Source organism: Bradyrhizobium sp. JHI2711 (genome assembly GCF_056156565.1).
In genome coordinates this window covers 784954-841535 of the sequence record NZ_JBPZPT010000003.1, presented here as the reverse complement: position 1 = coordinate 841535, position 56582 = coordinate 784954, and the positions used below count along the sequence as shown (strand labels likewise).

General features: G+C 64.8%; 49 protein-coding genes (2 of these 49 only partly in view). 27 read left to right on the top strand and 22 right to left on the bottom strand.

Going from position 1 to position 56582, the window contains the following annotated elements; translation table 11 throughout:
- The 3 genes from ACTEK7_RS26250 to ACTEK7_RS26240 all read left to right on the top strand — a co-directional run.
- Positions 1-609 carry the 3' portion of a ferredoxin--NADP reductase gene (locus ACTEK7_RS26250; protein ID WP_036014229.1) on the top strand. 165 nt of this gene lie to the left of the window's left edge, so only the last 609 of its 774 coding nucleotides appear in the window; the start codon falls outside the window, past its left edge; the stop codon is at positions 607-609.
- Between the two features lie 372 nt (positions 610-981).
- Positions 982-2670: an FMN-binding glutamate synthase family protein gene (locus tag ACTEK7_RS26245; protein WP_370129210.1), complete on the top strand. Its 1689-nt coding sequence runs from the start codon at positions 982-984 to the stop codon at positions 2668-2670.
- 98 nt (positions 2671-2768) lie between these two features.
- On the top strand, positions 2769-3008 hold the full coding sequence (locus tag ACTEK7_RS26240) for a PilZ domain-containing protein (protein ID WP_036026401.1): 240 nt from the start codon (positions 2769-2771) through the stop codon (positions 3006-3008).
- Between the two features lie 178 nt (positions 3009-3186).
- Here the strand turns inward: ACTEK7_RS26240 and ACTEK7_RS26235 are convergent, their stop codons facing one another.
- A complete protein-coding gene (locus tag ACTEK7_RS26235; protein WP_225148522.1) occupies positions 3187-4482 on the bottom strand; it encodes a hemolysin family protein in 1296 nt (431 codons plus the stop codon).
- 242 nt (positions 4483-4724) lie between these two features.
- Here ACTEK7_RS26235 and ACTEK7_RS26230 point away from each other — a divergent pair, with 242 nt between their 5' ends.
- Positions 4725-6800: a methyl-accepting chemotaxis protein gene (locus tag ACTEK7_RS26230; protein WP_225148523.1), complete on the top strand. Its 2076-nt coding sequence runs from the start codon at positions 4725-4727 to the stop codon at positions 6798-6800.
- 116 nt (positions 6801-6916) lie between these two features.
- Entirely contained in the window at positions 6917-7648 is a 732-nt protein-coding gene (locus ACTEK7_RS26225; protein WP_225148524.1) for a sulfite exporter TauE/SafE family protein, read from the top strand.
- 8 nt (positions 7649-7656) lie between these two features.
- Here the strand turns inward: ACTEK7_RS26225 and ACTEK7_RS26220 are convergent, their stop codons facing one another.
- The 3 genes from ACTEK7_RS26220 to ACTEK7_RS26210 form a co-directional block, all read right to left on the bottom strand.
- Positions 7657-9627 carry a carbohydrate porin gene (locus tag ACTEK7_RS26220; RefSeq protein WP_225148525.1) on the bottom strand — a complete coding sequence of 657 codons (1971 nt, stop codon included), beginning with the start codon at positions 9625-9627 and terminating at the stop codon, positions 7657-7659.
- A 402-nt stretch (positions 9628-10029) separates the two neighbouring features.
- Complete coding sequence (locus tag ACTEK7_RS26215) at positions 10030-10293, bottom strand: hypothetical protein (protein WP_036014244.1); 264 nt, start codon at positions 10291-10293, stop codon at positions 10030-10032.
- 140 nt (positions 10294-10433) lie between these two features.
- Positions 10434-11240, bottom strand: a complete 807-nt coding sequence (locus ACTEK7_RS26210; RefSeq protein WP_225147214.1) for a creatininase family protein — start codon at positions 11238-11240, stop codon at positions 10434-10436.
- A gap of 153 nt (positions 11241-11393) precedes the next feature.
- Between ACTEK7_RS26210 and ACTEK7_RS26205 the strand changes: the two genes are divergently transcribed.
- From ACTEK7_RS26205 to ACTEK7_RS26180, 6 genes are all read left to right on the top strand, one after another.
- Positions 11394-12416 (top strand): ABC transporter substrate-binding protein, encoded by a 1023-nt coding sequence (locus ACTEK7_RS26205; protein WP_036014224.1) that lies wholly within the window; start codon positions 11394-11396, stop codon positions 12414-12416.
- 194 nt (positions 12417-12610) lie between these two features.
- A complete protein-coding gene (locus ACTEK7_RS26200; protein ID WP_225147380.1) occupies positions 12611-13426 on the top strand; it encodes an ABC transporter ATP-binding protein in 816 nt (271 codons plus the stop codon).
- Positions 13423-14241, top strand: a complete 819-nt coding sequence (locus tag ACTEK7_RS26195) for an ABC transporter permease (protein ID WP_057027478.1) — start codon at positions 13423-13425, stop codon at positions 14239-14241. The genes ACTEK7_RS26200 and ACTEK7_RS26195 overlap by 4 nt, the downstream gene beginning before the upstream one ends.
- Positions 14241-15230: a 2-hydroxyacid dehydrogenase gene (locus tag ACTEK7_RS26190; protein ID WP_057027479.1), complete on the top strand. Its 990-nt coding sequence runs from the start codon at positions 14241-14243 to the stop codon at positions 15228-15230. Before ACTEK7_RS26195 ends, ACTEK7_RS26190 begins: the two co-directional genes overlap by 1 nt.
- The gene (locus tag ACTEK7_RS26185) at positions 15230-15922 is read left to right on the top strand and encodes a protease inhibitor Inh/omp19 family protein (RefSeq protein ID WP_225147215.1); all 693 of its coding nucleotides are present in this window, start codon (positions 15230-15232) and stop codon (positions 15920-15922) included. Before ACTEK7_RS26190 ends, ACTEK7_RS26185 begins: the two co-directional genes overlap by 1 nt.
- A gap of 80 nt (positions 15923-16002) precedes the next feature.
- On the top strand, positions 16003-16794 hold the full coding sequence (locus tag ACTEK7_RS26180; protein ID WP_225147216.1) for a tetratricopeptide repeat protein: 792 nt from the start codon (positions 16003-16005) through the stop codon (positions 16792-16794).
- A gap of 4 nt (positions 16795-16798) precedes the next feature.
- On the opposite strand, the gene radC is transcribed toward ACTEK7_RS26180, so the two are convergent.
- From radC to ACTEK7_RS26160, 4 genes are all read right to left on the bottom strand, one after another.
- On the bottom strand, positions 16799-17512 hold the full coding sequence (radC, locus tag ACTEK7_RS26175) for a RadC family protein (protein WP_225147217.1): 714 nt from the start codon (positions 17510-17512) through the stop codon (positions 16799-16801).
- A 132-nt stretch (positions 17513-17644) separates the two neighbouring features.
- On the bottom strand, positions 17645-18907 hold the full coding sequence (locus tag ACTEK7_RS26170) for an adenylate/guanylate cyclase domain-containing protein (protein ID WP_051057161.1): 1263 nt from the start codon (positions 18905-18907) through the stop codon (positions 17645-17647).
- 373 nt (positions 18908-19280) lie between these two features.
- On the bottom strand, positions 19281-20099 hold the full coding sequence (gene map, locus ACTEK7_RS26165) for a type I methionyl aminopeptidase (protein ID WP_036014218.1): 819 nt from the start codon (positions 20097-20099) through the stop codon (positions 19281-19283).
- A 120-nt stretch (positions 20100-20219) separates the two neighbouring features.
- Positions 20220-21536, bottom strand: a complete 1317-nt coding sequence (locus ACTEK7_RS26160) for a mechanosensitive ion channel family protein (RefSeq protein ID WP_225145590.1) — start codon at positions 21534-21536, stop codon at positions 20220-20222.
- A gap of 208 nt (positions 21537-21744) precedes the next feature.
- Between ACTEK7_RS26160 and ACTEK7_RS26155 the strand changes: the two genes are divergently transcribed.
- Together ACTEK7_RS26155 and ACTEK7_RS26150 are read left to right on the top strand one after the other, a co-directional pair.
- Entirely contained in the window at positions 21745-23538 is a 1794-nt protein-coding gene (locus ACTEK7_RS26155) for a potassium/proton antiporter (RefSeq protein ID WP_036014216.1), read from the top strand.
- Between the two features lie 136 nt (positions 23539-23674).
- Positions 23675-23935 (top strand): PepSY domain-containing protein, encoded by a 261-nt coding sequence (locus ACTEK7_RS26150; RefSeq protein ID WP_036014215.1) that lies wholly within the window; start codon positions 23675-23677, stop codon positions 23933-23935.
- A 15-nt stretch (positions 23936-23950) separates the two neighbouring features.
- Here ACTEK7_RS26150 and modC read toward each other — a convergent pair whose 3' ends face one another.
- The 4 genes from modC to mepA all read right to left on the bottom strand — a co-directional run bounded on the left by modC (position 23951) and on the right by mepA (position 27475).
- Positions 23951-24613 (bottom strand): molybdenum ABC transporter ATP-binding protein, encoded by a 663-nt coding sequence (modC, locus tag ACTEK7_RS26145; RefSeq protein ID WP_036014214.1) that lies wholly within the window; start codon positions 24611-24613, stop codon positions 23951-23953.
- 2 nt (positions 24614-24615) lie between these two features.
- Positions 24616-25311 (bottom strand): molybdate ABC transporter permease subunit, encoded by a 696-nt coding sequence (gene modB / locus ACTEK7_RS26140; RefSeq protein ID WP_225147218.1) that lies wholly within the window; start codon positions 25309-25311, stop codon positions 24616-24618.
- Positions 25312-25378: 67 nt separating this feature from the next.
- On the bottom strand, positions 25379-26164 hold the full coding sequence (gene modA / locus ACTEK7_RS26135; protein WP_225147219.1) for a molybdate ABC transporter substrate-binding protein: 786 nt from the start codon (positions 26162-26164) through the stop codon (positions 25379-25381).
- A gap of 366 nt (positions 26165-26530) precedes the next feature.
- On the bottom strand, positions 26531-27475 hold the full coding sequence (mepA, locus tag ACTEK7_RS26130) for a penicillin-insensitive murein endopeptidase (protein WP_225147220.1): 945 nt from the start codon (positions 27473-27475) through the stop codon (positions 26531-26533).
- Between the two features lie 452 nt (positions 27476-27927).
- Here mepA and ACTEK7_RS26125 point away from each other — a divergent pair, with 452 nt between their 5' ends.
- A complete protein-coding gene (locus ACTEK7_RS26125) occupies positions 27928-30093 on the top strand; it encodes a putative bifunctional diguanylate cyclase/phosphodiesterase (RefSeq protein ID WP_225147221.1) in 2166 nt (721 codons plus the stop codon).
- A 246-nt stretch (positions 30094-30339) separates the two neighbouring features.
- Positions 30340-30504 carry a helix-turn-helix domain-containing protein gene (locus ACTEK7_RS26120; RefSeq protein WP_162130849.1) on the top strand — a complete coding sequence of 55 codons (165 nt, stop codon included), beginning with the start codon at positions 30340-30342 and terminating at the stop codon, positions 30502-30504.
- An 895-nt stretch (positions 30505-31399) separates the two neighbouring features.
- Here ACTEK7_RS26120 and ACTEK7_RS26115 read toward each other — a convergent pair.
- The 3 genes from ACTEK7_RS26115 to ACTEK7_RS26105 form a co-directional block, all read right to left on the bottom strand.
- Positions 31400-31861, bottom strand: coding sequence for a GNAT family N-acetyltransferase (locus ACTEK7_RS26115; RefSeq protein WP_036014210.1), 462 nt, complete (start codon positions 31859-31861; stop codon positions 31400-31402).
- 82 nt (positions 31862-31943) lie between these two features.
- Positions 31944-32891 carry an ABC transporter substrate-binding protein gene (locus ACTEK7_RS26110; RefSeq protein WP_225147222.1) on the bottom strand — a complete coding sequence of 316 codons (948 nt, stop codon included), beginning with the start codon at positions 32889-32891 and terminating at the stop codon, positions 31944-31946.
- 189 nt (positions 32892-33080) lie between these two features.
- The gene (locus ACTEK7_RS26105) at positions 33081-34301 is read right to left on the bottom strand and encodes an MFS transporter (RefSeq protein WP_225147223.1); all 1221 of its coding nucleotides are present in this window, start codon (positions 34299-34301) and stop codon (positions 33081-33083) included.
- A 195-nt stretch (positions 34302-34496) separates the two neighbouring features.
- Between ACTEK7_RS26105 and ACTEK7_RS26100 the strand changes: the two genes are divergently transcribed.
- The 3 genes from ACTEK7_RS26100 (at position 34497) to ACTEK7_RS26090 (ending at position 37822) form a co-directional block, all read left to right on the top strand.
- Positions 34497-35798, top strand: a complete 1302-nt coding sequence (locus ACTEK7_RS26100; protein WP_225147224.1) for a serine hydrolase domain-containing protein — start codon at positions 34497-34499, stop codon at positions 35796-35798.
- A 144-nt stretch (positions 35799-35942) separates the two neighbouring features.
- The gene (locus ACTEK7_RS26095; RefSeq protein WP_225147225.1) at positions 35943-36896 is read left to right on the top strand and encodes a tetratricopeptide repeat protein; all 954 of its coding nucleotides are present in this window, start codon (positions 35943-35945) and stop codon (positions 36894-36896) included.
- 512 nt (positions 36897-37408) lie between these two features.
- A complete protein-coding gene (locus ACTEK7_RS26090) occupies positions 37409-37822 on the top strand; it encodes an SRPBCC family protein (RefSeq protein ID WP_109146002.1) in 414 nt (137 codons plus the stop codon).
- Between the two features lie 147 nt (positions 37823-37969).
- Here the strand turns inward: ACTEK7_RS26090 and ACTEK7_RS26085 are convergent, their stop codons facing one another.
- Positions 37970-38215, bottom strand: a complete 246-nt coding sequence (locus ACTEK7_RS26085) for a hypothetical protein (protein WP_225147226.1) — start codon at positions 38213-38215, stop codon at positions 37970-37972.
- A gap of 181 nt (positions 38216-38396) precedes the next feature.
- Here ACTEK7_RS26085 and ACTEK7_RS26080 point away from each other — a divergent pair, with 181 nt between their 5' ends.
- From ACTEK7_RS26080 to ACTEK7_RS26060, 5 genes are read left to right on the top strand one after another with little or no spacing between them, the layout of a single operon-like run.
- Positions 38397-38651, top strand: a complete 255-nt coding sequence (locus ACTEK7_RS26080) for a DUF2933 domain-containing protein (protein WP_036014201.1) — start codon at positions 38397-38399, stop codon at positions 38649-38651.
- On the top strand, positions 38651-39325 hold the full coding sequence (locus tag ACTEK7_RS26075) for a methyltransferase family protein (RefSeq protein WP_036014198.1): 675 nt from the start codon (positions 38651-38653) through the stop codon (positions 39323-39325). Before ACTEK7_RS26080 ends, ACTEK7_RS26075 begins: the two co-directional genes overlap by 1 nt.
- Before the next feature lie 48 nt (positions 39326-39373).
- Positions 39374-40081, top strand: a complete 708-nt coding sequence (locus tag ACTEK7_RS26070; RefSeq protein WP_225147227.1) for an ABC transporter ATP-binding protein — start codon at positions 39374-39376, stop codon at positions 40079-40081.
- Between the two features lie 4 nt (positions 40082-40085).
- Positions 40086-42449: an ABC transporter permease gene (locus ACTEK7_RS26065; RefSeq protein WP_225147228.1), complete on the top strand. Its 2364-nt coding sequence runs from the start codon at positions 40086-40088 to the stop codon at positions 42447-42449.
- A gap of 2 nt (positions 42450-42451) precedes the next feature.
- Positions 42452-43687, top strand: a complete 1236-nt coding sequence (locus ACTEK7_RS26060; RefSeq protein WP_036026436.1) for an efflux RND transporter periplasmic adaptor subunit — start codon at positions 42452-42454, stop codon at positions 43685-43687.
- A gap of 209 nt (positions 43688-43896) precedes the next feature.
- Here the strand turns inward: ACTEK7_RS26060 and lepA are convergent, their stop codons facing one another.
- A complete protein-coding gene (gene lepA / locus ACTEK7_RS26055; RefSeq protein ID WP_225147229.1) occupies positions 43897-45708 on the bottom strand; it encodes a translation elongation factor 4 in 1812 nt (603 codons plus the stop codon).
- A gap of 112 nt (positions 45709-45820) precedes the next feature.
- On the opposite strand from lepA, the gene ACTEK7_RS26050 reads away from it, so the two are divergent.
- Complete coding sequence (locus ACTEK7_RS26050) at positions 45821-47446, top strand: glycosyltransferase family 39 protein (protein ID WP_225147230.1); 1626 nt, start codon at positions 45821-45823, stop codon at positions 47444-47446.
- A gap of 65 nt (positions 47447-47511) precedes the next feature.
- Here the strand turns inward: ACTEK7_RS26050 and ACTEK7_RS26045 are convergent, their stop codons facing one another.
- From ACTEK7_RS26045 to ACTEK7_RS26025, 5 genes are all read right to left on the bottom strand, one after another.
- Positions 47512-47829: an HPr family phosphocarrier protein gene (locus ACTEK7_RS26045; RefSeq protein ID WP_036014186.1), complete on the bottom strand. Its 318-nt coding sequence runs from the start codon at positions 47827-47829 to the stop codon at positions 47512-47514.
- Entirely contained in the window at positions 47826-48227 is a 402-nt protein-coding gene (locus ACTEK7_RS26040) for a PTS sugar transporter subunit IIA (protein WP_007597752.1), read from the bottom strand. The genes ACTEK7_RS26045 and ACTEK7_RS26040 overlap by 4 nt, the downstream gene beginning before the upstream one ends.
- Positions 48228-48360: 133 nt before the next feature.
- A complete protein-coding gene (locus ACTEK7_RS26035) occupies positions 48361-48885 on the bottom strand; it encodes an HPr kinase/phosphorylase (protein WP_057027499.1) in 525 nt (174 codons plus the stop codon).
- The gene (locus ACTEK7_RS26030) at positions 48882-50678 is read right to left on the bottom strand and encodes a sensor histidine kinase (RefSeq protein ID WP_225130995.1); all 1797 of its coding nucleotides are present in this window, start codon (positions 50676-50678) and stop codon (positions 48882-48884) included. Before ACTEK7_RS26030 ends, ACTEK7_RS26035 begins: the two co-directional genes overlap by 4 nt.
- 113 nt (positions 50679-50791) lie before the next feature.
- On the bottom strand, positions 50792-51493 hold the full coding sequence (locus tag ACTEK7_RS26025) for a response regulator transcription factor (RefSeq protein WP_008542552.1): 702 nt from the start codon (positions 51491-51493) through the stop codon (positions 50792-50794).
- A 241-nt stretch (positions 51494-51734) separates the two neighbouring features.
- Here ACTEK7_RS26025 and ACTEK7_RS26020 point away from each other — a divergent pair, with 241 nt between their 5' ends.
- The 3 genes from ACTEK7_RS26020 to ACTEK7_RS26010 form a co-directional block, all read left to right on the top strand.
- On the top strand, positions 51735-52484 hold the full coding sequence (locus tag ACTEK7_RS26020; protein WP_225147231.1) for a HugZ family pyridoxamine 5'-phosphate oxidase: 750 nt from the start codon (positions 51735-51737) through the stop codon (positions 52482-52484).
- A gap of 62 nt (positions 52485-52546) precedes the next feature.
- Complete coding sequence (locus ACTEK7_RS26015) at positions 52547-55135, top strand: CHAT domain-containing tetratricopeptide repeat protein (RefSeq protein ID WP_225147232.1); 2589 nt, start codon at positions 52547-52549, stop codon at positions 55133-55135.
- Positions 55136-55421: 286 nt separating this feature from the next.
- Positions 55422-56582, top strand: the 5' portion of a protein-coding gene (locus ACTEK7_RS26010) for a phosphoenolpyruvate carboxykinase (RefSeq protein WP_109145474.1). 456 nt of this gene lie beyond the right edge of the window; the window shows 1161 of its 1617 coding nt (coding positions 1-1161); its start codon is at positions 55422-55424; its stop codon lies beyond the right edge, outside the window.

The window sequence follows — 56582 nt, the reverse complement described above, 5'->3', positions numbered from 1 at the left end:
GCGAGCGCCAACCACGAGGAAGAACTCGAGTTCTTCTCGATCAAGGTGCAGGACGGTCCGTTGACCTCGCGCCTGCAGAAGATCAAGGAAGGCGACACCATCCTGGTCGGCCGCAAGGCGACCGGCACGCTGATCACCGACAACCTGCTTCCCGGCAAGCGGCTGATGCTGCTCTCGACCGGCACCGGCCTTGCGCCCTTCGCCAGCCTGATCAAGGACCCCGAGGTCTACGACCAGTTCGAGTCCATCGTGCTGGTGCATGGCTGCCGTCAGGTCTCCGAGCTCGCCTATGGCGAGAAGCTGGTCGCGACCCTGCGCGAGGATGAGCTGTTCGGCGAGCTGCTCGCGGATAAGCTCGTCTATTATCCGACCGTGACCCGCGAGCCGTTCCGGAATCGCGGCCGCATCACCGACCTCATCAGCTCCGAGCAGATCTTCAACGACATCGGGCAGGGCCCGCTCGACATCGCAACCGACCGCATCATGATGTGCGGCAGCCCGGCGATGCTGGAAGAGCTGAAGCAGATGTTCGAGAGCCGCGACTTCGTCGAAGGAAGCGGCAACAAGCCCGGCCATTTCGTGATCGAGAAGGCCTTCGTCGAGCGCTGAGTTTTGCTGAGGAAGTGGCGCGATCGCGCGCCACACTCACTCGTCCTCCCGGACAAGCGCGCCCCAAGCGCGCGCCGATCCGGGACCCATAGCCACAGGACGTGGTTATGCGACGGCTCGGAGTGACAGCTTTCTTTCACCACGTAATCCCGTGGTTATGGATCCCGGGTCTGCGCTGACGCTTGCCCGGGACGACAACTGAGTTTCAGTGGCGGCTGTCGCCTCCTCCCTCTGCTGCACCGCAAAATCCGTCCATCCGGCTGATTGATTTGTCTCGGCCGAATTCGCTAGCCTGAAACAAGGGCGGCGTCATATCCGTATGACAGGCGCGGGCGTATCGTGACGCCTTCTGCTGGCGAGAGGATCGGAATCGTGGCCGACGACAACAAGACGCATGCATCCCCGAAACGCCTGCCGCTGGCGGAGGAGGGGATCATGGAAACCCTGCTGCTGCCCTTCTCGCCGCGCTTCATCGTGCTGACGATCTGCGCGGTGGTCACCGCGCTCCTGATCGGCATCGGCATCTCCGACGGCAAGATCTTCGACATCCTGCTGATTCCGATCCTGATCTTCGGCGCGCTGACCCTGCTCGGCGTCCGCGATCTTCTGCAGAAGAGCCACGCGGTGCTGCGCAACTACCCGATTTCGGCGCATATCCGCTTCCTGCTCGAAGAGATTCGCCCCGAGATGCGGCAATATTTCTTCGAGAGCGAGAAGGACGGCATGCCGTTCTCGCGCGACACCCGCGCGGTGGTCTATCAGCGCGCCAAGATGGAGCTCGACAAGCGTCCTTTCGGCACACAGGAGGACGTCTATCGCGAGGGCTATGAGTGGATGCATCACTCGGTCTCGCCGAAGGCGCATGCCACGGAGAAATTCCGTGTGGTGATCGGTGGGCCGGACTGCGCAAAGCCCTATTCGGCGTCGGTGTTCAACATCTCGGCGATGAGTTTTGGCGCGCTCAGCCCCAACGCCGTGCGCGCGCTGAATGCCGGCGCCAAAAAGGGTGGTTTCGCCCACGACACCGGCGAGGGCGGCGTCAGCCCCTATCACCGCGAGATGGGCGGCGACATCATCTGGGAGATCGGCTCGGGCTATTTCGGCTGCCGTCATCTCGACGGCAGCTTCGATCCCGAAGCGTTCGCGCGCGTCGCCGGCGACGACCAGATCAAGATGGTCGAGCTCAAGGTCAGCCAGGGTGCCAAGCCCGGCCATGGCGGCGTGCTGCCGGCGGCCAAGGTCTCCGAGGAGATCTCCAAGATCCGCGGCGTCGCCATGGGCGAGGACTGCATCTCGCCGGCCTCGCACCGCGCCTTCTCGACGCCCGTGGGCATGATGCAGTTCATCGCCGAGATGCGCCGCCTTTCGGGCGGCAAGCCGGCCGGCTTCAAGCTCTGCATCGGCCATCCCTGGGAGTTCCTGGCGATCTGCAAGGCGATGCTGCAGACCGGAATCTATCCTGATTTCATCGTCGTCGACGGCAATGAGGGCGGCACCGGTGCCGCGCCGCTTGAGTTCATGGATCATCTGGGGATGCCGATGCGCGAGGGCGTCAATTTCGTCCACAACGCGCTGGTCGGCATCAATGCGCGCGACCGCATCAAGATCGGCGCCTCCGGCAAGATCGCGACCGCCTTCGACATGGCGCGCGCCATGGCGATCGGCGCCGATTGGTGCAATTCGGCGCGCGGCTTCATGTTCTCGCTCGGCTGCATCCAGTCGTTGAGCTGCCACACCGACCGCTGCCCGACCGGCGTGGCGACGCAGGACCCGACGCGGGCGCGCGCGCTCTACGTGCCGCTCAAGATCGACCGCGTGCACAATTATCACCACGCCACGCTGCACTCGCTGACCGAGCTGATCGCCGCGGCCGGGCTCGAACATCCGCAGCAGCTGCGGCCGATCCATTTCAGCCAACGGACGTCGACGACCCAGGTGAAGTCGTTCGCGCAGCTCTATCCGGCGCTGCGTCCGGGCGAGCTGCTCGAAGGCACGGAAGACCCGCGGTTCCGCGACGCCTGGCAGATGGCGCGCGCCGAGACGTTCCAGCCGGCGTTGTAAGATGCGGGCTGCGGCTGCCGTAGGCCAGGGACCTCAAATTGCCGAGAGCGGAGGGTAGGGTTTAACGGCTGGTTCAACTTTGGGTGTAGATTCGCCCCATGGACGAGCGACGCGACAAGGCCCGACATCGCGTGCTGAAGGCCGGAACGATCGAGTTCGGCGGCGGCGCGATCGACTGCACCGTCCGCAATCTCTCCGATACCGGCGCCGCACTCGACGTCGCCAGCCCCGTCGGCATTCCCGATCATTTCACCCTGTTCGTCCAGCCCGACGGCACGCATCGGACCTGCACGGTGGTCTGGCGCAAGGAAAAGCGGATCGGGGTCAGGTTCGGGTGATGATGTTTCCCTCTCCCCTTGTGGGAGAGGGTGGCTCGCCGCGTAGCGGCGAGACGGGTGAGGGGTTCTATCCGCGAATCCAATTTTCGATTGAATGTGCGGAGACAACCCCTCATCCGGCGCTTCGCGCCACCTTCTCCCACAAGGGGAGAAGGAAAAGCGGGTGCGCCGTCACCTGCTACCCCGTCTCGACCTCAGTCAATCGGCTCGCCAAGATCTTGTCGATCCTCCGCCCGTCGAGGTCGACCACCTCGATGTGCCAGCCGCCGAAGTCGAAGGCATCGCCGACATTGGGCAGCATGTTGAATTGTTGCAGCACGAGGCCTGCGACCGTGTTGTAGCGATGCGGCGGCAGATCGATGCCGAGCAGTTCGCCGAACTCGTCGACCGGCATCCAGCCGGAGATCAGCAGCGAATCGTCGTCGCGCCTGATGAAGGCCGGCTCGGGCGGTCCCTCCTCGGAATGAAAGGCGCCGACGATCGAGTAGAGGATGTCGGCGGCGGTCACCATGCCTTCGAAGGCGCCGTATTCGTCGTAGACGAGCCCGACGTGAACCGGGGCCGCTTTCAGGATGGTCAGCACGTCGCGCGCATCTGCCGACACCGGGATGCCGGGCGCCTCGCGCACGAGCGCGCGCAGGTCCGGGCTGCGTTCGTTCATATAGGCGATCAGCAAATCCTTGGCCTGCAGCACGCCGATCGGCTTGTCGCGGTCGCCGTCGGAGACGGGAAAGCGCGAATGCGGGCTCTTGGCGATGATGTCCTGGATGGCGGCGGGATCGTCGTTCAGGTCGATCTCGTCGACCTCGGTGCGCGGCGTCATGACCGCGCCGACCGGCCGGTCGCCTAGCCGCATCACGCCGGCGATCATCTCCTTCTCGCCGGGCTCGAGCACGCCTGCGCTCTCGGCCTCGCTGACGAGGTGATGGATCTCGTCCTCCGAGACTTTCTCCTCGGCCTTGCCGCCGCGGCCGAGCAGCGTGAGGATCAGCTTGCCGGAGACGTCGAGCAGAAACACGAGCGGCAGCGATATTTTCGCGAGCGCGTGCATCGCCGGCGCGACCCGCACCGCGATGCTCTCGGGGTCGCGCAGCGCCACCTGCTTCGGCACCAGCTCGCCGACGATCAAGGTACCGTAGGTGATGAGCGTGACCACGATGCCGACGCCGACGATGTCGGCAATACCTGGGGACAGGCCGAGCTCGAGCAGCCATTGCGTCAGCCGCTGCCCGAGCGTCGCGCCCGAGAACGCGCCGGAGAGCACACCGACCAGCGTGATGCCGATCTGCACCGTCGAGAGGAACTTGCCGGGATCGGCCGCCAGCGTCAGCGCCCGCTCGGCGCCGCGCACGCCCTTGGCCGCGAGCAGCGACAGCCGCGCTGGGCGCGATGACACCACGGCCAGCTCCGACATGGAGAGCAGGCCGTTGATGACGATCAGGACGACGACGATGGCGAGTTCGAGCGAAAGCATTGACGTTCCGGAGGTAAGCAAGTGTGGCCGGGCTGCCGGCAAGCCACTGATATAGGTATTCAGTGCGGAAGTGCTGGCGATTCTGCTTATTCGTCGCCGAAAGGGAACCCGTGCGCGACGGCGTTCCCAAAGGCGTCCGCGACGACTTGACACCCCGCGGAACTACGGATCGTTGCTTAACGAGCCCTTAGTGGCCGCCCGCTAGCTTTTGCCCTTGCAAGAATAGACCCGGGGACCTGAGGATGCGGATCGGAAAGCTTTTCGCGCTGTCGATGCTGACGGTGACGGTGTTTGCAGTCATCCTCGGCGCCGAGGTGCTAATACCGCAGGCGCGCATCTTCACCGATCGCTCCGATGCGATCAAGACGGTGGAGGCATTTGGCGCGACGCTGCTGGCCAACCAGCACGTCGCCAGCCTTCGCGCTCCCTATATCGGACCGATCTTCCAGGAAGGCGCTGCAACGCAGGCGCAGCTCGAAGTTGCCGCGAAGGCCGCGAAAACGGCCGAGGAGGGCTTCGAGGCCGCGAGGCGCGCCGTCATGGTGCTGGACGGCGGCGGCGCCATCGCCGAGAATCTTGACCGTGCCGCGCGGCGGCTGAAGGAAGTCACCACGGCGGCCGATCGCGCGATGAGCGTTCCGCTGGCGGCGCGCGACGGCGCCGCGACCAAGGGATTCCTCCCCGGCGTTGCCGAGGTCATCGGCCACATCGAACCGGTCATGAACAAGCTCGAGGCGAAGGTCATCAACGCCGATTCCTCGCTTGCGGCGCTGTTGAACCTGGCGCGGACGGCGCAGGATCTGCGCGTTTCGGCCGGCAGCCGCGCGGCCACGCTGTCCCCGGCGCTCACTGCGCGCCGTCCGCTCACCGCGGCCGAACTGTCGCTGATGGATCGCATGCAGGGGCGCGTGGAGGTCGATCGCGAGCGCATCGAGGCCGGTCTCGAACAGCTCGAAAATCCCGTCCGCATCGCCACCGCACTGAAGGCGGCTACGGAATCCTATTTTGGAAAAGCCGCGGTTGCCGTGGACAAGGAGATTCCTGCAGCACGGACTGACGGTAAGTACGCCGGCACCGCCGACGAGCTGGCGAAGATCATCGTGCCGGCCATCCAGATGTTCTACGGCGTGCGCGACGCTGCGCTGGCGGAAGCCGCCGAGCGCGCCTCGGCCGCTCGCGACGGCGCGTTGGCGATGCTCGCGCTCGCCGGCGTCGCCGTGCTGGCCCTGCTCGGCACGCTCGGTGGCGTGACCATCATGCTGCGCAGGCGCGTGGTGACGCCGCTCGGCCGGATCGCCGACGTGATCGGAGCGCTCGCCGCCGGGCAGCACGAGGTCGAGATTCCCGCGACGGGCCGCAGCGACGAGATCGGCCAGGTCGCCGGCTCGCTCCAGCATTTCAAGGATTCGCTGCTCGCCAAGAAGTCCGCCGACGAGGCGGCCGCGATCGAGGCGGAAGCGAAGCTGAAGCGCAGCCAGCGCATGGATCAGATCGCGCGCGAGTTCGAAGCCATGATCGGCGACGTCATCAACACCGTCTCGTCGGCATCCTCGGAGCTGGAAGTCTCCGCGGGAACGCTGACGAGCACGGCCGAGCAATCGGAAAAGGTCACGGCGACTGTTGCGGCCGCATCCGAGCAGGCCTCCACCAACGTGCAGACCGTTGCCGCCGCGGCCGAGGAGATGGCCTCGTCGGTCGACGAGATCAGCCGTCAGGTTCAGGATTCCGCGCGCATCGCCGGCGAGGCCGTGCAGCAGGCCGGGCGGACCAACGAGCATGTCGGCGAGCTCGCCAGGGCTGCGGGGCGGATCGGCGACGTCGTCGAGCTCATCAGCCAGATCGCCGGCCAGACCAACCTTCTGGCGCTCAACGCCACCATCGAGGCGGCGCGCGCCGGCGAGGCCGGTCGCGGCTTCGCCGTCGTCGCGTCCGAGGTCAAGGCGCTGGCCGAGCAGACCGCCAAGGCCACCGGCGAGATCAGCCAGCAGATCTCGGGCATCCAGACGGCGACGGAGGACTCCGTCGGCGCCATCAAATCGATCGGCGATACCATCTCCCGCATGTCCGAGATCGCGTCCGCAATCGCCGCGGCGGTCGAGGAGCAGGGCGCAGCGACGCGGGAGATTTCCCGCAACGTGCAGCAGGCCGCGCGCGGCACCCAGCAGGTCTCCGCCAGCATCGTCGACGTGCAGCGCGGCGCGAGCCAAACCGGATCGGCCTCCTCCAACGTGCTCGCATCGGCAAGGTCGCTCTCGGGCGAAAGCAGCCGGCTCAAGACCGAGGTCGGAAAATTCCTCGATGCGATCCGCGCGGCATAACAAGGTCATTGTGCAAGAAGGTCGCTTCACCTAGACTTGCATCCCGGGGATGTCGCAGCCTCCCCGTGAAGTGGTGATCCCACGCAAGCGCTGCTCGCTTATCCGTGGAGCGAGCAATGGACGGGATCGCAATCGAGCTTCCGCTTTTTCTGTTGGCCACCTTCGCCGGCGCGTTCGTCGCCGGCCTCTCCGGCTTCGCCTTCGGCCTGGTCGCGGCATCGTTGTGGCTCTACGTGCTGACACCGCTTCAGAGTGCCAGCCTGATCGTCGGCTTCGGCCTTCTGGTGCAGGGCTATTCGGTCTGGAAGCTGCGCAGCGCCCTCGACTGGCGCCGGCTGTGGCCCTTCATCGTCGGTGCAATCATCGGTGTGCCGGCCGGGGTGTCGCTCCTGACCTGGGCTGATCCCAACAGTGTTCGCATCGCGGTCGGTGCCATCCTGATCGCCTATAGCCTCTATGCATTCTTCCGGCCGCAGCTCAAACTCGCGGCCGTCATGCCGCCGGCCGCCGACATGGCGGTTGGCTTCGTCAACGGCCTGCTTGGCGGGCTCACGGGCCTTGCCGGCATCCTCGTCACCATCTGGTGCAATTTGCGCGGCCTGCCCAAGGACGCGCAGCGCGCCACGTTCCAACCGGTCGCTGTCGTGGTATTCGCCATGGCGGCGTTCTGGCTCGGTGCCAAGGGATCGCTCACATCAGACACCGCGAAGCTGTTCGCGCTCGGCCTGCCGTTTCTGTTCGCCGGAACGTGGCTCGGGCTGAAACTGTTCGGCCGGATCGACGAGGCCACGTTCCGCAAGATCGTGCTGGCGCTGCTGTTCGTCTCGGGTGTGACGCTTCTGTTCTGAGCCGCAGCTCAGAACTCCCCGTGCAACCGCCCCGAAAACACCGATATCGGTCCGCGGTCGGCATTGTAGGCGGGGTTGACGATGAGCTGGTAGTCGGTGGTGAGGGTGATGTTCTTGTTCACCGCATAGGCGTAATAGGTTTCGAGGATACGTTCCTTGCGGTAGTTCAGCGCGCCGTCGCCGACCAGCACACCGAGGCCGCCGGCGGCGAGGAAGTCGCGATAATCCTGCGAGATCGCATTGATCGCGCCGCCGACGCCGATCACGTCGTCGGGTCGGCCCCAAGTCGTGCCCTTGATCGAAACGCCGCCGGACAGGCTGCGATGAATGTCGGTGAAGGCCAGCGTTTCGGTCTTGCCGTCGTTCCAGCTCCAGCGGCCGAACAGCCCGACGTCGTCGGTGATGGCCTGCTCGAGGTTGAGCACGTAGCCGTACTTCAGGCGGCCGCGGCGGGTCTGCGCGATGTCGAGATTGAGCGCGGGATTGTCCAGCGTCTCGCGGAAGCTGCCCATGTTGGCGCGATCGAGCCAGCCGATGGTCCTGAGCTTGCCCGGTCGGCCGAACAGCGAGAAGCGCGTCTCGAGCTCGAGCAAATATTGACCGCGCTCCCCGACCCTGGTGTCGAAGTGATTGGCGTTGGACTCGGAGACCATCAGGAAATAGCCGCCGCGTAGCGCCCATTGCTTCTGGTTGAGCTCGGCGGTGACGCCGTAGGTGAGACCGACCTTGTCGGCGGAATAGTCGAAGGCGCCGGGCGCCCAGATCGACCAGTTCATGAAATCCCGGCGCGTATCCTTGGCGTAGGCATTGCCGTCGAACACGTCGATCACCGGAAACTTGCCGGCCTGAATCGTCAGGCGCGACACGGCGACCTTCTGCCCCAGCTGCAGCTGACCGCTCGCCAGTTCCTCCTGCTCGCCGCCGAATCCAAACGTCTGGCGCACGAACAGGCGCGAGGTGTTGTAGTGCGGATAGGGGAAGTTCGACTTCTGCGCCTCGCCGTTCGGAAATCCGGCCGCACCGACCGTGTCGTTCAGTCCAAATCCCTGCAGCAGCTCGGGATTGTAATAGACCTCGCCGCCGTCCCACAGCCGCGCGTTCAGGAACAGGCTGTTGCTCCAGGTCGCTTTGGCCTGCCGCGATGGCGACAGCGAGTTCGGCCCGGTATAGAGCGCGGGAAAGGATGGATAGCCTTGCGGAAGATAAGTGGTCTGGCCGTGAATCTCCCAGCGGTCCGATTCGGTGTCGATCAGTGAGCTCTTCGGATCATAGCTAGGCAGGCCCGGCCAATCGACCTTGCGGTTGAGGCCGAGCCTGACCTGCTGGAAGTCGAGCGACGAGGACGTGTATTGCGCGCCCGTGGAGAAGGCGACGTTGGCGCCGTCGAAGCGGCTGTAGAGATATTCGAGCCGCGCGCTCCAATGCGGCGCGAAGGCGTATTCGAGGCCGGCGCCTGCGACCCAGCCGGGCCGCGTGTTCAGGATCTTCGGGATTTCGGCGCCGGAGGCCGGCGCGTCGAAATAGCGCTCGCCCATCCAGGCGAAGCCGCCGGTGGCATAGATGAGCCAGGGACCGCTGGTGTAGCCGACGCGGCCGCGCACGCTCGCGGCGTAGTCCCATTGCTGGGTGACGGTGTTGGCGGGCGTTGCCAGGAACGAGACGATCGAGTTCGAGGTGATGTAGTTGGGAAACGTAAAATCGCCTTCGACGCCGACCAGCCAGCCGGAGTTGAGGCGGTAATTGTAGCCCGCCTGCACGCCGCCGATCATGCCGCTGAAGACGCCGCTGTCGCCGAGTGCGGTGCCGTCGTTCAGCGCGAAGCGCGACGAGCCGCGGCTGTAGCCGGCATGCGCGCCGATATAGAGACCGGTCCAGTCATAGACCGCTCTCAAGGCCGGCTCCTTCAGCGGCAGATCGGCCGCGCGGCCGGCGGCCGGAAAAGCCAGCACGCCCGTGGCAATCGCCGCGGCCGTTCGCAAGCACCGGTGTCTGTGACTTCTCAACGCCAAACGCACGCCCCCAAACGCGAATGTGTCCCACCCGCCGCGATATCCCTGCCGGGTCGCGGCGATTCTGTCACCAGGCCTCCGCGTTCGAGGCGACCGGCCGGGATGGTCTCGATTCGCCTCGACTTCGTCCCAAGCTCCTGAACTTGCGACAAGCCCTATTGCGAATAATTCGCAATAGCAACTCACGTTGCGGTGTCGCGGGAGGAGAGTTCGCACTGCTGTGTGACGCGGGTGCAACAAAATCCGGGAATCCAAAACGGAATGACCCCGCCCGGGGGGACAGCCGGGCGGGGTCGGGGGCACGACACGGGGTGGATGAGGCGCCCGTGTCGGACGCGGGATCCACGTGGAGATCGGCCTCAGATAGTCAGATCAGTAGCAGGTGCGAACGCGGCCGACGTACTGGCCGAAGGCGTTGTACTGGGCGACCCAGCCGCAGCGGTGGTAGCCGTGGTAATAGGGATCGTTGCTGGCAGCGATCGCGGAGCCGACGACGGCGGCGGTGGCGATGCCGGCACCGACTCCCCAGACCCAGCCGGGCTGCTTGGCTTCGGCCGAGGTGGTGGTGGATGCGATGCTGCCGGCAACAGTGAGAGCAGCGAGAGCTGCGGCGGCAATCTTTGTCTTGATCGACATGTGAAACTCCATCCGGGGTTGAGGCGGTCCGTTGTGGCCCGCGTGCCCAGTTGGACGGAGGCTGCTCGCGTCCGGTTCGAAGACTGCAAACGTGCTCGCGAAGAATAGATCTTTCCTGAATGAATCCAGGAAGATGCCCCCTAGCCGAGGGGACCGTTGGCAAGCCTGTTCACGTCGAAGTTATCGACCTCACCCAGCAGCTCGCAGAACGCCGTCGCGCCCTGATCGAGCAGCTGCTCGCCCTTCTCTGGCTGCGCCAGCGTCGCGTTGCCGACGGCACCGCTGGTGTTGAGATCCTGCGCCTGCCAGGCGAACGGCGCCGGCCGCTGCGTCGACAGCCAGCGATATTGCTGCTCGATGGCGATGCTGCTCGCGGGAAAATCGGCGATCGCATCCTTGCGCACCTGATCCGGATAGCGCGCCAGCATGATCGAGGTCTCGACCGCGCCACCGTGAATGCCGTGCCGCACTTCATCGGCCGGGAACAATTTGTCGGCGCCTGAGAGCCGCGACCACGACGTCGTCACCACGAACAGCTTGTGATGCGCACGCAGATCCTGCGCGACCAGCATCATCGCCGCGCTGTTGCCGCCATGGCTGGTGACGATGACGAGCTTCCTCACGCCCCGGCGTGCAACGTCCGCGCCGATCGCTGCCCATTTCCTCAGCGCGATTTCAGTCGGCAGCGTCTGCGTGCCCGGATAGTCGATATGTTCGGTCGAAATCCCGACCCGTTCGACCGGGAGGAAGCTCGCCGGAATGCTGGTGGGTAACAGCTGGCGCACACGTGCGAGGTAGGCGTCCGCGATCAGCACGTCCGTCGTCAGCGGCAGATGCGGGCCGTGCTGCTCGGTTGCCGCCAGCGGCAGCACCGCGATCCAGCGCGACGCCTCGTCCGGGCTCGCATCAGCCCAGTCGATGTCGATCCAGTCGCGGGAGGGCGTCATCGAGGTTTCCTTGCCCGAATTTGTCACGTAATTTGCGGTATGAGGGGATGCGGGCCCGGGCGGCTCGCATCCCCTGATGTCATGCGGTTCTATCGCGTTGCCTTCACCCGGACCAGTCGCGATTGGGCCAGCCACGATCGACGGAGTGCCAATATGACCCCCTTTCATCTGCGGCGAGCGTTAGTTGCGGGCTTGTTGGCCGCTCTTGCCTCCTTTGCGCCGGCGCGCGCCCAAACGCTCGACAAGGTCACCTTCGGCACCAACTGGGTCGCCGAGGCCGAGCATGGCGGCTTCTTCCAGGCGGTCGCCGACGGCACCTACAAGAAATACGGCCTCGACGTCACCATCGTCCCTGGCGGCCCGAACGAGAACAACCGGATGCTGCTGATCGCCGGCAAGATCGATTTCTTCATGGCCGCGAACACGCTGATGTCGTTCGATGCCGTCGCCAACAACGTTCCCGTCATCACCATCGCCGCGATTTTCCAGAAGGATCCGCAGGTGATGCTGACGCAGCCCGACGCCAAGGTCGCCAAGATCGAGGACCTCAAGCCGCTGACGCTGTTCGTCTCCAAGGAAGGCATGACCAGCTACTTCCAGTGGCTGAAATCCGAATACGGCTTCAGCGACAAGAACGTCCGCCCCTATAATTTCAATCCGCAGCCCTTCATCGCCAACCCGAAGAGCGCGATGCAGGGTTACGTCACCTCCGAGCCGTTTGCGGTGGAGAAGGCCGCCGGCTTCAAGCCCAATGTGCTGCTGCTCGCTGATTACGGCTTCAACACCTATTCGACGCTGATCGAAACCCGCCGCGAGATCGTCGAGAAGAAGCCTGACCTCGTGCAGCGCTTCGTCGATGCCTCCATGATCGGCTGGTACAATTACCTCTACCGGGACAATTCCGCCGGCAACGCCCTGATCAAGCAGCTCAACCCGGAGATGACCGACGATCTCCTGGCCTATTCCGTCGTCAAGATGAAGGAGCACGGCATCGTCGATTCCGGCGACAGCTTGAAGAACGGCATCGGCGCAATGAGCGACGAGCGCTATGCCTCCTTCTTCAACAAGATGGTCAAGGCTGGGGTCGTGAAGGCGGATCTCGACTACCGCAAATCCTACACGCTGCGCTTCGTCAACAAGGGCGTCGGCGTCGAGCTGCGCCCGAACAAGCCCTAACGCATGGTGAGGTCAGGCGTAGGTGGCTCGGCATTCTACACCTCTCCCGACGGGAGAGGTCGCATCGCATCGCCAGATGCGGTGCGGGTGAGGGGTAACGCTCCCTCGTTGGACCTGAGGCCCCTCACCCGGCGCTGCGCGCCGACCTCTCCCCGCTGGGGGGAGGTGACGTGCCCCGCCATGTTCAGCGCGTGATGACAGAGAGCAGAACCGCGCCCGCCGTCGAGGCCAGCCTGACGCATCTCGCCGTCAGCCTGCGTGGCGTGACGAAAACTTACGACAACGGCGTGATGGCGCTCGGCCCGTTCGACCTTGCCGTCCGCAAGGGCGAGTTCATCTCGCTGCTGGGACCCTCCGGCTGCGGCAAGTCGACAGTGTTGCGGCTGATCGCCGAGCTCAGCGCGCCGTCGTCGGGCACGGTGCGAGTGGCACGGCACGAGGGCGCGCCACAGCCAGGTCACGGCATCGGCTTCGTGTTTCAGGAGCCGACCCTGATGCCCTGGGCCAATGTCCGCGAGAACGTGCGCCTGCCGCTGAAGCTCGGCGGCGTGCCGAAGGCGGAGGGGCGCGCGCGTGCCGACGCGGCGCTGGCCAGCGTCGGCCTTGCTGATTTCGCCGATGCCTTTCCGCGCGAGCTCTCCGGCGGCATGAAGATGCGGGTGTCGCTGGCGCGTGCGCTTGTCACCGATCCCGATATCCTCCTGATGGACGAGCCGTTCGCCGCGCTCGACGAGATCACGCGCTTCCGCCTCAACAACGATCTGCTGGCGCTGTGGCGAGGCTTACGCAAGACCGTCATCTTCGTCACCCATTCGGTGTTCGAATCCGTCTATCTGTCGCAGCGCGTCGTCGTCATGACGGCGCGCCCCGGCCGCATCCAGGCCGACATCCGCATCGAGACGGTCGAGCCGCGGGGTGAGGAGTTTCGCACCTCGACGGCCTATTCCGATTATTGCCGACGCGTGTCGGCCGCGCTGGCGCCGTCCTATTCGGGGCAGTCGACGCTATGAACGCCCAAGCTCCCGTGCCCGCAAAATCGTCCGGCGCGCAACGCGCGATGCGCTTCGTGCTGCCCGTCATCGTCTTCGCAGCCGGCCTCTTTGCCTGGGAACTCGTGGTCCGCATCAGGGAGATCCCGCCTTACGTGCTGCCGGCGCCCTCCGTCATCGTGCTGACACTGATCAAGGACTGGGCGGTGCTGTCACAATCGCTGGCGACCACGCTTGTCACCACGCTCGAAGGTTTTGTCGCCGCCAGCATCGGCGGCATCGCACTGGCGCTGCTGTTCAACCAGTCGAAATGGGTGGAATATTCGCTGTTCCCCTATGCAATCGTGCTGCAGGTGACGCCTGTCATCGCGATCGCGCCGCTCTTGCTGATCTATCTGGAGCAGCAGACCGCGGTGGTCGTCTGCGCCTTCATCGTCGCCTTCTTCCCGGTGCTGTCGAACACCACGCTCGGGCTGAACTCGGTGGACCGCAACCTCGCCGGCCTGTTCCAGCTCTATGGCGCATCGAAGCCGCAAACCCTGCGCTTCCTCAAGCTGCCGGCGGCGCTGCCCTACATCCTCGGCGGCCTGCGCATCGCCGGCGGCCTGTCGCTGATCGGCGCGGTCGTGGCCGAGATCGCGGCCGGAACGGCCGGCGCCGGCTCCGGGCTCGCCTACAGGATCGCCGAGTCAGGCTATCGCTTGAACATACCCCGCATGTTCGCCGCGCTGCTTCTGTTGTCGCTGGCCGGGATTGTCATCTATGGGGTGCTGGCGCTAGTTTCCCACCTCGTTTTACGGCGCTGGCATGAGAGCGCGCTTGGAAAGGAAAACTGATGGCTGCCGGTTCGATTTCGTCCGAAAAGATCGACCTTCTGATCTATGGGCCGGTGCGGCCGATCCTCGAGAACGGGTTTTCCGATCATTTCGTCGTGCACAAGGCAGAGACGCGCGGCGATCTCGAGCGGCTGACGCCGGCGGTCCGCGACAAGATCCGCGGCGTCGCGGTGACCTACCACACCGTGCGTGCGGACAAGGACTCGCTGTCGCAGCTGCCGAAGCTGGAGATGGTGGCGAGCTTCGGCGTCGGCTACGACCACATCGATGCCAAATATGCGGCCGAGCACGGCATTATCGTGACCAACACGCCCGACGTCTTGACCGAGGAGGTCGCCGACGTCGCGATGGGCCTTCTGATCTCCACCTTGCGCGAGTTCATCAAGGCCGACCGCTATGTCCGCTCCGGGCTCTGGCAGACCCAGAACTATCCGCTCAGCGTCGGCTCGCTGCGCGACCGCAAGGTCGGCATCGTCGGCATGGGCCGGATCGGCCAGGCCATCGCGCGCCGGTTAGATGCCTCGCTGGTGCCGGTGGTCTACCACTCCCGCAATCCCTCCAAGGACGTCTCGTACAAGCACTATCCTGACCTGATCGAGATGGCGAAAGCGGTCGACACGCTTGTTGTGATCGTGCCCGGCGGTGCCAGCACCAACAAGATGATCAATGAAGAGGTGCTCAAGGCGCTCGGCCCGCGCGGCGTGCTGGTCAACGTCGCCCGCGGCTCGGTGATCGACGAGCCGGCGCTGATCCAGGCGCTGAAATCAGGCACCATTCTCGCCGCGGGGCTCGACGTGTTCGCGGCCGAGCCGAACGTGCCCGACGAGCTCAAGACCATGCAGAACGTCGTGCTGCTGCCGCATATCGGCTCGGCCTCGGTGGTGACGCGCAACGCCATGGACCAGCTCGTGGTCGACAATCTCAAGGCCTGGTTCGCCGGCAAGGCGCCGCTGACGCCGGTTGCGGAAACGCCGGTCAAGGGACGCTGATGATCGCTCGTCGCCTTCTCGCATATGTCGTTGCGGCCTCCTTGGCCGCGATCGGCATCGCGCATGCGCAGGATGCGGCGAGCCTGAAGAAGCAGATGCCCGGACAATGGGAGCTCTCGACCACCGAGCGCAGCAAGACCTGCGTCGTCACGCTGAAGGCTGACGCCGCAGGCCAGGGTTTCAAGCTGGAGCTGGAGCCGTCCTGCAAGACCGCGCTGCCCTTCACCAAGGACATCGTGGCCTGGAGCGTGAGGGGCCTCGACATCGTGCGCCTGCAGGATGCGACCGGCGAAGCCGTGATCGACTTCACCGAGGTCGAGGCCGGCATCTTCGAGGGCCTGCGCCAGGGCGAGGGCGTCTACATCCTGCAGGATCTCGCCGCCGCGCGCTCGATGGCGAAGTCAATGGACCAGATGATCGGCGATTGGTCGATGGTGCGCCGCAACGGGCAGCCGGTGTGCGGGCTGACCCTGACCAACACCGAGGCTGATGCGGACAATTTCCAGGTTTTCCTCAAGCCGAGATGCGACGCCACGATCGCGCAGTTCAACCCGACGCAATGGCGCCTCGAGCGCGGCCAGATCATCCTGATGTCGAAATCGGGCGAAGCCTGGCACTTCGAGGCCGACGACAACGCGCAGTGGCGCCGCGTCCCCGACACCGCCGATCCCCTGATCATGCTGCGGCAGTAGGGCGTGGGCCGAGACCGCTAAGGCCGCGCGGCGTTTGGTCGTGCCCTGACGGGACGAACTCGGATGGGCCAAAAATCGCCTTGACCCCGGAATATTGCCAGCTCGAACTTTTCTCGCATCTGGAGAGACCAAGACAAGGAATCGTTCAAACTCGATCGGGCTTTGACATGAAATTCGTTGCCCTGGCCTTTTCGTGCCTTCTGCTTGTCGCGACGCCCGCCAGCGCGAATGACAGCCGCACCTTCAATGCGATGGTCGCGTTGGCCAATCGCGGAGATGCGGAGGCGCAATATCATGTCGGCATGATGCACAATAACGGCATCGGCACACAGCAGGATCGCAGCCAGGCATTCGAGTGGTTTCGAAAATCGGCCGCGGCCAACGATCCGCTCGGAGCCTATAAGCTCGGCTGCTATTATGACGGGCAAGGCGTGGGCGTCGTCGCAACGGATCCGGATCAGGCATTGAAGTACAAGCTTGTGTCCGCCAAGGCCGGCTACGCGCGTGCCCAGCACGATGTCGCTCTCATGTATGACCGGCAAGGGAATAGGGAAGAAGCGCTGAAGTGGTGGAAGATGGCGGGCGACCAGGGTCTCCCCAGCGCCCTCTTCAGCCTGTCCCGCGCATATTCCGCAGGAAAGGGCACGCCGAGGGACCTGTCCCTGTCGTATGCCTATTTCAAGCTCTCGAAGGTGGTGCCGGCCAAGAACGTGAACGAGATGGCTTCCCTGTTGTCCAAGCCTGAGCTCGAGAAGGCCGAGAAAATGGTTGCCGAATGGAAGCCGCAACCGACCGCCCTGACGCTGAAGGCATTCGCCGGCATCACGGCCGCGGAAGACCATTTGAAAGCCGCCAAGAACCAGGCGTTCTGATCGTCTAGATCAACCGCAACCCCCTCAAGCTCGCATGCCCGTTCTTGCCGACGATGATGTGGTCGTGCACGGCAATCCCGAGCGGTTTTGCGATGTCGATGATCGCCCTGGTCATCTGGATGTCGGCCTGCGAGGGCGAGGGATCGCCGCTGGGGTGGTTGTGCACCAGGATCAGCGCGGTCGCGGACAGCTCGAGCGCGCGCTTGATCACCTCGCGCGGATAGACCGGGGTGTGGTCGACCGTGCCGGTCTGCTGCACCTCGTCGGCGATCAGCTGGTTGCGCTTGTCCAGGAACAGCAGGCGGAATTGCTCCTTGTCGGCAAACGCCATGCTTGTGCGGCAATAGGCGATCACCTCGTTCCAGGATGACAGCGCGTTGCGGCTGTTGACCTCGCCCTTGGCAACGCGATGCGCGGCCGCGGCGATCAGCTTGAGCTGGTTGATCGCGGACTCGCCGACCCCCTCGACCTCCCGCAAGCGCGCCACTGGCGCATGCACGACCTCGGCGAACGAGCCGAAGGTCTTGATCAGCGTCTTCGCCAGCGGCTTGGTGTCGCGCCGCGGCAGCGCGGCAAACAGCGCCATCTCGAGCAGCTCGTAATCGCTGAGCGCATCCGCGCCCGCGCTATAGAAGCGCTCGCGCAGCCGCTCGCGATGGCCGTGATAGTGCGGCGTGTCGTCAGGTCTGCTCTTGTCGTGGTCCGGCTTGGCGGGCATCGGCCGCCAGCATTGCCGGGGATGGTGGTTTTTGCAACCGTCAATTGCGCGCGCCTTGCATAGGTGCGCTTCCGGCATGAAGCGGATGATGATCAGCCGACCGTTTTTCCCGCCCTTCGTCTCAGCTGGCGATCATGGGCCCTGGTGACGCCAGAAGCTATCGTTGGGCACGACGCCTGCGGGATCGGCGGCCAGGTCCGGCCTGATACGATCGAGGAAGTACATCGGGGTCGGCCCCTTGCCCTTCACCTCGATGCTGCCGCGCGGTTCGCAGGTGAAGCGCGCTTTGACCAGGTTCCAGGTCGCCTCGGCAATGTTGATCCGTCCGGGATCGGCGGCCGCCTGCAGACGCGCAGCGACGTTCACCGCGTTGCCCCAGATATCGTAGCTGAACTTGCGCGTTCCGACGACGCCAGCGATGACCGGGCCGGTGTTGATGCCGATTCGCGCCATCCAGAGCGGCAGCCTCAGCCGTTCGCGCTGACGGTTCGCCTTGGCGAGCAGGTCCTGAATCTCGAGCGCCGCCAGCGCGGCATCGACAGCGTGCGTCCGGTTGATCTCGGGCAGGCCGCCGGCACAGAGATAGGCATCGCCGATGGTCTTTATCTTTTCGAGCCGATGGCGCGCAATGATCTCGTCGAACGTGCTGTAGTACTCGTCGAGCTGGTGCACGACCTGCGCCGGCTCGATCGCCTCGACGTGCCGGGTGAAGTCGGCGAAATCGACGAAGAGGATGCTGACCGACTGGTAGAAGCGCGGCCGCACCTTCGCGTTGGCCTTGAGCTCCTCGGCGATCGCAGGGGGGAGGATGTTGAGCAGGAGCGCATCTGATTTGCTCCGCTCCGCCTCCGCCATTGCGCGCGCCTTGTCGAGCTCGGCCAGCATCTCGTCGCGCTCGCGGAGTCTACGTCTGAGCTCGAGCTGAGCCACGGCCTGACGCGAGATCCGCCGCACTGCTTCTTGCTGCTCGAAGCTGAGCTCGCGCGGCTCGAAATCGATGACGCACAGCGTTCCGAGCGCGTATCCCTCCTCGCTGATCAGCGGCATGCCGCAATAGAAGCGCAGCCCGAACTCGCCGGCGACCAACGGCGAATCGCTGAACCTCGGATCCTTCGTGAGGTCAGGCACATACATGAGATCGTCATGGCAGATCGTCGCCTGGCAGATCGAGATCTCCTTGGGCACGTGCGTAAGGTCAGGCGGCAGGCCGCACTTGGCCTTGAGCCATTGTCGCTTGTCGTCGAGGAAGGTCAGCAGCCCGGCGCTGCAGCCGCAGATCTGCGCCGCCAAGTCCGCCAGTTCATCATAGGCGATCTCCGGCGGCGTATCGAGAATGCGATAGGTTTCGAGGGCTTGCTGCCGCGCCTGCTCGTTGTCCGGCAGGTAGATCTTCATGTCGTCCGCCACCGCTCGACAGAACCCGCCATGACCATATCTCCATGCCCAGTCAAGACGCCTGCATTAGAACACCGGAGGCGGATCATGGAAAGGTGCGACTCCCTGCGCAGTCAGCGAAACTGACGTGATTGTGGTCATGCTTTTCCTATCATGCACGTGCTTTCACCTCGACGTCGGCCGGCTGTTGCCCGTCGCGTGCGTCTTAGCGCTGTTGTGGGGGGCCTTCTGGCGAAGGCAAGATCTGGGACGATCAACCGAGACCCGGACTCGGGCCTAGGTCAGTAAGCGCGTCCTCGACGCGTTGGTGCGCAAAGGCAGAATCGCCACCCGCCAAAGGGGGCCGCCGATAGCAATAGCCGACGCACCGGGCTCACCCGATCTGCTTCTCGCCGTGCCGCGCCGATAGCGTGAAGATCTCGACGCCGGTCGCCGTTACGCCGACGGAGTGCTCGAACTGCGCCGACAGCGAGCGGTCGCGGGTGACCGCGGTCCAGCCGTCGGACAGGATCTTCACGTGCGGCTTGCCGAGATTGATCATCGGCTCGATGGTGAAGAACATGCCGGGCTTGAGCTGCACGCCCTCGCCGGGCCGGCCGATATGGATGATGTTCGGCTCGTCGTGGAACATGCGCCCCAAACCATGGCCGCAGAAATCGCGCACCACGCTCATGCCCTGCGGCTCGACGAAGCTCTGGATGGCGTGGCCGATGTCGCCGGTGGTGGCGCCGGGCTTCACCGCGGCGATGCCGCGCATCATGGCTTCATAGGTCACCTCGATCAGCCGCTCCGCCTTGCGGGCGATTGGGCCGATCGCATACATCCGGCTGGAATCGCCATACCAGCCGTCGACGATGAAGGTGACGTCGATGTTGACGATGTCCCCCTCTTTCAACGGACGGTCGCCTGGCATGCCGTGGCAGACAACATGGTTGAGCGAGGTGCAGGTCGAGTAGCGGTAGCCGCGATACATCAGCGTCGCCGGATAGGCACCATGGCTGAAGGCGAAGTCGCGGACGAATTCGTCGATTCTGGAGGTCGGCACGCCCGGCCCGACGATGTCGGTGAGCTCGTCCAGGCACCTGGCCACCAGCGCGCCCGCCTTGCGCATGCCGGCAAAGGCGGCAGGCCCGTGCAGCTTGATCTGTCCGGTCTTGCGCAGGGAGGTCTCGGTGGCGTCGACGTAGCTCATGCGTGTCAGGTCTTCTCGGGCTGATCTCGATGTCGGTGGAAAGGCTTGATTTCAGGCCCCAATCTAATGATTGGCAGGCTTCATGCAAGCCGAAGGGCCTGCTTGGGGGGTGAAAGTGACCTAATTCGGCACTTCCACGGCGGTTTCCACCGGCAGGGCGCCGCCGCGGATGCGGATTTCGCGGACGGGATAGGGAACTCGGATGCCCTCACGCTTGAAGGCGTCCCACAGCTCCAGCATCACGTCGCTTTTGACCTTGTCCATGCCGTCGGGGTCGGCGATCCAGAAGGTCAGCGAGAACTTCATCCCGGCTTCCGCGAACTCGCTCAGGAGACAGGTCGGCGGCTTGCCCTTCTGCGCGCGCGGATGAGCGGCGGCGGTCTCGGCGGCGAGCGTACAAACCAGCTTCGGGTCGGCGTCGTAATTGGTGCCGAAGGCGATCTTCACCAGCGTGTTCTTGTCGGTATAGGTCCAGTTGACGACCTTCTGCGTCACCAGATCCTCGTTCGGGACCAGGAATTCGCGCCCGTCGCCGGCAGCGACGGAAATATAGCGCGTCTTCATCGCGCTGATGCGGCCGGTGTTGTCGCCGATGGTGACGAGATCGCCGGGCTTCACCGATTTGTCGGCGAGCAGGATGATCCCCGAGATGAAATTGGCGACGATCTTCTGCAGGCCGATACCAATGCCGACGCCGACCGCGCCGGAGAACACCGCGAGCGCCGACAGGTCGATCCCGACCGCGCCGAGCGCGATCACGATGGCGACCGTGAGCAGCCCGATGCGGATGATCTTGACCAGCAGCACCTGCACCGACGGCGTCAGGTCGGTGGTCGAATTGATCCGGCTCTCGGCGAAATTGCTGGCGATGTTGGTGAGCCAGAGCGCGATCAGCAGCAGCGCGCCGGCCTTCAGCGCCAGGAGGGGGGTCAGCCTGAGGCCGCCGAGCACGATCGCGAAGGAATCCAATAGGTCGACCGTCGCATCGAGCTGGCCGACGATGGAGAGCGCGGCGATGAACCATGCCGTGATCGACACCAGCTTGACGATGAAGGCGTTGCGCAGCACCGAGGTCACGAGCCGGATCACCAGCCAGGCGAAACCCAGCTTGGCTGCGACCATCAGCAGATAGGAGCGGCTCGGCCAGGTCGCGTGATACATCACCACGCGCGAGACGATCACGAGCAGCGTGAACACCGCCGTCGAGGCGCTGGCGACCATGACCCGGACGAAATGCCGGAGCGGCAGCGGCCAGCGCATCGCCAGCGAGGTCAGGTCGACACGGCTGCGAATAGCGGCCTCCGCGGCATAGGCGATGCCGGCGGCGGCCAGGATGAGGCCGAATTGCAGGTAGAACCAGGGTGAGGAGAATTCTGCCCCGACGCTGCGTGCGGTGGTCTGCACGAGCTCCATGAAGTCTTTGAGGTCCATGTCCATCGGGTCTCGTCGGCAAGCGGGGAGGAATTGATTCGAGGGCGCCGGACAATCCCACAAAGGACGCGGCCGGGCCATCGATACACCGTGAAGTGAAGCGCGTTAAGGCCGTAAAACACGGGCAGATTGCCGCGAAGCGCGAAAATGGGTTGGCGCGCGAGTCCACCAACGATAAGGATGAAATTCCAGCGATTTTTTACCCGGAAGGTGGATGGCCTCTCTCGATTCCGTCAGTCTCGCCATATTGCTCGGCGCCGTCCTCGTCATGGCCGGCATCCTCTCCAGCTTGCTGGCGCTGCGCTTCGGCGCGCCCTTGCTGCTCGTCTTCCTCATCATCGGCATGCTCGCCGGCGATTCCGGCCCAGGTCAGCTTCAGTTCGACGACGTCCGCACCACCTATCTGGTCGGCTCCGTCGCGCTCGCCCTGATCCTGTTCGACGGCGGCCTGCGCACGCGCTTTGCCAGCATCCGCACCGTGCTTGCGCCGTCCGTGGTGCTCGCGACCGCAGGCGTGCTGCTGACCGCGCTGGTCACGGCGCCGTTCGCCAAATATGCGCTCGACCTCAACTGGTCGGAGTCGCTGCTGGTCGGGGCGGTGGTGGCCTCGACCGACGCTGCCGCCGTATTCCTGCTGGTGCACACCCAGGGCCTGCGTCTGCGCCCGCGCGTCGGCGCGACGCTGGAGGCCGAATCCGGCACCAACGATCCCTTCGCGATCTTCCTCACCTTGATGCTGGTGGAATACATCTCGGTCGGTACCAGCTCGCCCGGCCATGTGCTGATGGAGTTCATCCAGGAGGCGGTGCTGGGCGCCGTCGTCGGCGTCATCGGCGGCCGCCTCGTCGTCATCGCGCTCAACAAGGTCGCCCTACCGCAGGGCCTGCATGCGCCCTTCGTGACCACGGCCGCGCTCGTGATCTTCGGCGGCTCGCAGATCATGCACGCCTCCGGCTTCCTCGCCGTTTATCTCGCCGGCATCATCATCGGCAACCGGCCGACCCGCGCGCATAATTCGGTGGTGACGTTCCTCGACGCCGCGACCTGGCTGGCGCAGATCGTGATGTTCGTGCTGCTCGGCCTTCTGGTTTCGCCGAGTCGGTTGGGTTCCAGCGTGCTGCCGGCGGTCGCCGTCGCGCTGGTCTTGATGCTGGTGGCGCGCCCGCTCGCGGTGTTCGTGTGCCTGTCGCCGTTCCGCTTCAACTGGCGTGAGAAGATATTCATCGCCTGGACCGGCCTGCGCGGTGCGGTCGCGATCTTCCTGGCCTCGATCCCGATGCTGGTCGGGCTGCCCAAGGCCTATCTCTATTTCGACGTGGCCTTTGTCGTCGTCATCATCTCGCTTCTGCTGCAAGGTTGGACCCTGGCGCCGGCCGCGCGCAAGCTGCACGTGGCGCTGCCCCGCGCCGACCGCGGCCCCCGCCGCGTCGAGCTCGATCTGCCCGGCCAGCTCGAGCAGCAGCTGGTCGGCTATCCGGTGCGGCCCAAGAGCCTGTATTTCCGTCGCGGCCTGATCCCGTCCTGGTCCAAGCCGACACTGGTGATCCGCAACGAGCACATCCTGACGCCGGCGGAGGCCGATCCGATCGCACCGGGCGACTACATCTATCTGCTGGCGCCGCCGGAAAAGGCCGAAGCGCTGGACCGTTTCTTCGTCGACATGCAGCCGAGCACCGCGCCCGATCCGCATCTGCTCGGCGACTTCATGGTCTCCGGCGAGCACACGCTCGCCGAGCTCGCCGCGATCTACGGTGTGAAGGTCGGCGAGGACGACGGCAAGCTGACCCTGGCAGATTATTTCGACGTCCATCTCGACCACGCGCCGAAAGAGGGCGCCGAGCTGCCGCTGGACGAGATCGTGCTGGTCGCACGATCAATCTCCGGCGGCCGCGTCAACGTCGTCGGCCTGCGTCTGCCGGAAGAAGACGAAACGCCGCCGCCGCTGACCCGCGCGCAGGCCGTGAGAAAGAAGCTCGCCGATGTCTGGACTTCGGTCGCTGGAGTTTGACTTGCGAAGAGGAACTGCCACCAAATCGCCGCAACCGCCGAAGTTTTGCGCGGCTTCGTGACATCCGGATCCGGAACGCTCCGCATTGCCTCTCGTTCTAAGCTGTATAGAAGTTTGGACTGACAGGAGTACGCCAATGCGAAAGTTCGCCCTTCCGATCGCGACTGTCCTCGTGCTGGGCGCAGCGGCGCCGGCGATGGCCTACGACACCGGCGATCAGATCTCGATGCAGGTTGCGCTTGACGTCGCGACCGATCTTGGCGTTGCGACGGTGTCGCACACGAACTTCCTCGGCGACGAATGGCAGATTGAGGGCCGCGACCGCGCCGGCCGCTGGATCGAGGTCGATGTGGATGCCCGGACCGGCGAAGTGCGAAACGTCGACCGCGGCTGGTAGCCGGGGTTGGCCCGATCACGTCAGCACCTTCACCCCGCCGAACGACGTCACCCGCCCCTGCTTCAGCATCACGATCTGCGTCGCGAGCTGGCGCAGCTCGGCGACGTCGTGGCTGACATAGACCATCGGCACATTGGCCTCGTCGCGCAGCCGCACCAGGTAGGGCAGGATCTCGAGCTTGCGGCCCTCGTCGAGCGCGCCGAGCGGCTCGTCGAGCAGCAGGAGGCGCGGCTTCGACAGCAGCGCGCGGCCGAGCGCGACGCGCTGGCGCTCGCCGCCGGACAGCTTCCCGGGACGGCGATCCCTGAGCGCGCCGATGTCGAGCAGGTCGATGATGCGCTTGTGCTGCGCCGGATCGGGCGCAAGCCCGTTCATTCGCCGTCCGTAGTCGAGGTTCTGCGCCACGCTCAGATGCGGAAACAGCCGCGCATCCTGGAACACGTATCCGATGCGGCGGCGGTAAGTGGGCACGTGAATGCCGGCCGCGGTGTCGTCGACGATCTCGCCGTCGATCGCGATGGTGCCGCGATCAGGCCGCAGCAGGCCGGCGATCATGTTGACCAGCGAGCTCTTGCCGGCGCCCGAGGCGCCGAACAGCCCGATGACGCGCCCCTCACTGCTGAAGGAAGCGGACAGCGAGAATTCACCGAGCTGTTTTTCGACGTCGACGCGCAGCATGGTCAATTCCCGTGCAGCCGCTGCGTGGCGCGGCGGGCGAACCATTCGGCCGCGATCAGCGCACCGATCGCGAGCACGATCGAGACGATCACGAGCCTTCCCGCAGCGGCATCGCCGTCCGGCGTCTGGATCAGCGAATAGATCGCGGACGAAATCGTCTGGGTCTCTCCTGGAATGTTGGAGACGAAGGTGATGGTGGCGCCGAACTCGCCGATCGCCTTGGCAAAGCCCAGCACCATGCCGGCGAGCACGCCCGGCAGCGCCAGCGGCAGCGTCACCGTGAAGAACACTTTCCACGGCGCTGCGCCGAGGGTCTCCGCAGCCTGCTCAAGCCGGCGGTCGATCGCCTCGATCGACAGCCGCATCGGCCGCACCAGCAGCGGAAACGCCATCACGCCGCAAGCGAGCGCAGCACCGGTCCAGCGGAATGCGAAGACGATGCCGAGATGGTCGGCGAGAAAACTGCCGACGAGACCGCGCCGGCCGAAGGTGAGTAGCAGCAGATAGCCGGTGACGACAGGCGGCAATACAAGAGGCAGATGCACGAGTGCGTCGAGCACCGACTTGCCCCAGAAATCACGCCGCGCGAGCAGCCACGCCAGCGCAATGCCGAACGGCGTTGCGACCAGCGTGGCGATGACGGCGACCCTGAGCGAAAGCAGGATCGCCGTCCATTCGGCGGGAGAGATCTCGAACATCAAGTCGTCATATCAGGTCGCAGAAAACAGGTTGTAAAATCAGGTTGCAAGAATCAGGTCGCAACAATCAGGTCGTCGGGCTGACGAGGAACTTGAAGCCGTATTTTTCCAAGATGGCCTTGGCCGCCGCCGTGCGCAGGAAGGCGAGATAGCCGTTCGCCTCCGGCTTGGCGATGCTGGTCGCCGCGACCGGATAGATGATCGCAGGATGCGAATCCGCCGGGAAGGTGCCGACGATCTTCACGCCCGGCTCGATCTTGGCGTCGGTCGAATAGACAATGCCGAGCACGGCCTCGCCGCGGGCGACCAGCGTCAGCGCCGCGCGCACGCTCTCGGCCATGGCGAATTTCGGCTCTGCCGCCTGCCAGGCCCCGAGCTTTTCCAGCGCTGCCTTGGCGTATTTGCCTGCCGGTACCGACCTGACGTCACCGGTCGCGATCCTGCCGTCGCCGGCGAGCTTGGCGAGATCGAAACCTGGCGCGATCGTCACGCTGTCGATCTTGGAATCCTTCGGCGCGATCAGCACGATGCTGTTGCCGAGCAGATTCACTCTGGAAGGCTCGTTGATGGTCTTCTTGGCGATCGCGTAGTCCATCCAGTCGGTGTCGGCCGAGACGAACACGTCGGCCGGCGCGCCCTGCTCGATCTGCTTGGCCAGCACCGAGCTAGCGGCATAGCTGACGCTGAACTTGACCCCGGTCCTGGCGGTGTAGGCGGCGTCGATCTCGTCCAGCGCGTTCTTCATCGAGGCGGCGGCGAACACGGTGATGGTCTTGTCCTCGGCCGCGGCGGGCGCGACGGCCGTGCCGGCGAGAATGACGAAGGCGGTGAAAAGTCCTGATAGACGAAACATGGATGCGCTCCGTGCGGGCTCGCGCGCGCAAGGTTGCACGCGCGAAATCTGGCGTTGGCTGGTCAGATGCGACGGGCGGACGCGCTGTTCCACGGTCCCTGGCGACGGCTTACGGCCGGCGGGGATATCGCAGTGCAAACATAGCAGGCCGTGGCCGCAGGTCAAAGCCGGCCGTTTGTCGGCCAGCTTCTATCGGGCCGGCGAGTTCGTCATCCCGGGGCGCGCGTAGCGCGAGCCCGGGATCCATAACCACAGGATTGCGTTGGGCGAAGACTCGGAGTGACCTGCTTCGCGCAAGTATCACTCCCTGTGGTTATGGGTCCCGGGCTCGCTTCGCGCCCCGGGACGACGTCCGTGGGCGAGCCCTTACGGCTTCACATCCCCTGCATGCAGCACCGCCTTGCAGGCTGCCGGCATCTGCGCAAGCGTCATCGGCGGCTTCGGCTTGGGCGGCTCGGGCGGCGGCTTGGGGTGCAGCACCGCATCGGAGAACCAGTAGGCGAGATCGGCGGGCTTGCAGCCTTCGTCCTCGGCCTGTGACGGCTGGCCCTCGCATTCGCCGGCCCCGGCCGGGCAGTGCATGCGGATGTGGAAGTGGTAGTCATGGCCCCACCAGGGGCGGATCTTCGACAGCCAGGCGCGGTCGCCCTTGGCCTCGCGGCACAGCGCCTTCTTGATCGCGGCGTTGACGAAGATGCGCTGCACGGCGGGCTCTCGCGCCGCGGCGCGCAGCACCAGGACGTGGCCTGGCGTGAACACCTTGGGGTCGATGTCGAGCCGGTCCTGGCGCACCATCATCACCGCCGACATCTCCTCGCGCTCCTCGCGCGAGAGCCGGCGGTCCGGCATCGGCGTCAGCCAGATGTCGGCGTCGAGACCGATCTGGTGGCTGGCATGGCCTGACAGCGCCGGCCCGCCGCGCGGCTGGGCGATGTCGCCGACCAGGATGCCGGGCCAGCCTGCGTCCTTGTGCGCCTTCGCGGCAAGCCGCCTGATCAGCGCGATCATGTCGGGATGACCGTAGCTGCGATTGCGCGACAGCCGCATCACCTGCCAATTGTCGCCGTTGACCGGCATCTGCGCGGCGCCGCCGATGCAGCCCCTGGTGTAGGAGCCGATGACGTGGGCCGGCCCCTTCGATGGCAGCAGCTTGCGCGCGAACAATTCCTTGGCGGCGAGATCGGGGTCGTTGGGATTGGCGAGCGGCGGCAGCGGCTTCGGGTTGATGCTGCCACGGTCCTGGGCCAGCGCGCCACCGGCGCCCAGGCAGACGAACGAGAGCAGGAGGAGGGTGATGCCGCGGCGACTCATGCTGACGCTCTTATAACCCAATGCTGCACCAGGGTTAAGAACGAGGCGACGAGCCCGCCGCCGGCTCATCGCAGCGCGCCCCGAATCGCGTCTCGACCCGCCGTTTCTTAAGGGTGTAATAACCGTATCCTGCATTGACCAAAATTCGTGCGCAGCGCGCAGAAAATATTGCGGTTCGCATGCAATCGCGCGCAATTTCGGAACCGATTCAGGCGCGCGCGCAATTTTGCGCCAGATCGCTCATTGATTGCGGCGCCGCACTCAGTCTGATGGCGCCTGCCGCCGCCCGCCACGCCGCGCAAACAGGCAGTAAGCGCGCCGCGCGCGGACCGCGGCTGGCTAAGATTACTTTTTTTTCAGACACTTGCCTCAAAACTTGCGGCCGCTGGACGCGACTGGGACGAGTGAAGTTGAGTTTGGGGTCTCGAAGAACAAGAAAGCGAAAGCAAAGCATGCTTGCCCGCGCCGGCCAAAAGGCGCGCAAGCCGCGCTTCGCGCGCGCGCACCGTGCCCTTTCCGAACACGGCGAAATCCTGCGCAGCCGTGCCGAGGCGGAAGCCGCGATCGCGGAGGCGCGCAAGTCGCATGAGCGCCTGCGCCAGGCCATCGACATCCTGCCGCAGGGCATCGTGTTTCTCGACGCCGAAGGCCGCTACGTCCTCTGGAACAGGAAATACGCCGAGATCTACAGCAAGACCGCCGATCTGTTCGAGGAGGGCGCGCGGCTCGAGGACACGCTGCGCATCGGCGTCGCCCGCGGCGACTATCCCGAGGCCATCGGCAATGAAGAAGCCTGGATCGCAGAGCGCCTGCAAAAACTCTACAAGCCCGGCGCGCGCCACGAGCAGAAGCTGTCGGACGGCCGCGTCATCCTGATCGACGAGCGCTTGACCGATGACGGCGGCGTCGTCGGCCTGCGCGTCGATATCACCGAGCTCAAGCAGCGCGAGGCCTCGTTCCGCCTGCTGTTCAACGGCAATCCCGTGCCCATGATCGTCTGCGCGCTGGACGACGAGCGCATCCTCGGCGTCAACGATGCCGCGGTCGCGCATTATGGCTACAGCCGCGCCGAGTTCGAGCGATTGAAGATCCGGTCCTTGCAGGCATTCGAAAGCGTGCCGCCCTGGACCGTCGATGGGACCGGCGAGGATCAGGCCGGCCGCACCTGGAAGCACGTCAAGGCCGACGGCGCGCTGATCGACCTTGCGATCTATTCCCGCGAATTGACTTATGCCGAGCGGCCCGCGGTGCTGCTCGCGCTGATGGACATCACCGAGCGCAAGCGCGCGGAGGCGCGACTCGCCTTCATGGCCCAGCATGACGGGCTGACCGGTCTGCCCAATCGCAACCTGCTGCGGCAGCAGATGGACGAGATGCTGCTGCACACGCGCCGCGGCTCCGAGAAGGTCGCGCTGCTGATACTAGGGCTCGACAATTTCAAGGCGGTCAACGACACGCTGGGGCATGCGGTCGGCGACAAGCTGCTGCGCGGCGTCGCCAAGCGACTACGCTCCACCTTGCGTGACGAGGATGGGCTGGCCCGCCTCAACTCCGACGAGTTCGCGGTTCTGCAGAGCGGATTGGCTCGGCCGGAAGATGCGGTGGGTCTCGCAAAACGCCTCCTTGCGGCCATTGCAGATCCCTATCTGCTCGACGGTCACTCCGTGGTGATCGGCGCCTCGATCGGCATTGCGATGGCGCCGGGCGACGGCGAGGATTCCGAAAAGCTGCTCAAGAGCGCCGACATGGCGCTGTCGCGCGCCAAGCTGGACGCGCGCGGCAGCTTCGCCTTCTTCGAGGCCGCGCTCGATGCGAAGGCGCAGAGCCGCCGCAAGATCGAGGTCGAGCTGCGCGATGCGATCCAGAATGACGTGCTGCGGCCGTACTACCAGCCGCTGATCGACCTCGCGAGCGGCCGCATCACCGGCTTTGAGGCGCTGGTGCGCTGGCCGCATGCCGAGCGCGGCATGGTGTCGCCGGCCGAGTTCATTCCGGTCGCCGAAGACACCGGCCTGATCAATCCGCTCGGCGGGCTGATGCTGCGCCGGGCCTGCCTCGACGCCGCGGCCTGGCCCGACGACGTCCGCGTCGCCGTCAACCTGTCGCCGCTCCAGTTCCGCAGTGGCAATCTGCTCTCGATGGTCACTGACGCGCTGAAACATTCCGGCCTGCCGCCGCGCCGGCTCGAGCTCGAGATCACCGAGACGCTGCTGCTGGAGAAGAGCGCGCAGGTGCTGGCGACGTTGCATGCGCTGCGCGCGCTCGGCGTGCGCATCTCCATGGACGATTTCGGCACCGGCTATTCCAGCCTCAGCTACCTACGCAGCTTCCCGTTCGACAAGATCAAGATCGATCAGTCCTTCGTGCGCGATCTCGCGGCCAACCGCGAGGCCCAGGCGATCATCCGCTCCATCGTCAGCCTCGGCAAGGGCCTTGGCGTCACCATCACCGCCGAAGGCGTCGAGACCGAAGCCGAGCTCAGCTGCCTCCGCGCCGAAGGCTGCCATGAGGGCCAGGGCTTCCTGTTCAGCAAGGCCCGGCCGAATGCGGAGATCGTCAGCCTGCTGGCCGCACAGCGCGGCATCGACCGCAACGAGGACGCCGCGCTGGTGGCGTGACCGCTCGCCCCCACGATATCTAAGAACGTACCGCTTCGCCCATCGGCCTCTCCCGCCTTGCCCGGCGCCAGCAGCCTTGATCTGCCTCAACAACGAGGCCAAAGGCCGGGGCGCATGACAGCGCGGCGTCGGTCAATTTCCGTTTGGAGGTTCGGACGGATAACGGCCCGGGCGCGCCACCCGTAAATTTCCCAAGTGCGGACCGTCAGCTGCCGTCGTTAAGTCGTGCGGTCGTGGGGTCGCACCATGAAGACACCGAAGCCGAAGCAATGGGCCGAGCAGGAGGTTCGACGGCTGGTCACGCTGGCCCGGCAGGGCATTGGGGTATCGAAGATTGCCGCCGAACTGGGCCGCCACGCCGGATCAGTCAGGCGAATGGCGCGAGCGAAAGGAATATTGTTGAAGAAATAGTCGCCGGTAGGGCAGGCGCTGCCTGATCGACGAGGCGCGTGGACGGCGCCCTACAGCCCGAAGCCTCGGCCGATGTCCCGCACAAGGCTGGGCGCAGCCTCAGTATTGCGACCATGGGAGAGCGCTCGATCGAGCCGAGACAAGATGCCTTTTCCGAAGAGCGCTATAGCGATGCTTCTGAGCATGGTTGTGGATCGGGTTTGAACGATGCTGCGAAAGTTCAAAACGGCCCCAGCCGCAGGATGGGGTAACAGCCGGGGCCGGCATTCCCATTCCAATGTGCCGCATCGGCGGTGGGCGGCACTCTTCAGGTTAGGCACACAGAAGCTAACAAATTATTCTGTTTCGCTCTCACCTCGCGTCGGCCGTGGCCGATTGTATCATAGCGTGCTCACGGTGAAGCGGTGAGCGAACCGAGCAATGGTCGACATGCTCGAGCGGCGCATCATTGGCCAAGTGCTCCCAATATTCAGCTTCCGCGAGTAGTTTCCAACCTCGATCCGGATGACGCGCGGCTGTCTGACGGCACAATAATGCCATCGCGCGCAGGCGACCCGCAGTATCCATCTGCTCCTCCCATTATATTCTTGTTGATTGCACCCTATTTTCTTTTTTTGCGTCGGAGTCATTACGATTATGTCGCAAAACTAATTTCCACTTTTCGAAGCGCGACTCGACTTTCGTTGCGGCTACAAATCGCGCATCGAACACAACTGGCGCAATTCAGCTCGTATCGGTAGATCGAGACCGGACCATCAGGCTTCGTGCTTACTAATCAGAACTGGCAAGAACGGCGAGATACTCGCGCCCGTCCGTCGGCGATGGGTTCCGCAAGAGCTCGAACTACCACCACGCGTCGGGCTCTCCGCGGCGATTGCCATGGTGTGGACCAGGTCTAGGTCCGCTCGATGAGCACCCGCTCCATGATGATCGTGCGTTCGTCCCCATAATAGCTGTCGCGCACGGCATTGAACCCCAGTCGCGCATAGAAGGTCTCTGCAGTGACCGATGAAGGGACCGTCAAGGACGGAATGTTCCGCTCGCGCGCCGTGCGCTCGATCTCGGCCATCAGCAGCTTGCCGATCCCGCGGGCCTGAACGTCCGGAGCAACGAAGACTGTGCGGACGACGCTTCCGTCGAGGCTTGCCGTTCCGACCAGGCGGCCGCCGATCGTGGCGACGAAAACGGTACGCTGCCCGATCAGCCGGCGCACGGCATCCGGGCCGAAGCTGGGCTCGATCCGCGCGATGATCTCCGCCGTATAGTCCTTCGCATTCGTTTCGCGCAGCGCACGCAAGATGACCGCGCTGATGGCCGCGGCGTCATCGTCGAGCGCGGGCCGGATGCTGCATTCCATGAACTGCTCCGCCGAAGCTTCGCGAATGACTGGATTTGAGCCCGCCTCACGGCGCGGCAATCGGCGGATTTTCAACGACCCGTCACTCGATCACGTCGTCCGTCAGCACGAGGATGGTGGGCGGGATCGTCACGCCAAGCGCCCGCGCGGTCTTGAGATTGACGGCCAGTTCGAATTTGGTTGGCAGCTGGATTGGCATACTTGCCGGCTTTTGTCCCTTCAGGATCAGATCAACATAGCCCGCGGCGCGACGAAACAGGTCGCCGATGTCGGCACCATAGCTGATCAGAGCGCCGGCGTGGGCGAACTCCTTCTGCTGGCCGATGACGGCGATCTTCATGTCGATGCCGATACGGCAAATTGCGTCCTGCATCGCGGCAGTCATGTAGTCGCGAATGACGATCACGGCGTTGCCGCCGGCGGCCGCGAGCATGTTGAATTGCTCGGCAACCGCCGCCGGCGATGCGCTCGTCAGTCCGAGGCGCACCGGTTCGAGCCCGGCGCGTCGTGCTTCCTCGATGGTCTGCGCGCCCCAGGCGCTGAAGGTCGGGTCCGTCGCATTGTTCAAGACGCCGATCCGCTTCAGCGAGGGCAGGATCTCCCGGATCATCTCGATGCGCTTGGCCGACATCTCCTCGCCGAACGCGGCGAAGCCGGTGAGGCTGCCGCCCGGCCGCGCGAGGCTCTGAAACAATTCAGGGTCGCTTTGCACCGCAGGCAGCGCCACGGCGACGACGGGAATATTGGTTTTCCTGATGATCGCGCGTGCTGCGGCCGGGCCGGGCGAAAGCAGCACGTCCACCTGTCTGGCCACGAGGTCGTCGATCAATGCAAGGCCCCGCGACACATCGCCGGCCGTCGAGTGGGCCTCGATGACGATGGTGCGGCCCTCCACGTAACCCAGCTCGGCAAGCGCCTTCCGGAACGGAACGAGCACCGCATTGTCGATATCAGGCGTGGCAAATCCGACGAATCCCACGACCGGAATGCGCTTTTGGGCCAAGGCTTCGCGCGCCGATATCGCCGTCATTCCCAAGAAGCTCAGAAACGTCCGCCGCCTCATTTCGCCTCTCGCGATGCCAGAACGATCTGATCACAAGGGAATGCTACACCAAGATAATCGGTGCCAGAAGGCAGGAAGTAGGATGACAGAGGGAGGCGAAATCCATCAAACTTACATTTATGCAAATTCAGATCCGGCAATCGCCACTATCCGGTGTCACGCCGTCGCGCGGCTAAGATCGAGCGATGGCCTGCGCCGCGTCGGAAAACTCAGCGCCACCGCGACCGCCGCAAGCCCGATCGCGAAGGAGCCGGCGTGCAGCCAGGTGTATTGCTGGAAAGTATCGAACACGATCCCGCCGGCCCAGGGCCCGAGCGCCATGCCGAGGCTGGCGAAGGCCGACACGGCACCGAACACCGTGCCCATAATGCGCGCGCCGAAGAACTCGCGGACCAGCACCGCATAGAGCGGCATCACCCCACCATAGGCGAGGCCGAACACGACCGAGAGCGCGTAGAACTCGCCGAGCTGCGCCACCGCCAGATAGGTCGCAATGCACATCGCCTGCACGAACAGCCCGCCGACAAGGACCGGTTTCGCGCCGATGCGATCGGCCAGCGCGCCCAGCAGCAGGCGTCCGCCGAGGCCTGAGACGCCGGCGACGCTATAGACCGTCACTGCCGTGAGCGGAGCGATGCCGCAGACCATCGCATAGGACACCATGTGGAAGATCGGGCCGGAATGCGCCGCGCAGCAGGCGAAATGCGCCGCTGCGAGCGCGATGAATTGCGGCGTGCGCAGCGCCTGCGCCGCGCCCATCTCGACCTCCGGCACAGCGTCCGTCGTTGCGGAGCCCGCGGCTGGTGGCGCCGGACGCACCAGGAAGCAGGCGGGGATCAACAGCGCCCACGAAGCGATGCCGATTGTCAGCATCGCGGTGCGCCAATCATAGGCCGTGATCAGCCAGCTCGCGGCCGGCGCGACCGTCACCGGCGACACGCCCATGCCGGCCGAGACCAGCGCCACGGCGAGGCTGCGGTTCTTTTCGATCCAGGCGCTCGCGAGCGCCATCATCGGTGCATAGAAGCTGCCCACGGCGATCCCGATCAGCACGCCGAAGCAAAGCTGGAATTGCCACAGGCTTGCGGCCTGGCTCGCTGTGACGAGACCTAGTCCCAGCAGAACGCTTCCCGAGAGCACCACGATACGGGTGCCGAACCGGTCCGATAGCGTGCCCCATAGGAATGCGGCGAATCCCATAAAGAGGAAATCCAGCGTCGCGGCAGCCGACACCCCGGCGCGCGACCAGCCCATCGCCTCCGAGATCGGCTGCAGGAACACCGCCAGCGACAGCATCGTGCCGAACCCGATGCAGGTCATCAGCGCGCCCGCGGCGACAACGACCCAGCCATAGTCGAAGCGTGACGGCTTGCTCATGCGTTTCCTTGGGCGCTCTTGCTCTTGTTGATGCTGCGCGGGAGGGATGGTGACTGATCCGCGGGGCGAGAGCAAGACGGGTTGCCACCGCAGGCTGACACGGCCCGCCTGCAATGATAGCATGCCACGCGTCACCAGCCTGCGATGTTGTTCTCGTGAAGCGCACACCCACCAACGTGCGGGGAGGCAAGTGCAATGAACTGGGGAGCGTCGTTTAGGCCGCGCGGGTGCCGCCGGCTTTTCCTGCCCGTCATTTTTGCATCCGCGATCTGGTCGCCGCTGGCGTGCGCGCAGGACGTCCGAAGCGCGCCCGCCGCGCCGGGGCCGGTCTTTTCGGAGAGCGGTCCCGATGCCGAGCTCTACGGTGCGGCTGAGGGCTATCCGGTCGGCACGCGGGGCGCCGCTCCCCCGCTCGACAAGCTCGTCGGCAGCTACAGCCATTTCGGCGAGATCTATCCCTCGCGCCGGGTCGCTCGCGCGACGGCGCCCTGGCAATTCAAGCGCGCGCCGGAGCCACAGGTCACCTACAGTCTTGGCACCGAAAAGCTCGGCATTGCGGACTACCTCAAGCGCAACCCGGCGACGGGCCTCCTGATCGCCAGGGACGACACCATCCTGTACGAGCACTATCAATATGCACGGACCGACCACCACCGCTTTGTCTCGATGTCCATGGCCAAGACGCTGGTGGCCATGCTGGTCGGGATCGCGGTCTCGGAGGGACGGATCAAGTCGATCGACGACCTCGTCTCGACCTATGTCGGCGGCCTTGCAGGCACGGAATATGGCAACACGTCCATCCGCGCCTTGTTGAACATGTCATCGGGCGTCGAATTCTCGGAAGTCTATGACGGGAACGACGACATCGCCCGGCTTGGGCGGGCCTTGTTCGCCGGCCCGCCGAAAGATCCCGCCGCCATCGTCGCGCAGTTCAACACGCGGACCGCGCCGCCAGGCACTAAATTCCACTATGCCAGCGTTGAAACGGAGATCCTTGGCTTGGTCCTGCGCGCCGCCACGGGCACGCCGGTCGCCGACTATCTCCGCGACCGGATCTGGGACCCCATCGGCACCGAGGCCGATGCCTCCTGGGTGATCGACGGCAGCGGGCAGGAGATCGCCTATTGCTGCTTCAACGCGACCTTGCGCGATTATGCGCGCCTGGCCCGGTTGCTCGCCCATGACGGCGCCTGGGAAGGCCGGCAGCTGATCCCCCGGCAGTGGCTGCTGGATGCCACGACCGTCAGGCCAGAGGACGGTCATCTCGCTCCGCGCGTGGCCACGCGCTATTTCGGCTACGGCTATCAGGTGTGGCTCCTCCCGGGCGAGCAGCGGCGATTTGCCTTGCTCGGCATCCGCGGTCAGCTCATCCTGGTCGATCCAGCCTCCAAGCTCGTCATGGTGCACACGGCCGTTCGTCAAAAGCCGAACGAACCCGGAGCCTTCAGGGAGCCGCTCGCGTTATGGTCTGCTGTGCTGCAGCAGCTCGGGCAATGACGAATTGCTGACGCCTGCCAATGGCATCCAGCCGCGCTGGCGCGGTCGGTCGCGTCGGAAAGCCGCGGCGGCATTGAACCTGTCCGGCTTCCGGGAGCACCAACGGCGCGTAGGTCCCTGATGTCAGCGACGAGGGAAGGCGCGATGAAGGCTCTGAAAGCATCGATCTGTGTTGCAGTCACAGCGCTCGCCTTGAGCCTGTCGTTCGGCGTGCCATCCCATGCTGAAGAGGACGAGGCGGGCACGCTCACGCGGCAGATGAAAGAGCTTTATCGGGCCGGGAAGTACATGGAAGCACTGCCTCTGGCCCAGAAGTCGCTGGCCCTTCGCGAGAAGGAGTTCGGCCCTGATGATGCGCAGGTCGCGACGCCGCTGAACGACCTCGGCACGATCCATTACAATCTCGGCCAATACGCCGTTGCCGAACCGCTGTACAAGCGCGCGCTGGCCATTGACGAGAAGACGCTCGGTCCGAATCATGCCGAAGTCGCGATGGTGCTGAACAATCTCGGCGACCTCTATCGTGCGGAAGAGCGTTACGCCGAAGCGGAGCCGGTGCTCAAGCGGTCGATCGCCATTCACGAGAAAAGCGGTGGTCCATCGATCGTGATGGCGTTGAGCAATCTCGGCGCTGTCTACAGCCATCAGGGCCGGTACGATCAGGCCATACCGCTGTTCAAGCGAGGCCTCGCGGTGCTGCAGAAGGCGCTCGGTCCTGACGATCCCGAAGCGACGGTGCTGATGAACAATTTGGCCGACGCCTATATCAATCGCCATCGCTATGCCGATGCCGAGCGGCTGCTGAAGCGGTCGATGGCGGTGACCGAGAAGGCGTTCGGCCCGGATCATCCCGACATCGCGCAGGCACAGAACAATCTGGCTGCGCTCTACGGGCGTCAGGGCCGTAACGCGGAGGCCGAGCGGCTGTTCAAGCGGTCGGCGGCCACTTTCGAGAAAACCCTCGGCCCCAACCATCCGGATCTCGCCGGCGTTCTGGAAAACCTCGCCGGTCTCTACAAGTATCAAGGCCGCTATGCCGATGCCCAGCAGGTCCTGAAGCGGTCGATGGCCATCCGAGGGAAGACGAGGCCGATCTGAAGGGCAGCGGGAGGATGGTTGCGATCTGACGAATAGCGAAGTTGGGATCGAAAGCCATCGAACCTCATGTCGGATCGCCAGCGAGTATCGCTATAGCAATGAATGAGGCTTGATTGTTCCAATGACGGAGGTGCGCTCCCTCTCGCTGGCGGGCAGGGCTATCGCATGTGAGAGTTTCTCCCTGCGGCCATCCTTCGAGACGCCCGCTTGAGCGGGCTCCTCAGGATGAGGGCGGAGTCCGCGGCAGCAGCTTCAAACGGGCACCGACGCCAATGAGCCTCATCCTGAGGAGACGCGTCAGCGTCGTCTCGAGGCGTGCGCGCAGGCACACTTCGCTTGCCCACACCACAACTTCTCCAACTTTTTTGGCACATTGACGCCGGACCATGTCGGCATGGGCCGGTCTCGATCGTCCTCGGGTCGACACGTCCCGGACGTGCTGGAAATGGACCCGGCACACGTGGCGAGATTCCGTCAATTCGAGCGTCAAAGTCGCAACTGGAGCAATGCCCATGAGGATCACCGTCGAAACCAGCGTAGCCGCCCCGATCGATCAGGTCTGGCGTGCCTATACGACGCCAGCCGACATCGTGAAGTGGAATGCCGCGTCCGACGACTGGCATACGACCAGTGCGACGGTCGACCTGCGGGACGGCGGCGCCTTCTCGTCGCGGATGGAGGCCAAGGACGGCAGCATCGGCTTCGACTTCGCCGGCACCTACACCAAGATCGTCGAGCACAAGCGGATCGAATACGCGTTCGGCGATCGAAAGGCCGAGGTCGAGTTCGTGCCCGGCCCGAAGAGTGTTGTCGTCCGTGTCGTCTTCGACGCCGAAACCACGCACTCGGTCGAACAGCAGCAGGGCGGCTGGCAGGCGATCCTCGACAATTTTGCGCGATACGTCGAGGCAAAGAGGAAATCGTGATCGATTAGCAGCGAACGTGGATGCCTGCATCGCACCCGCTGCGATGCAGGTGCCATGCTTCAGCGCGGCCATGAAGCTTCCTGCGGCATGTCGACCTTGCCGAATTGCCGCATCTTCTTCTTGCCTTCGCGTGCCGCTAAGATCGAACTATTTCTTGTTGCCCATGTGATGAGGCGACGACGTGCCGGGGCCGCCCGTGTAGTGATGACCGCCTGATTGAGCGTTGGCAGAGGTGCCGGTCTTTTCTTTCTTCCCCATGTGGTGCGGAACTTCTGTCTTGGGTCCGCCGCTGTAGTGATGGTCGTTCTTTTCCTTGTCGGTGGATTGAGCCGTGGCGGGTACGGCCAGCAGGGAAACAATGCCGATTGTGGCGAGAAGCGTCTTGGTGATCATGTTCGGTCCTCCAGGTTGCGAAGGTCCACGATACGCATCGGCGCAACGTCGGTCTTGACGAATCTCAAGGTACGATCGGTTGCTAATTGTCTCGCGCGCTCAGCTCCCGCGAGCCTTTGATCTGCGTCAAAAGCGATGGCGGCGGTGCTCCTATGCTGCGGGGATCGAGAGGAGCGCGCCCATGCCGGTGCAGGATCATTCCGCTTATCGACAGCGGCATGCCGCGGGCATGTCCATGAGAGCCAAGGCTGGCCTGGTCCTGATCGGATTCCTGGCCATCGCCGGCGTGCTGCTGTTCAGCGAGCACAGGGCTCACGTGCTGGGGCTCCTGGTCTGGCTGCCGCTCCTTGCCTGTCCGCTGATGCATTTCTTCATGCATGGCGACCATGGTCACCGTCACGGTGGCGGCCGGCCAAACGATTCGAGGAGCGCGTGATGCACGACATTCCGCCTGCTTACGGCCTCTGGAGCCTCGTCACCGTCAACTCGGCGGTGTTCATCCTGTTTTCCTACAGCTTCTTCAAGCCGCAGACCTCGCGCGACTGGCGCTCCTTCGGCGCCTTCAGCGCGTTCCTGGTGGCGCTGTTCGCGGAGATGTACGGTTTTCCGCTCACCATCTATTTCCTGTCGGGTTGGCTGCAGTCGCGCTACCCGAACGTCGACTGGTTCTCGCACGACGCCGGTCATCTGCTCGAGATGATGTTCGGCTGGAAGACCAATCCCCACACGGGGCCGTTCCATGTCGTCAGCTTCATCTTCATCGGCGCCGGGTTCATCCTGATCTCCCTCGCCTGGAGGACGCTGTACGAGGCGCAGCAGACCCGGAGCCTCGCCACCACCGGTCCTTACAGCTACGTCCGGCATCCGCAATATGTCGGCTTCGTGCTGGTGATGTTCGGCTTCCTGTTGCAATGGCCGACGATTCTGACCTTGGCGATGTTTCCGGTGTTGACCGTCATGTACGTGAAGCTCGCCAGGGACGAGGAGCGTGAGGCCCGGAGCGAGTTCGGCGAGGCCTATGCCCGGTATGCCGCGCAGGTGCCGGCCTTCATTCCCCATCTCAACCGGCGATCCGGTCATAGCTCTTCTGGCGGCTATCGTCACGGCTGACCTTCGCGAGGAGATGCCTGCAAACGGCGCTAGCTTTAAAGGACGTCAATGAGCGTTCCCGTCTTCACCGCAAAGGCGCTGACTAAGATCTATGTCTCCGGCGAGGTGATGGTGCATGCCCTCAACGAGGTCGACCTCGACATTCCCGAGAAGGAAGTGGTCGTGCTGCTCGGCCCCTCCGGCAGCGGCAAGACGACGTTGCTCAACATCATGGGCGGCCTCGACCGTCCGACCAGCGGCCGGCTGTTCTTCCGCGATCTGGACCTAACGGACCTGGAGGACCGCGAACTCACGAAGTACCGCCGCGATCACGTCGGCTTCGTCTTCCAGTTCTACAATCTGGCGCCCAGCCTCACGGCCTACGAAAACGTCGCGCTGGTCACCGAAGTCGCCAAGAATCCGATGCGGCCGGCCGACGCCCTCGCGCTGGTCGGACTCGAAGCGAGGATGCATCACTTTCCCGCCCAGCTCTCCGGCGGCGAGCAGCAGCGCGTCGCCATCGCCCGCGCGATCGCGAAGCGGCCGGCGGTGCTGCTCTGCGACGAGCCGACCGGGGCGTTGGATTCGAAGACCGGCATCCGCGTCATCGAGGCGCTGCTTGGCGTCAACCGGCAGCTCGGGACCACTACAGTCATCATCACCCACAACGCCAGCATCCAGGAGGTCGCCGACCGAGTGCTGTTCTTCGCCGACGGCCGCATCTCCCGCATCCGGACCAACGAGGCCCGGCGGGAGGCCGCCGAGCTCACCTGGTGACGACATGAAGGTGCTAGACATCAAGCTGCTTCGTGACGTCAGACGGCTCTGGGCGCAGGTGCTCGCGGTCGCGCTGGTCCTCGGCGGCGGGGTTGCGACTCTGGTGCTCGCGGTGGGCTCGCACCGATCGCTGGAGGAGACCCGGATCGCTTATTACGAGCGTTACGGCTTTGCCGATGTGTTCGCGCAGGCGAAGCGGGCACCGAAGGCGCTCACCGACAGGATCGGCGAGATCCCAGGAGTCGCCGCCATCGACACCCGTATCGCCAAGCCGGCGCTACTCGACATTCCCGGTTTCTCCGCGCCGGCCAGCGCGCAGTTCGTTTCGCTGGCCGACACGGGTGAGCAGCATCTCAACCGGCTCTACATGCGCTCCGGGCGGTTCCCGGCGCCGGGACGGACTGAAGAGGTCGTCGTCAACGAGCCGTTCGCTCGGGCGCACGGTTTCGTCGAGGGGGCGCGGTTCTCCGCCATCCTCAACGGCAGGAAGCGCGAGCTCGTCATCGTCGGCATCGCGCTGTCGCCCGAGTTCGTTTACACGGTCGGACCGGGCGACCTGATGCCGGACGATCGCCGCTATGCCATCGTCTGGATGTCGGAGAAGGTGCTTAGCGCTGCCTACGATCTCGACGGCGCCTTCTCGGCGGTCGCGGTCAAGCTGCAGCCCGGCGCCTCCGAGCGCGATGTGGTCCGGCGACTGGACGCCCTGCTCGATCCTTATGGCGGGCAGGCGGCGCATGGCCGCAAGGACCAGACCTCACACGCCTGGCTCGATCATGAACTCGACATGCTCAACAACATGAGCCGCACGCTGCCGCCGATCTTCCTGCTGGTCGCGGCCTTCCTCGTCAATCTCACCATGACCCGGCTGGTCGCGCTCGAGCGCGAGCAGATCGGCCTGCTGAAGGCGCTGGGTTATTCAGACGGCAGCATCGTGCTGCACTATTTCAAGTTCGTTGCCTTCATCGTCGTGGTCGGCATCGTGTTGGGCGGCATCGTGGGCACCTGGCTCGGTTTGCACGTCACCGCGCTGTTCGGCGACTTCTTCCACTTTCCGTTCCTGGTGTTCGCGAAGGCACCGGACGTTTATCTCACGGCAGGTGCGCTTAGCGCGGCGGCTGCGGCGATCGGCGCATTCCGTGCGTTGCGCGAGGTGGTGAAGCTGCCCCCGGCCGTCGCCATGCAGGCGCCGGCCCCGCCGGTCTATCGCCGGCTGCTTTCGGCGCGCATCCAGCTCGACCGGATCGTGTCGCAGCCGACGCTGATGATGATCCGCAACATCGCCCGGCATCCGGTACGGGCCTTCTTCACGGCGCTCGGCATGGCGCTGGCCACCGCGATCCTAGTCGTCTCGCTGTTCACGCGGGACAGCATGGAGCATCTGACCGATGTGACCTACTTCCTCGCCGACCGGCAGGACGCAACCATCGGCTTTGCCGAGAAGCGGATCGCAAATGTCGTGGAGCAGGTGAGCCGGCTTCCGGGCGTTCTCGCCGCCGAGCCGTTCCGCGAGGTGCCGGTCCGGATCCGCCACGGCAACGTCGAACGGCGCATCGTCATCAGCGGCCGACCGGCTGCTGCCCACCTCAGGCGCATCATCGACGTCGAGCTTCGGCCGGTCATCCTGCCGGAGACGGGCCTCGCCATCTCCGGCATGCTCGCGCATATCCTCGGCGTCGGACTAGGCGATAGCGTCGAGCTCGATCTGTTGGAGGGCGCCAGGCGATCCGTGACGGTGCCGGTCGTCGCGACCGTCGAGGACTACTTCGGGATTAGGGGCATGATGGAGATCGAGGCGTTGCACAAGCTGATGCGCGAGGCGCCCGTCGTCACTAGCGTCAATCTCAGCCTCGACGAGAACCGGACGGAGGACTTCTACACGGCGGTGAAGTCCATACCGACGGTCGGCGGCGTGGCGCTGCAGCGCGTTTCGCTGGCGAACTTCCGCAAGACCGTCGCGCTGCTCGTCACCACGATGGCGAGTATCTACACGGGCCTTGCCGGCGTGATCGCGTTCGGCGTCGTCTACAACAATGCGCGCATTTCGCTGTCCGAACGGGCGCGCGAACTGGCCAGCCTGCGCGTGCTCGGCTTCACGCGCGGCGAGGTGCTGCGCATCCTGCTGCTTGAGCTCGCCATCCTCACCCTGATCGCCCAACCGCCCGGTTGGCTGATGGGCTACGGCCTCGCCTGGGTAATGAAAACGAACCTCGCCGGCGAGTTGATGCGCGTCCGCCTCGTCGTCGAGCACTCGACTTACGTGATCGCCACGTCCGTCGTGGTGCTGGCCGCCATCGTTTCCGCCGCCGTGATCCGAGAACGCATCGACAGATTGGACCTTGTTGCGGTCCTCAAGACGCGAGATTAGCCATGCCCGCCAACTGGACCAAACGCATCATCGGCGCCGCGCTCGCTGCTGCGATCCTCGCAGGGCTCGCTTGGTTCGCCTGGCCCCGACCGGTTCTGGTCGATCTCGCGACCGTCGCGAAGGGGCCGATCGAGGTCACGGCGGACGACGACGGCAAGACCCGCGTGCGCCACGTCTACACGGTGTCGGCGCCGATCGCGGGCAAGGTCTTGAGAATCTCGCATCCGCTCGGCGAGCAGGGGCCTTCGCTCCATGTCGGCGACGACGTCGTCGCTAACCAGACCGTCGCCCTGATGCAACCGACGCTGCCCGGCTTCATCGATGCGCGATCGCGCGATCAGCTGCAGGCGGAGGTCCTGGCCGCAGACGCCGCGATCCAGCAGCAGGAAGCTGAAGTGCAGCGGATCGAAGCCGCGCTGGATTTTTCGCGGACCGAGTTCCAGCGGGTGCAGACGCTGTTGCGGACGCAATCCACCTCGGCCCAGGCATACGACAAGGCGAAATTCGAGGTCGCCACCAACGAGGCCGCCCTGAGAGGTGCCAAGGCCCAGGTCGAGATGCGCCGCGCAGTGCGGACCAGCCTGGCGGCCCGGCTGATGGACCCGGCAAGCGCTATCCCGCCCGCGGAGCCGACCTGCTGCATCCGTGTGCTGGCGCCGACAAGCGGACGGGTATTGAAGATCATCCAGGACAGCGAGACGACGGTTCTGCCCGGGACGCCGCTGGTTGATATCGGCGACCCGTTCGATCTCGAGGTCGTGGCCGACCTGCTCTCGACTGACGCGGTCCAGATCAAGGTCGGCGCGCCGGTCCGGATCGATGGCTGGGGCGGTCAGCCCATCGCGGGAAAGGTGGTCCGGGTCGACCCGGCCGGTTTCCTGAAAGTCTCCGCACTCGGCACCGAGGAGCAGCGGGTCCGCGTGACCATCGATTTCACCGACCCGCCCGAGAAGTGGGGCACGCTCGGGCACGACTATCGTGTTATCGTTCACGTGACGACATGGAGCGCGACCGAGTCGCTGACCGTGCCGGTGAGCGCTTTGTTCCGAAAAGGCGACCAATGGGCGGTTTTCGCCGACGAGAACGGCCGTGCAAGAACTGTCCCGGTCCGCATCGGCCACCGGAATAACCGCGTGGCCGAAGTTCTCTCCGGACTAGCTGCAGGTGATCGCGTCGTGTTGCACCCGAGCGACCGGATCATCGAGGGCATCAGGATCGCGAAGAGGGGCGAGGAATAGATACACGGCTGAGAGGCAAGCGTTCGATGATGCCACCATACCCCTGTTTTGCCCGACGGGTCAAACCGAGTTCGTAAAATCGAAAAAGCACAATGCCGCCAAGGGGGCGGCTACTGTGCATGGGGTTGTTTTCGCACTTTTTGTTTGCCGTCGGGAGAGCGCCTGTTTGCCGGCCTGGGCGACCCGGCTGGCCCGTCCCGAGCCTCGCCTCAGCTGTCGACCTTCAGCGCGGCAATAAAAGCTTCCTGCGGGATGTCGACCTTGCCGAACTGCCGCATCTTCTTCTTGCCCTCCTTCTGCTTCTCCAGAAGTTTTCGTTTACGCGTGATGTCGCCGCCGTAGCATTTCGCGGTGACGTCCTTGCGCAGCGCGCGCACCGTCTCGCGCGCGATCACCTTGCCGCCGATCGCCGCCTGGATCGGGATCTGGAACATGTGCGGCGGGATCAGCTCCTTCATCTTCTCGACCATGGCGCGGCCGCGCCCTTCCGCGCGGGTGCGGTGGACCAGCATCGAGAGCGCATCGACCGGCTCGGCATTGACCAGGATCTGCATCTTGACGAGATCGGCCGGCTTGTAGTCGGTGAGATGATAGTCGAACGAGGCGTAGCCCTTGGAGACCGATTTGAGGCGGTCGTAGAAGTCGAACACGACCTCGTTGAGCGGCAGGTCGTATTTCACCATGGCGCGGGAGCCGACGTAAGTGAGCTCCTTCTGCGCGCCGCGGCGGTCCTGGCACAGCTTCAAGACGCTGCCGAGATATTCGTCGGGCGTGAGGATCGTCGCCTCGATCCAGGGCTCGTCGATCTCGGCGATCTTGACGACATCAGGCATGTCGACGGGATTGTGGATCTCGATCTCCTGGCCGTCGGTGAGCTTCATCTTGTAGATCACGCTCGGCGCGGTCGCGATCAAATTGAGATCGAATTCGCGCGACAGCCGCTCCTGAATGATCTCGAGGTGGAGAAGCCCGAGGAAGCCGCAGCGGAAGCCGAAGCCGAGCGCAGCCGACGTCTCCATCTCGAAGGAGAAGCTGGCGTCGTTGAGGCGCAGCTTGCCCATCGCGGCGCGCAGCGTCTCGAAGTCGTCGGCGTCGACCGGGAACAGGCCGCAAAACACCACCGGGATCGCCGGCTTGAAGCCCGGCAGCATCTCGGCGACCGGCTTCCTGTCGTCGGTGATGGTGTCGCCGACGCGGGTGTCGGCGACTTCCTTGATCGCGGCGGTGATGAAGCCGATTTCGCCGGGGCCGAGCTCCTCGACCTGCTGCATCTTCGGCGTGAAGAAGCCGACGCGCTCGACGTCATAGGCCGCGCCCGTGCCCATCATGCGCACGCGCTGGCCCTTCTTCATCGTGCCGTCGACGATGCGCACCAGCACGACGACGCCGAGATAGACGTCGTACCAGCTGTCGACCAAGAGCGCCTTCAGCGTGGCGTCGCGATCGCCCCTCGGCGGCGGCAGGCGGTTGACGATGGCTTCCAGCACGTCGGGGATGCCGAGGCCGGTCTTGGCCGAGATCATCACCGCATCCGAGGCATCGATGCCGATGACGTCCTCGATCTGCTGCTTGACCTTCTCGGGCTCGGCCGCGGGCAGGTCGACCTTGTTCAGGACCGGGACAATCTCGTGATTGTTGTCGAGCGCCTGGTAGACGTTGGCGAGCGTCTGCGCCTCGACGCCCTGGCTGGCGTCGACCACGAGCAGGGAACCCTCGCACGCCGCCAGCGACCGCGAGACCTCGTAGGCGAAGTCGACATGGCCGGGCGTGTCCATCAGGTTGAAGATGTAGTCCTTGCCGTCCTTGGCGCGGTAGGCGAGGCGCACCGTCTGCGCCTTGATCGTGATGCCGCGCTCGCGCTCGATGTCCATGGAATCGAGCACCTGTTCCTTGCCCGCCATCTCGCGGTCGGAGAGGCCGCCGGTCATCTGGATCAGGCGGTCGGCCAGCGTCGATTTGCCATGGTCGATATGGGCGACGATGGAGAAATTGCGGATGTTGGAAATAGGGACGGTCGTCATGGGCGCGGGATACCACTCACATCCCCGTGCGGCAACCATATTGCTGTATTTTCAGGGCCTTTGTTCACGCCAAGCTGATTCCATGACGGGCCAAAACGCGCTACGCACGGCCATGTCCACGACCTCTCTTCCCACTGCCGGAGCGCGGGCAAAGACCCGCTTGAGTTACAACCGCTTCCGGGCCTTCCTGGTTGCCTGTGCGGTCCGCCCCGAGGCGCGCCTGTGGCTGGTGATCCAATTTGCCATCCTGCATGCGGTGCTCTGGACCTTCATCCTGATCAATCTTAAGGCGGCGCAGGACGTTCATATGGACGTCGCAGAAGCCTGGGGCTGGGGCCAGAAATTCCTCTGGGGCTATGGCAAGCACCCGCCGTTGTCGGGCTGGGTGGCCGGCCTCTGGTTCAAGGCGCTCCCGGCGGCGGACTGGGCGACCTATGCGCTGGCGATGACGACGGTGAGCGTCGGCATGGTGATCTGCTGGCTGATCGCCTTGCGCGCGGTGGATGCGCGCCGCGCGTTCCTGGTCGTGGTGATGATCGCGCTCTACCCGATCTTCAATTTCAAGGGCTTCAAGTACAACCCGGACCTGCTGCAGCTCGTCACGCTGCCGCTCCTGGTGCTCGCTTATCTCAACGCCTTCGAGAAGCGGAGCTGGCAATCCGGAATCCTGCTCGGGCTTGCCGGCGCGCTGGCGCTGATGACCAAATATTGGGTGCTGACCATGATCGGCGCGATCGGCCTCGCCGCGCTGATCCATCCCGACCGGTTGCGCTTCCTGTCGTCGCCCGCGCCGTGGGTCGCGATTGCCACGATGGTCGCGGCGATGATCCCGCACCTCGTCTGGCTGGCGGATGCGCATTTCGTGCCGCTGACCTATGCCGGCGACACCTACAGCCTTCAGGACAAGGCCCAGGTGCATCAGCTCGTCGCGGGCTATGTGCTGCACAACTTCGCGCTGCTGGCATTGCCGGTGGCGCTCGCGGCGCTGGCCATGGCGCTGGTGCCGCCATGGGGCAGATTGCTGCTGGCTGCGCCGTCGCGCATCGTCACGCGCGCCTGGGCGCGTGGCGCCAATGCAGGAGTCAATGTCTCGCAGGCGCTGAATGTCTGGATCGTCCAGGTCATCGTCGCAGTCGGCCCGCCGCTCGGCGCGCTCGCCTTCAGCATCTACATGAAGACGGATTGGGGCATCTCGCTGTTCTTCCTGGTGCCGCTCGCACTGGTCGCGATCCCGACGCTGCGCGTGCAGAGCGCCGCGCTGTTCAACATCGCCGCGATCTGGCTCGTGCTCAGCGCCGCGACGCTCGCCGCTTCGCCCTGGATCGCCGCGCGCGAGATGGCGGCCAATGCCGGCAATGCCCAGATCTATGGCGCGCGCTCGGAGCTCGCGCGCGAATTGACCCAGGCCTGGCACACCCGCTTCGGCTCGCGCTGGGCCGTCGTTGCCGGCACGATGGAGCAGATCCAGCCGCTGGTGTTCTACAGCCCGGATCATCCGTCCGCGCTGCTGCCGTTGGAGGCCTGGGATTCCGGACTGACCTCGCGCGACGACGCCAGGAAGTACGGCTTCATCGGCGTGTTCGATCCGACCGACGGCCGCCTGCCCGCGTTCGAGAAATGGGTGTCGGAGGTTGCGCCCAACGCCGAGCGCATCGTGATGACAACGCGCCGCTTCACCAACGGCAAGGCCGGACCGTCGATGAGCTGGAACATCTACTTCGCGCCGCCGGGGAAATGATTTCGTCACCTCTCCCGCAAGTACGGGGCGAGGGAGCGCACCTGGCCGCGTGGTGAGAGAAGGGCCTAAACCCCTTCCTCGTTGAACTTGCTTTCAACGAGCTCCGTGATCGCCGCGAGCGCGGCTTCGGCGTCGGTCCCCGCCGCCGCCACCGTGATCGTCGTGCCGGGACCCGCGGCGAGCATCATCAAGCCCATGATCGAGGTGCCGCCGACGGTCTCGCCGCCGCGCGTCACCCACACCTGCGCATCGAAGCGCTCGACCGCCTGGACGAATTTCGCCGAGGCGCGCGCATGCAGGCCGCGCTTGTTGATGATCAGGAGATCCTTGGAGATCGCGCCCGCGGGCACGCCGGTCGCGGCTTGTGGCGCCTCCTCGCTCATTTGCCGGCGAGCACCCGGCTGGCGATGGTGACGTATTTGCGGCCAGCTTCCTGCGCCATCGCGATCGCGTCGGGCAGCGGTCGCTCCTCGCGCACCTTGGCAAGCTTGACCAGCATGGGCAGGTTGATGCCCGCGAGCACTTCGACCTTGGGCCGGCTCATGCAGGATATTGCCAGGTTCGACGGCGTGCCGCCGAACATGTCGGTGAGGATCGCAACGCCGTCGCCGGAATCGACGCGGTTGACCGCCTCGATGATGTCGCTTCGGCAGAGATCGGAATCATCTTCGGCGCCGATCGTGATCGCTTCGATTTGCTTTTGTGGGCCCATGACATGCTCAAGCGCTGCCTTGAATTCGTCGGCAAGGCGCCCGTGGGTCACAAGTACTAGACCAATCATCGGAAAACTCCTCGCGGGCGCTTTTGGTGCACCGCACGAACGCGCCACTTTGACCATCCAGAGCCCCCGCGCAAGAGGGGATGTTGCGTATCTCCCTGAATCTAGACGGATGGATGAGGGGAGCTGCGCCGGTCTATTCGGTCGCGATAGTGGGGTTCATATGGTTACCATTTCCCTTCAAACAATCGCCTGATGGGTTAACGGAAGATGAACTCTTGGTAGTGGTCAAGGCCGCAACAACCAGGGGAAGGGGCGAATAGTCGCGGGCAACAGGGATTCGCGGTATTTCGACACCAAAAATGCTGGTTTTCAGGGCTTCAGCCGGCGGCAGGCGCTCCGCGTCGACTGCGGCCAGATCGACCACGAGACCGACAGTCGCATGCTCCACGAAGTCGCAGCGGCGGATTCCGAGGCCCCGGATCTCGATCAGGCCCGCCAGGCGAGGCGCGGGGCGGACCTCAATTTCGTGGCCGAGTGTCGCCAGATGGACACGGTCGTCACCGACCAGAACGGCCCTTTCCACGACGCCCGAGCGCCCCGCCATGATCAGATCGAAGGCAAGCCGCGACTTGCCGGACCCCGAGGGCCCGCGGATCAGCACGGCGTAAGGCCCGACCTTGACGGCAGAGGCGTGAACGCTGGGCCCGCCTTCGTTCATAGCGCCGGCAGCCTGACCACGAAGCGCGCACCGGCAATTGTCGGAGTGCCGTCGGCGTCCGGCGGGCCAGGGCGGTTCTCCGCCCAGATCCGTCCGCCATGGGCGTCGACGATCTGCTTGGAGATCGACAGGCCGAGGCCGGAGTTCTGGCCAAAGCCCTGATGCGGGCGGTCGGTGTAGAAGCGCTCGAAGATGCGCTCCAGCGCGTCCTCGCGAATGCCGGGGCCGTCGTCGTCGACCACGATCTCGATCTCGGAGCGAACGCGGCGGCAGGTGAGGCGCACCTTGCTGCCGCGTTCGGAGAAGGATTGCGCGTTGGAGAGCAGGTTGGAGACGACCTGTCCGAGCCGGGAATCGTGGCCGCTCACGGCGAAGGTGTCGGTCGGGCTGCGGCCCTCGAAGCGCGTTTCGACCGCGACGTCGTGGCCGAGCTTGGTTTCGTTGGCGACGGACACCAGCGTCGTCAGCAGCCGGCGCAAATCGACCGGGATCGCATCCTGGCGCTGCAGCTCGGCATCGAGGCGGCTGGCGTCGGAGATGTCGGAGATCAGCCGGTCGAGCCGCTTGACGTCGTGCTCGATCACCTCGAGCAGGCGGGCGCGGCTGTTCTCGTTGCGCGCCAGCGGCAGCGTCTCGACCGCCGAGCGCAGCGAGGTCAGCGGGTTCTTCAATTCATGGGCAACGTCGGCAGCGAACATCTCGATCGCCTCGATGCGGCTGTAGAGCGCGCTGGTCATGTCGCGCAGCGCGCCGGAGAGGTGGCCGATCTCGTCGCGGCGGCGGGTGAAATCGGGAATCTCGATGCGGGCCTTGATGCGGCGGCGGACGCGTTCGGCGCTGTCGGCGAGCCGGCGCACCGGACCTGCGATCGTGCTCGCCAGCAGCAGTGACAGCATGATCATGACGGCGGCGGCGACGCCGCCGACCTTCAGGATGGCGAGGCGCTCGGCGGTGACCATCTGGTCGATGTCGTCGCCTTGCGTCGACAGCATCAAGGCGCCGTGGATCGCGCGCGAGCGCAGCACGGGGACCGCGACCGAGACGATCACCTCGCCGCGTGCGTTGACCCGCACCATCGAGCGTTTCTGGCCCTGCAGAGCGTCGCCCACTTCGGCATAGCCGTTGCCGTTCTCGGGCCCGAGCTCGCGATAGAGCGGCAGGTCGCCGCGGTTCAGCCAGGTGCGCACCGCGACCTTGCCGCGCTCGATGATGCCGGGTTGCTCGGCCGGCGGCGGCAGCGGAAAGCGCAGCACGTTTTCGAGGTTGCGGCTGTCGAGCAGCAGGCTGCCGTTCGGATCGTAGATGCGGGCGCGCGTCTTGGTCGGCGAGATCAAGGTGCGCAGCACCGGCGCGACGCGCTCCGGATTGATCGGGAAGTCCAGCGGCGAATACTCATCCGAGCCGCCATAGGTCTCGCCCGGCTTGAGGTCGAGCAGCCTGTCGGGGTCGATGGTAATGGCGTTGGTCTGCACCGTCGCGGAGGCCGCGATCGCCCCGGCGATGATCTCGGCCTGCACCAGCAGGCTCTGCGCGCGCGCATCGATCAGGCCGGCACGGAATTGCGACAGGTACAGGATGCTCGCCACCAGTGCGACGAGGCCGGCGAGGTTGAGCGAGACGATGCGGCGGGTCAGGCTCGAGAAGGACAGCGCGAAGAAGAACTGCCCGGCGCGTTTCAACCAGTTCAGCGGCCGGAAGCCCTGCGGCTTGTTGTCGGCAACGTGCTCCTGAACGCCGTCGGATGCGATATCCCCGGCGCTCTGGTTAGGGTCAGGCTGCGTTCGGTCAAGCAATGCTTACGCCCGCGTTAGGACGGCCCGTGCGAAGGTCCCCGCATCCTAGAGCGATCCTCGTCCCGATGGAACGAGAACCGGAGATGCTCTCGATCGCCGTGGAGGAGGCGCCCTCAGGCTTCCTTGAAACGGTAGCCGACGCCGTAGAGCGTCTCGATCATCTCGAACTCGTTGTCGACCACCTTGAACTTCTTGCGCAGCCGCTTGATGTGGCTGTCGATGGTGCGGTCGTCGACATAGACCTGGTCGTCATAGGCGGCGTCCATCAGCGCGTTGCGGCTCTTCACTACGCCGGGCCGGGTCGCGAGCGCCTGCAGGATGAGGAATTCGGTCACGGTGAGCGTCACCGGCTCGTTCTTCCAGGTGCAGGTATGGCGCTCGGGGTCCATGCGCAGCAGACCGCGGTCGAGCGCCTTGGCGTCGTTCTCCTTCGGCGCGACGGTCGGATCCTTCGGCGCCGAGCGCCGCAGCACCGCCTTGACGCGCTCGACCAGCAAACGCTGCGAGAACGGTTTGCGGATGAAGTCGTCGGCGCCCATCTTGAGGCCGAACAGCTCGTCGATCTCCTCGTCCTTGGAGGTGAGGAAGATCACCGGCAGGTCGGACTTTTGCCTGAGACGGCGCAGCGTCTCCATGCCGTCCATGCGCGGCATCTTGATGTCGAGGATGGCGAGATCGGGCTGGGTGGTACGGAAACCGTCGAGCGCGGAAGCGCCGTCGGTGTAGGTCATGATACGGTAGCCTTCGGCTTCCAGCGCGATCGAGACGGATGTGAGAATGTTGCGGTCGTCGTCGACCAAAGCGATTGTGGGCATGAGCCTCTCTGCTTTCTGCTTTCCGTTTGGGTCGTGGCTTGAAACGGCGAGCAATCAGTGATGCGCCGCATACATGGGTGCCGAAGTGGCGTTCGAACCTTGTCACCGAGCAATGCAAGCTGGGCTGAAGTGTGACCAAGTTCCACGAAACACGGCAGATTCGCCGCATCTCGACCCATAACCGGGCCCCCGTTTACCCGAAAAAAGGCCCTCCTTGCAACCACCTGAGCCGAGAAAGCCAATGCAACCGACCCCCAATTTCGACCCCGCAAAGCTCGCCAAATCGCTGCTGAGGCGGTCCCGGCAGGGGGCTCTGGCGACGCTGATGGTCGGCAACGGCGATCCCTATTGTTCCCTGGTCAATCTGGCCAGCCATCCCGACGGCTCGCCGATCCTGCTGATCTCGCGCCTCGCCGTGCACACCAAGAACGTCCTCGCGGACTCCAGGGTCTCGCTGATGCTGGACGAGCGCGCGGCCGGCGATCCCCTGGAAGGCGCCCGGATCATGCTGTCCGGCCGGGCCGAGGAGGCCGATTCCAACACGGATCTGCTCCAGCGACGGTATCTGAGTGCTCATCCCTCGTCAGAAGGCTTTGTTTCTTTTAAGGATTTCTCCTTCTTCCGGATCCGGCCCACGGGAACCCATCTGGTCGCCGGCTTCGGCCGGATCGTCGACCTCAAGCCGGAGCAATTCCTGACGGACCTCACCGGCGCCGAGGACCTGCTGGCGGCGGAGGAGGGCGCCGTCGAGCACATGAACGCCGACCATCGCGACGCCCTCAATCTTTATGCCACGAAGCTGCTCGGCGCCACCGAGGGCGACTGGCGCTGTACCGGCTGTGATCCTGAAGGCCTCGACATGCAGGTCGGCCAGGCAACGCTGCGGCTGGACTTCCCGGAGCGGGTGACGGATGGCACGGCGCTGCGCAAGATGCTGGTCCGTCTCGCTGGCGAAGCGCGCACGAAGGTGGACCAGGGCGCAACCGCTTGAACGTGGCTACCGATCGCCGCGACCCATGACCGTGATGGTTTTCGGGCTCGCAGCGAGGGGTCATGACGCGTCAACGTTTGGCATGGACGGCGGCTCTCGCGCTCGCCATCACCACCTTGCTCGCCACGCCAGCCCTTGCGCAGAAAGGTCTCGCCGCCGAGAGCGCGCGGCTCACCGCGCTCATCGGTGCCGGAAAATATTCGGAAGCGCTGCCGTTGGCGCAGGCGATGGTCGCCAGCCTGGAGAAGGACAACGGCCGCGATCTCTCGGGCGCGTTGAACAATCTCGGCCAGGTCCATGCCGGTCAGGGACGGGACGATCTGGCTGAGCCGCTCTACAAGCGCGCGATCGCACTCATGGAAAAATCGCTCGGCTCCGACAACGCCCTGGTTGCGGCGGAGTTGACCAATCTTGCCGCGCTCTATCAGCGACAGGGTCGCTTCGCAGAGGCCGAGCCGCTGTTCAAGCGTGCACTTGCCGTGCGCGAGAAGGCGCTGCCGCGCGAGCATCCCGACGTCGGTCAATCCCTCAACAATATCGCCACGCTTTACGCCAAGCAGCAGCGTCCGGCCGATGCCGAGCCACTGTTCCGCCGTGCGCTCGCGATCTATCAGAAGGCTGCCGGTCCCGAGCATCCCGCGGTCGCCACGGTCCTGAACAACATCGGACAGGTCGAGCGCGACCTCAATCGCGACGCCGGTGCCGAAGCGCCGATCAAGCGCTCGCTCGCGATCCGCGAAAAGGTGCTGGGGCCTGAACACCCCGACGTCGCGCGCTCGCTCAATAATCTCGCCGGGCTCTACCAGCACCAGCAGCGTTTTGCCGATGCCGAGCCGCTGTATCGTCGCGCGCTGGCGATCCGCGAACGCGCGCTCGGGCCGGATCACCCTGATGTCGCGACTTCGACGAGCAATCTCGCCGAATTTCTGCAGGCGACGGGGCGGACGGCGGATGCCTTGCCGTTGGCGCAGAAGACGCTCGCGGCCAATCGTGCGCAGCTGCGCGTCGTGCTGCCGATCCTGTTCGCGGCACGGCAGCAATCGCTGCTGGCGAGCGAGAAGGCGCTCGACGATGCCCTCAGTGCCATCCAGCGCGGCACGCAATCCTCTGCCGCTTCTGCCGTGAACAAGCTCGCGGTGCGGCTCGCCGCCGGCAGCGACCGGCTCGCCGAGCTCGTGCGCAAGGATCAGGATCTCGCGGCCGAGTCCGAAGCGCTCGACAAGGCGATCATCGCTGCGGTGTCGAAGCCATCGGCGCAGCGCGACGTCGCGGCCGAGCAGCGCAGCCGCGCGCGGATCGCGGCGATCGCGGGCGCGCGCAATGGATTGCAGAAGACGCTCGCCGTCGAGTTTCCCGACTATTCCTCGCTATCCAACCCGCTGCCGCTGACCGTCAAGGACATCCAGCCGCTGCTGGCGTCCGACGAGGCGATGGTGGTCTATTCCGTCGTCGACAGGCGGAGCTATGTCGTCGCGATCACGGGCGAGAGCGTCGACTGGAAGGAGATTCCGCTCGGAGCGGACGCGGTCGCACAGAAGGTCACGGCCTTCCGCAGGGGGCTCGATGTCGGCAAGGCGCGCGATGCATCCGGCAAATCGGGATTGTTCGACCTCGGTCTTGCCAACGAGCTCTATGTCGCGCTGCTCGGCCCGGTTGAGGCGCTGACCAAGGACAAGCGCAACCTGCTGGTCGTGCCGTCGGCGGCATTGACCGCAATGCCGTTTCATCTGCTGGTCACGGAGAAGCCACAGGCTGCGATCCCGGACCGGCTCGAGGGCTATCGCAGTGCTGCCTGGCTGCTGCGGCGTCAGGCCGTTTCGGTCCTGCCGTCGGTGATCAGCCTGAAATCGCTGCGCGCTTTTGCCCGCAGGGATCAAAGCGTCAAGCCGATGACCGGTTTCGGCGATCCCGTGTTCAACCCTGCAGCCGAAGGGCCTGCCGACCGGCGTGCCGCGAACGGCAAGGTCGCCGCACGCAGCATCGCGACGATCGCCTATGCCGACTTCTGGCGCGGCGCAGGCGTGGATCGTGCGCGGCTGGCCCAGGCGCTGCCGCAGCTGCCCGATACCGCCGACGAATTGAACGCGGTGGCGAGGGACGTCGGCGCTGCCGAGGCTGACATCCATCTCGGCCGCGACGCCAGCGAAACGACGCTCAAGCGTGCAGCGCTTGCCCAATACGGCATCATCTACTTTGCCACCCACGGCCTCGTCGCCGGCGATGTCAAGGGATTGGGGGAGCCCTCGCTGGCGCTCTCCATCCCCGACCAGCCGACGGAGCTCGACGATGGTCTTCTCACCGCGAGCGAAGTGGCCCAGCTCAAGCTCAATGCCGATTGGGTTGTGCTGTCTGCCTGCAACACCATCGCGGGCGACAAGCCCGGTGCCGAGGCGTTGTCGGGATTGGCGCGCTCGTTCTTCTACGCAGGTGCTCGCGCGCTCCTGGTGTCGCATTGGGCCGTGGATTCGGAGGCTGCGACCCGCTTGACAACGTCGACGTTCGAGCTGCTGAAGAACGAGCCAAAGCTCGGCCGCGCCGAAGCCTTGCGCCGCGCGATGTTAACCTATCTCGACGACGCCTCGTCGCCGCGCAACGCTTATCCCGCGATGTGGGGACCGTTCGCGTTGATCGGAGAGGGCGAGGTAAGATAGGGGTGTCGACGCAGTGATTGTGCGTCGCAATAACCGGACATAACGCGCAGATGTGCATTTGGTTGCGCGATCATCCGCACATTCTCGATGCGGCCTTTCAGAGCTGACATGCGCGGCGTTTGGCGCGGTCCTTGAATAAACCAAATCCTGCGGGATCAGCTTGGCAACGCCGGCGTTCATCATTATTAGGTCGTTCAGCCGAGGCCGAACGGCCCATATTCACGGTGATCGCGACGGCGCCAAACTTGGCCGCGCTTGATGTCGCGGGTTCTAGGAGGGATTTTTCGTGCAAGAGACGGGCGTGCGCAACGGTGCCTTCGGCGCCGACAAATTCGGCTTAAAGAATCTCAAGCAGGTTCACTGGAATCTGGGTGCGCCACAACTCTATCAATACTCGCTGGCAGCGGGTGAGGCGGTGCTCTCCGCCGACGGCGCGCTCTGCGCCGACACCGGCGAGTTCACCGGGCGCAGCCCGAAGGACAAGTTCACGGTGCGCGACGCCACCACCGACAAGAAGATGTGGTGGGCCGGCAACCAGTCGATCACCGCAGAGCAATTCGAGACGCTCTACCAGGACTTCCTCAAGCACGCCGAAGGCAAGCGCCTGTTCGCGCAGGACCTCTATGGCGGCGCCGACCCGGCCTACCGGATCAAGACGCGCGTCTTCACCGAGCTTGCCTGGCACTCGCTGTTCATCCGCACGCTGCTGATCCGCCCCGAGGCGATCGAGCTGCCGACCTTCGTGCCGGAGCTCACCATCATCGACATGCCGAGCTTCCGCGCCGATCCTAAACGCCATGGCTGCCGCTCGGAGAACGTGGTCGCGATCGATTTCGCCCGCAAGATCGTCCTGATCGGCGGGTCTTATTATGCCGGCGAGATGAAGAAGTCGGTCTTCACGACGCTGAATTATTATCTGCCCGAGCGCGGTGTGATGCCGATGCACTGCTCGGCGAATGTCGGCGCCAAGGGCGACACCGCGATCTTCTTCGGCCTGTCGGGCACCGGCAAGACGACGCTGTCGGCCGATCCCAACCGCACGCTGATCGGCGACGACGAGCACGGCTGGGGCCCGAACGGCGTCTTCAATTTCGAAGGCGGCTGCTACGCCAAGTGCATCAAGCTGTCGCAGGAAGCCGAACCGGAGATCTATGCCGCCTCGACCCGCTTCGGCGCGGTGCTCGAGAACTGCGTGCTCGATGAGGACACCCGCGTCGTCGATTTCGACGACGGCTCCAAGACCGAGAACACGCGTTCGGCCTATCCGCTCGACTTCATCCCGAACGCCTCGCGCACCGGCCGCGCGCCGCAGCCGAAGAACGTGGTGATGCTGGCCGCCGACGCCTTCGGCGTGCTGCCGCCGATCGCCAAGCTCTCGCCGGCGCAGGCGATGTATCACTTCCTGTCCGGCTACACCGCCAAGGTCGCCGGCACCGAGCGCGGCCTC

What these genes read in the sequence shown, in the direction of transcription:
- ACTEK7_RS26240 (WP_036026401.1), top strand. Translation starts at nt 2,769, where the DNA reads ATGGACGAGCGACGCGACAAGGCCCGACATCGCGTGCTGAAGGCCGGA.
- ACTEK7_RS26235 (WP_225148522.1), bottom strand. Translation starts at nt 4,482, where the DNA reads ATGCTTTCGCTCGAACTCGCCATCGTCGTCGTCCTGATCGTCATCAAC.
- ACTEK7_RS26230 (WP_225148523.1), top strand. Translation starts at nt 4,725, where the DNA reads ATGCGGATCGGAAAGCTTTTCGCGCTGTCGATGCTGACGGTGACGGTG.
- ACTEK7_RS26225 (WP_225148524.1), top strand. Translation starts at nt 6,917, where the DNA reads ATGGACGGGATCGCAATCGAGCTTCCGCTTTTTCTGTTGGCCACCTTC.
- ACTEK7_RS26215 (WP_036014244.1), bottom strand. Translation starts at nt 10,293, where the DNA reads ATGTCGATCAAGACAAAGATTGCCGCCGCAGCTCTCGCTGCTCTCACT.
- ACTEK7_RS26210 (WP_225147214.1), bottom strand. Translation starts at nt 11,240, where the DNA reads ATGACGCCCTCCCGCGACTGGATCGACATCGACTGGGCTGATGCGAGC.
- ACTEK7_RS26205 (WP_036014224.1), top strand. Translation starts at nt 11,394, where the DNA reads ATGACCCCCTTTCATCTGCGGCGAGCGTTAGTTGCGGGCTTGTTGGCC.
- ACTEK7_RS26200 (WP_225147380.1), top strand. Translation starts at nt 12,611, where the DNA reads ATGACAGAGAGCAGAACCGCGCCCGCCGTCGAGGCCAGCCTGACGCAT.
- ACTEK7_RS26195 (WP_057027478.1), top strand. Translation starts at nt 13,423, where the DNA reads ATGAACGCCCAAGCTCCCGTGCCCGCAAAATCGTCCGGCGCGCAACGC.
- ACTEK7_RS26190 (WP_057027479.1), top strand. Translation starts at nt 14,241, where the DNA reads ATGGCTGCCGGTTCGATTTCGTCCGAAAAGATCGACCTTCTGATCTAT.
- ACTEK7_RS26185 (WP_225147215.1), top strand. Translation starts at nt 15,230, where the DNA reads ATGATCGCTCGTCGCCTTCTCGCATATGTCGTTGCGGCCTCCTTGGCC.
- radC (WP_225147217.1), bottom strand. Translation starts at nt 17,512, where the DNA reads ATGCCCGCCAAGCCGGACCACGACAAGAGCAGACCTGACGACACGCCG.
- ACTEK7_RS26170 (WP_051057161.1), bottom strand. Translation starts at nt 18,907, where the DNA reads ATGAAGATCTACCTGCCGGACAACGAGCAGGCGCGGCAGCAAGCCCTC.
- map (WP_036014218.1), bottom strand. Translation starts at nt 20,099, where the DNA reads ATGAGCTACGTCGACGCCACCGAGACCTCCCTGCGCAAGACCGGACAG.
- ACTEK7_RS26160 (WP_225145590.1), bottom strand. Translation starts at nt 21,536, where the DNA reads ATGGACATGGACCTCAAAGACTTCATGGAGCTCGTGCAGACCACCGCA.
- ACTEK7_RS26155 (WP_036014216.1), top strand. Translation starts at nt 21,745, where the DNA reads ATGGCCTCTCTCGATTCCGTCAGTCTCGCCATATTGCTCGGCGCCGTC.
- ACTEK7_RS26150 (WP_036014215.1), top strand. Translation starts at nt 23,675, where the DNA reads ATGCGAAAGTTCGCCCTTCCGATCGCGACTGTCCTCGTGCTGGGCGCA.
- modC (WP_036014214.1), bottom strand. Translation starts at nt 24,613, where the DNA reads ATGCTGCGCGTCGACGTCGAAAAACAGCTCGGTGAATTCTCGCTGTCC.
- modB (WP_225147218.1), bottom strand. Translation starts at nt 25,311, where the DNA reads ATGTTCGAGATCTCTCCCGCCGAATGGACGGCGATCCTGCTTTCGCTC.
- modA (WP_225147219.1), bottom strand. Translation starts at nt 26,164, where the DNA reads ATGTTTCGTCTATCAGGACTTTTCACCGCCTTCGTCATTCTCGCCGGC.
- mepA (WP_225147220.1), bottom strand. Translation starts at nt 27,475, where the DNA reads ATGAGTCGCCGCGGCATCACCCTCCTCCTGCTCTCGTTCGTCTGCCTG.
- ACTEK7_RS26125 (WP_225147221.1), top strand. Translation starts at nt 27,928, where the DNA reads ATGCTTGCCCGCGCCGGCCAAAAGGCGCGCAAGCCGCGCTTCGCGCGC.
- ACTEK7_RS26120 (WP_162130849.1), top strand. Translation starts at nt 30,340, where the DNA reads ATGAAGACACCGAAGCCGAAGCAATGGGCCGAGCAGGAGGTTCGACGG.
- ACTEK7_RS26115 (WP_036014210.1), bottom strand. Translation starts at nt 31,861, where the DNA reads ATGGAATGCAGCATCCGGCCCGCGCTCGACGATGACGCCGCGGCCATC.
- ACTEK7_RS26110 (WP_225147222.1), bottom strand. Translation starts at nt 32,891, where the DNA reads ATGACGGCGATATCGGCGCGCGAAGCCTTGGCCCAAAAGCGCATTCCG.
- ACTEK7_RS26105 (WP_225147223.1), bottom strand. Translation starts at nt 34,301, where the DNA reads ATGAGCAAGCCGTCACGCTTCGACTATGGCTGGGTCGTTGTCGCCGCG.
- ACTEK7_RS26100 (WP_225147224.1), top strand. Translation starts at nt 34,497, where the DNA reads ATGAACTGGGGAGCGTCGTTTAGGCCGCGCGGGTGCCGCCGGCTTTTC.
- ACTEK7_RS26095 (WP_225147225.1), top strand. Translation starts at nt 35,943, where the DNA reads ATGAAGGCTCTGAAAGCATCGATCTGTGTTGCAGTCACAGCGCTCGCC.
- ACTEK7_RS26090 (WP_109146002.1), top strand. Translation starts at nt 37,409, where the DNA reads ATGAGGATCACCGTCGAAACCAGCGTAGCCGCCCCGATCGATCAGGTC.
- ACTEK7_RS26085 (WP_225147226.1), bottom strand. Translation starts at nt 38,215, where the DNA reads ATGATCACCAAGACGCTTCTCGCCACAATCGGCATTGTTTCCCTGCTG.
- ACTEK7_RS26080 (WP_036014201.1), top strand. Translation starts at nt 38,397, where the DNA reads ATGCCGGTGCAGGATCATTCCGCTTATCGACAGCGGCATGCCGCGGGC.
- ACTEK7_RS26075 (WP_036014198.1), top strand. Translation starts at nt 38,651, where the DNA reads ATGCACGACATTCCGCCTGCTTACGGCCTCTGGAGCCTCGTCACCGTC.
- ACTEK7_RS26070 (WP_225147227.1), top strand. Translation starts at nt 39,374, where the DNA reads ATGAGCGTTCCCGTCTTCACCGCAAAGGCGCTGACTAAGATCTATGTC.
- ACTEK7_RS26065 (WP_225147228.1), top strand. Translation starts at nt 40,086, where the DNA reads ATGAAGGTGCTAGACATCAAGCTGCTTCGTGACGTCAGACGGCTCTGG.
- ACTEK7_RS26060 (WP_036026436.1), top strand. Translation starts at nt 42,452, where the DNA reads ATGCCCGCCAACTGGACCAAACGCATCATCGGCGCCGCGCTCGCTGCT.
- lepA (WP_225147229.1), bottom strand. Translation starts at nt 45,708, where the DNA reads ATGACGACCGTCCCTATTTCCAACATCCGCAATTTCTCCATCGTCGCC.
- ACTEK7_RS26050 (WP_225147230.1), top strand. Translation starts at nt 45,821, where the DNA reads ATGTCCACGACCTCTCTTCCCACTGCCGGAGCGCGGGCAAAGACCCGC.
- ACTEK7_RS26045 (WP_036014186.1), bottom strand. Translation starts at nt 47,829, where the DNA reads ATGAGCGAGGAGGCGCCACAAGCCGCGACCGGCGTGCCCGCGGGCGCG.
- ACTEK7_RS26040 (WP_007597752.1), bottom strand. Translation starts at nt 48,227, where the DNA reads ATGATTGGTCTAGTACTTGTGACCCACGGGCGCCTTGCCGACGAATTC.
- ACTEK7_RS26035 (WP_057027499.1), bottom strand. Translation starts at nt 48,885, where the DNA reads ATGAACGAAGGCGGGCCCAGCGTTCACGCCTCTGCCGTCAAGGTCGGG.
- ACTEK7_RS26025 (WP_008542552.1), bottom strand. Translation starts at nt 51,493, where the DNA reads ATGCCCACAATCGCTTTGGTCGACGACGACCGCAACATTCTCACATCC.
- ACTEK7_RS26020 (WP_225147231.1), top strand. Translation starts at nt 51,735, where the DNA reads ATGCAACCGACCCCCAATTTCGACCCCGCAAAGCTCGCCAAATCGCTG.
- ACTEK7_RS26015 (WP_225147232.1), top strand. Translation starts at nt 52,547, where the DNA reads ATGACGCGTCAACGTTTGGCATGGACGGCGGCTCTCGCGCTCGCCATC.